Below are 57,340 nucleotides of genomic sequence, written 5' to 3'. Positions count from 1 at the left end.
AGCTTATGGTTATGATAAGCGGTGTCTGGATAATTATGGGGCGGTTGACCGTTGGCGGTCATTCTGACCACTGCTTTGGTAAACAGGTATTGTGAAGGGGTGGGGTCTTCGCGGCTGAAGCGGCAAAGCGGGCCGTAAACGCTCATGGTGACGCCTTCCACTATCCAGCCCAAGCAGTTGGCAATGGCCATCTGCTGAAAATCCAGTGCTTCCTGAGAACTAAAGCGTTGGATTCTTCCGGCACTCCTGCCCCTGCCGGGCTCTTCTACTTCAAATGCCCTTGGCTCACTAACGAGTAGATATAGCAGTGCTCCGAGCCCTTCTGGGGTTAATTGCTGCACCCAGTCACGCATTTTGTCTTGTCTTGGGTCATTAACAATTACATATGCAATCGGCCCCGCATTTTGGCCACCCGTCATGGCGTTGTAGAGCCGTTCAATACCGGCTTGTCCTCGTGCGGCCAGTAGACCGACGTTCAGCAGGGTCGTGGTAGCGAGGTAGCCCAGCCAGCTCATGCTTTCGTAAGCCTCTTCGTCGATCCACTCGGGCTTCACGTAGTTGTTGTCCACCATGGCGCGATGGAGCATGGCGAGCCACAGGTCCAGGCTATCGACATCCAGCTCTACCGAGAGCCCACCCCCTGCGCCTTTACCAATGACGACACGTGCGGCCATGCGCAACACGAACTTACCGTTCTGCATGCCCAGCGCGAAACCGAGTGTCCCCCTAAGCCTGCTGCAAGCTTTAACGCTAGGGAAGACCAGTAACAGTCTTCCCCTATTGGGGGTAAGTCACAATTACTTTGATGTCTTTAACCGTGATCAGATGTGTCCTGAGAAGAGGTGCCCTTGGCATCGGCGCGTTCGACGAAGCGGTCTTCCTTGTTGGGCGCGCGGCCGTAGGCGTTGACGTCTTCGGGCTCGGCGGTATAGCTGTCGCCATAGCCGGGCACGGAGTGGGCCATCAGGTCGGGGCGACTTCCCCAGGGCGCGGCGTCGACGGTCTTGCGGTGCTCTTCACGAAGTTGCTTAAGCTCTTTCTCGCTGGCTTTGGCGTAGAGGTCACGCCAGTAGGTGGCTGGACGGCCGCGCTTACCTGCCTCATCGAAGGCTTTCGTAGTGGGGTCGAGGTGCCGAAACGGCTCCAGGCGGGGGATGTCCGGCAGCGGCTGGCTCACGTCCATGTAGCGGCCGAGCATGTCCCACATGGCATAGCGCTCGGCGATACTGCCGGTATCGGTGGGGAAGGTGAACTCCAACGGCAAGCCACTGTGCTTGTCCTTGCTAAACTGGGGATAGCGATGACGCACCTTGAGGGAGTGACGCTGATTGCCCTTCATGTCTGCGGCCATCTCGATAAAGGCATCGAACTCGTAGAAAGGAAAATTGCCCTGAAAGCTCTTGACCAGGCCCGAACGACGACAGAAAGCAACATCATCTGACCAGTCCTGGTTACTCTTGTAGAAACGAATACTATGCTTCTCAAACAGAGTTTTAAATACAGTTGCCACCCCACACAAACCTACCGTAATAGCTAGAGGCGTTAGAGCAGCCAAGATAGTATCTGCGGCAAACAGAAACAAAATCGTGCAGACTGCAACTATACTAGTAAGAAACCACCCCCCTCCCTTCCCCCCGCCTGGGCCAATAAAGCTAAGTAGATGCGTCCAGAAAACAAACCAAAAGCGAAAAAAACGATAGACTAGGCTGATGTCTTCATCGACGAACTTTGACCAACGCAACTCGTTTATATGATTAAAGTCATGGAAATCATGATCGCCCATATACTCGTAGTCACGATACCAACCTCCGGAATATTCATATTCAAATTCCGATGGATTAATGCCTACATAGTGACCCCACGGCAGACGGGCGACGTCAAAGTTACTTCCCAGTTTCCCCCAAACGCTTTTTTCTGGCGGTGCTGCCTGGCGGGGAATGGCGTCGGCCCGGAACGCGGTCTCGGCATAGAGATCTTGTGGTTGATCCGTCTGGCTCATACTCCAGCTCCTTGTTTGTTCCACACCCAGGTCAGTGTCGAGGGTTGCGCTGCAAAGGCAACGCTATCTTCCAGCTTACGATGTTGTCTTTCGACTGGGTCCCAGTATTCCACGCTACCCTGGCCTTCAAGATCTCCAGGGGTTATGCGTACCAGATAACTGCCCTGGTAGTATTCGCGTTGATAATCCGGCTCATGGCGGAATTGACCATGACTGGCCGCCAGCCATTTGGCGGGCACATCGCCAAGCCCCGTGGTGGGAACCCCCAGGCGACGCCACTCCCGAGGAAGGCGAATGCCCAAATAACGCACCGTTGGGTCATCTGGATCTTGTTTCGAAAGATCCACCAGTATGCGGCGGCTATCCATGGGGGCGTATTGATAGGTGTGACGCCTGTCCGGCACAGGGGCCGAGCAGTTGGCTTCAACCTGGGAGATGGGCAATTGAAACTCGCCATAGCGCAGCCCGGGGCAGGTCATGCGAATAGCAATAGCGCAGTCAAGGAAATCCGGATCGATATCGACTAAGCCTTGGGGAGCCACCAGCGCGAAGCGTGCTTGGAAAAGTCCTTGCAATAACTGGAAATATGCATCTTCGGAAGAAGCTGACTGAAGGTCTTTGAGGTAATCGTGCTTGTCTACCTGCCGAGCATCATCCTCGGCGTCCTCCGCCAAGGCCTGAAGCTTCCCTGCCAGTTCATCTTGATGATTCCCGAAAGGTCCATAACGTACCCAGAGGGAGAGACGATCATCGCGAGCGTTGGTAGCCATGTACTGACATACCAACGCTACCCCGAGGCTGACCAGCATCACCGGTACCGGGCGCGGCGTACCCACCAAGCCCAAAAGCCCATGCAAAAATCGATTGCGCACGAGGTTCATCCTGGCGGCGTTCGACAACCCTTGGCCGTAGCCAGCCCCGACATAGGAACCCACTCCGATGGCACCACTGGCACCCGCTGTCCAGCCAGCCGACTCCTTCAGCCCTCGCTGATAAAGTTGGTATGCATCAATAGCCACCAGTGAAGCGGTGAATAACCCAGCTGCGAATGCAAAAGCCCCACGAACTTGACCAGCCTCGCCCATGGCTTCTTTCCATCTAGGATTATTGATCCATCGTTGATCAAGAAACTCATTGGTCTTAACTGTCCACCCCCAGCGGACATTAGACAGCTTAAGGCCCTGCAATGTCAGTAGAGAGGCATCAAGAGCGGCACTGATAACCCCACCAACTGAGCGAGCGCCGAAGTCTTCATCAACGGCATACCCAGATACCACTAAATTATAAACCTCCAGCACCACCAACCCCGACCAAAGCCCCATATACCCCGTTTGGGTCCATCGAAAGGCCTGCTCACTGGTCACTTGACCGGTCACTTGGGCACGGCCTGTGGCCGCTGGTGACGAGGCGACGTCGCCGCCCAAGACATTGCGGGCGGAGGCGGCTTGAAGGGCGATACCGCCTTGAGCCATCTCCTCGGTCAACGGTTTGAACTGGCTGGGCAACAGCCAGTGAACGACGCCGTCGGTATCGACTACCTCGATGGGCAGCCCCCCCATCAAGGCACTTTTGAGATCGGCGACATCGGTGGCCAAGGTAAGGGTCATGGTCTCGCCCAGCTTCAGGCCCGGCACCGCGTTGAGCAGGGACGGCACGATGCTGCTGGCGACGGCGTCCGTACCGTTGAGCGCCATGCGGGCGCTACTCATGGCGGGCCCCAGATCACCGACTTCTTCATCAAGGCGCTGCTGCCAAGCAATCAGTTGTTCCCCGGTCGGGGTAGCGACCTTGTCTTGCTGGTTCAGCACGTTCTGCGCGGCCGCCTGCAAGCGTTCTAAATGCCGGGCATAAGAGCTGCCCCAAACGTTCGCGCTGCAGTTCTCCTCGGCAAACAGCAGAGGAGAGCAGGCATGGGCCGCCTGTTGTCGAGAGGCCGCGAACAGCGCTTCAAGAGCTTGCCGACACTGTGCAGGGGCCTGGAGGGCTTGGGCTTCTTCGGGCGTTGCTTTGAAGTCGAGGCAGTTCAAGCCGATTTGTAGGGTCTCGATACACCGAGCCAGCAGCGCGTAAGGCTCCAGGTGGTTGATATCATCAAACAGCATGGCGTCGCGCAGGGTATGGCAAAAGGCCCCCGGTGATGTGTCATTAAACAGCGCCACCAGCGCAGAAAGCCGCTCGTCGATCCGCAGGCGAGCTAGGCGGCGCTCTTCCTCTTTGATCAAACGAGCGAACAGGCTCTCTCGGGAGCGGTTTAGGCGCGTGTCGTACCAAGTGTCTAGGTAAAGCGGGTTATCTTCGCCCTCGGGGCCGTAAGGCATGAAACAGTTAGCCTGGATCAGCTCGGCCGACTTGCCGTGCGGATGATATTTCATCCCCTCTGAGAGTACCCAGAGCAGTTCTTGGCCTGCTTGAATGTCCTCGATGAGATGACCCATCACCTGTTTGGGGTCGCGCAAGAAAATAGCGCAGAGCTGTTTTTCGCGGAGCTCCGTTAGGCAATCCTCGAGGCCTTCTGGTGCGGGCAGCAGGGCAAGCGAAGCGTCATCTGCTCGTTCGTCATCGCTCCTGCAGGCATTGTTCCACTGCTGCACGAGACAGCTACGTAGTGCAGGGGCGAAGTGCCGTTGGCGCGTTTGTTCATCGATATCCGGAGGCGTTGCCTGCTGTTCGTCGGACTCGAAAAACGCACGCTCGACCTGTAACTGCTCAATGAGACGGTTCCAGCCTGCTGCGGTGATGTCTTCCAGATAGTCCCTCGCGCTCCCCCACGCTTGTTCGTAAATGGCATCGCGCGGGCGCATGGGGGGCAGCCAATCCATGGCGGCCTTGCCTGCGCACTCGTCTCGGTTCGTCTCCAGGCTGTGGGCGTACATGTTACGCATACTGCCCTGCAGCATGGCACTGACGGACGATTCATTGAGGGCGAGTGGCTGACAGCGTTTCTCGATCAGGCCTGGGTTGGCTTCCAACTGCTCGATATGTGCCCAGGGCCATGGGTGGTCCGAGAAGGCAAGGCGTACATCGGCTGTCTTTCCATCGAGCTTGAGGGGCAAATGCAGATGGGCAAGGGCGGGGCCGGTAAACTCACGAACGGCCGGGATCTCTCCCCCTTGCTGCCGATAGGTGGAGATATCACTGTCAATGAAGCGCGGTGCTTGGTTGGTCTCACCCGATACTACGAGCTCCCGAATCAAGCGCCCGTCGAGAAAGACATAAAGGAACCCGCCACGGCACGGCCCCGCCGCCAGCTCCTGGTGGTCGAGGTACAGCATGGGGACCGTCGAAACCATCAGATGGTGTTGAAACGCCCGTTGTGTAGGTATCAGGCCACATTGAGATATTTCCTCGACCTGAAGCAGCGGTACTTCAATGTCGCCTATCTTTTGCACTAGGCGATAGTTGGCTAACTCATCTTCGAGATATTCTTGCTGGGATTCGACGATGGGCCCGAAACGGCCTTCCGACGCGTCTCCCTCTGCCAAGTGTTCCTCTGCGGCGTCGCCCTGATAAAGCCAGTATTCGTTCTGGTCATTATCCGCATGGCGACCGGTGATCTCCACGTAGATTGCCTTGGGGCTGCACGCATGGTTCTGTGACATTCCCGTGTCCTTTGTCATGTCATTGACTCGAGCGACAGTGCCTCGATGAAGTGTTCCAATCCGTCACTCGTTATCAGCTTGTCTCGTGCCTGTTCCACCGCTTGTTTGCGTGACAGGTTGCGTTGCCAAGTGTGGTGCCAGTAATGCTCCAGGGCCTGCCAAAGGGAGGCGATGCCCTCGTCCCCTTGTTGCAATAGGTCGAAGCGATATAGGGCATCGCCCAGCACGGGCATCAGTCGGGAAAACTGCCGCAAGTCGTGCAGGCGCTGCTGAGTCTCGGCGCTCAGCCGAAGGGGTTTGTCACTCGGTAGGCGGCTGCCGCCCGCCGAGAAGTGGCGTTCATAAACGGTACCGGCGGGGCTCGGGCAAAGCGGCCACGTCCAACAAGCGTCCTCACCCAGTAGCGCAAGGCGGTCAACTGAATCGAGCTGTTGCTCCCCCAGCAAAAGGCGCAGCGTGGTCTTTTCATAAAAGCGCAGCAAGCCCTTTCCATTGCCAAGCGTATTGATGGTCAGGCAGGCGGCCAAGCGTTGCTTAAGGTCATCTAGCGCAGTCGGTGTATCGATGACGACCATGGAGGCATACGGCAACCAGTCTGTACTGCACTGCTGCCACATGTTCGCGTTGTGTGTGATATCCAGCAGCAGGGGACCGCTCTTTCGCAGGGTGTGATAGGCCGTGCCGTCGTAAAGCCAGCGAAATTGAGGTTGGTTCACCAGCGTGTAGAAACGGCGCAACACTTCGCCCTCTGGGAGGCTGGCCGTATCGATCAACCAGTAGCGATGTGCGCCTCGCTCTGGGAGGCTCATGGCATAACGCATCAGCTCGCTCTAGCTCGGCATGGGCAGTCAGCCAGTGGGCAACTGCCATCGGTTTGTTTTTGGCATAGCTGTAGGATACTGGCCTCCTTGGCCGACGCTTCCAGCAGCGCCTCATGCGTGATGGGCGGTATCGCCTCACTTACCTCCGCCACTGCCCGCCCCGGCAGCAGCGGGCCTTCAACCGCCTGCCCTGAACCATTACCAGGGCTGCCGCCTGCGTTGACCCGCACCTTCGGGCCGACCATCGTCACGCCGCCGCCGTCCAGCTTGAGAAAACTGCCCCCGGCGTTCAGGGTGAGTTCGTTACCGGCTTCCAGCACCACCTTGTGGCCTGCCTTGATGTGCAGCTCTCGGCCACTTTCGCTAAGCCACGCTTGACCTGCCTTGATGTGCAGCGTGCCTTGTACCGTAAGGTGCTGCTGGCCTTCAGTGTGCTCAAAGCGGTTGCGGTGCACCGTGTGGTGATCGTCGTTGTCGATCTCGCTGATGCGGTCGTTCTGCACCTTCAAGAAGCTGTCGTGGCGGATCTCTTCGGTGCGGTCATTCAGCGTTAGCAGCTCCAAGTCTTTCTGGGCGTGGAGCCAGATTTGCTCTTTGCCCGCTTCGTCTTCGAAGCGCAGCTCGTTGAAGCCTTTGGCTTTGTGGCTCTGGGTGCGCAGTACCGTGCGGGTCTTGTGCTCCGGCAGCGGGTAGGGGGCGGTGTTCACCGCGTGGTAGGTGCGCCCGGTGACCAGCGGTTGGTCCGGGTCGCCCTCTAAAAACGACACGATCACTTCGTGGCCAATACGCGGAATGGCGATGCTGCCGTACCCGCCCCCAGCCCAGCCCTGGGAGACGCGTACCCAGCAGCTGGCGGTGTCGTTGGGTTCCGCGTAGCGGTCCCAGGGGAACTGCACTTTGACCCGGCCGTGTTCGTCGCAGTGGATCTCTTCACCTTCCGGGCCCACCACGAAGGCCACCTGGGGGCCGTCTACCCGCGGTTTGGGGTTGGCGGTGGCGCGCCAGGGGGCGTCGCCGGGGATGAGGGTGACCTGGTTGTAGTAGCGGGTCATGCCGTTGGCATCCGCTTGAGTCATTCCGTCTTCTTCCAGGGCCTGAGGCTGCTCACCGTAGTGCACCACGTCGATGGCTTGCCAGTCGCGGTTCAAGGTGTCGGTGTCGTGGTCGGTGAGGGTGAAGCGGACGCCGGGGGCGAGTTCGGGCAGGTCGCTGTCGGCGTGGGCGGTGAGCGCTTCGCGGCGCAGCTGTTCCAGGCGAATGCGGCTGAAGGGCTTGCCGGAGGCGTCCTGCTTGTAGCGGCCGGGGTAGTCGTAGTGTTCGTAGTCGTCCCGCTGGCCGTGGGCTTCCACGTCGCGGCCCTGGTGCTCGTGGAGCTGGGCATAGGCGGGGGTCTTGAAGCTGTAGTCCTTGAGGGTGGCCGAGGCGGTGGCCACCCGAGCGGTGTGGCGCAGCTTGCGCACGTGGCGCTGGGGGGCGGTGCCGCCCGCCCGGCTGTGGTAGCTCCGTTCACCCACGCTGGTCAGCACGCTGGGGTCGTCGGCGAAGATCAGGTGATGGCTGTTCTCGTCAAATTCATGGAAGTAGAACAACCCCTCTTCGGCGGCTAGACGTTCAATGAATGCCAGGTCGGTCTCGCGATACTGCACGCAGTACTCGCGCTCCGGCAGTTCGCGGTTCACGGCAAAAGCTACGTCGGTAATGCCCCGCTCGTCGCACAGGGTATTGATGATGGTCAGCGGGTCGACCTTTTGGAAGATGCGCGAGTTGTGGCGCAGCGAGAGTCGCCATAGAGCGGGGCGTAGTACCAGCGAGTAAAACGTGCGGCGGTGGCCGCGGTCGCCCCGGCCAAACTCGCTGATGATGCCGTGTACCCGGCGCAGTGGCTCGCCATCCTGCCAAATCGTGAGGCTGGCCTCGCGGTCGAGTAACTCGGCGGCATCGAGGCTGCCGTCGCGGCTGGCCAGGTTGAGTACCAGCTCGAAAGGCTGGGAGAGGGCTTCACGGTGGGTGAAGTCGATCACGGCCACGTCGTCAACGCCGGGTAGCGTCACGGTAAAGTGCAGTCCGGTGCTGAGTGCCATGCCCCCTCCTGGGAAGTTTCAATGCTCATGAGTACAAATGAGAAACGCTCAGGTTAATCATCAGAATCGATACTGCAACCCGCCAAGGCGACAAAGCGGCAATGTCTTACAAGCCGTGTCGGCAATCTCTTACAAAATGCGCGTTGATTGATTAAAAAATGAGCAGATATGGCAGGGTGGGGCTGGCAAGAAGTGGTAATCTTCGCCTCTGATGGCGATGAAAAGGAGAGCCGCGTGTCGGGTGTGATTTATGGGTTGGATATGGCGGGGGTGATCGTGTTTGCCCTGTCGGGCGTGATTTTGGCCTGTCGCTCGCGGATGGACCCGTTCGGTATGCTGGTGTTGGCGGCGGTGACGGGCATTGGGGGCGGTACGCTGCGCGATTTGGTGCTGGGTGTGCGGCCGGTGTTCTGGGTGACCGACCCTACCTACTTGTGGGTGATCTTGGCCACGGTGGGCGTGTCGCTGGTGGGGTTTCACTATATTCACCGGCTCTCTCGGGGCTTTTTACCGGTGGCGGATGCCTTTGGGCTGGCCTTGTTTACCGTCATCGGCACGCACAAAGCGCTGCTGCTGGGCACCTCTGGCGTCGTCGCGGTACTGATGGGCATGATGACCGGCGTGGCGGGCGGCATGATTCGTGATGTGCTGGCCCAGCGGGTGCCGATGGTGCTGCGCGAAGAGATTTACGCCACCGCCGCCATGGCGGGTGGAATTGTCTATGTCGCGCTGCAGGCGCTCGATGCGCCACTGACTATCGCCATTGCCGCCTCGCTCAGTGTGACACTGGGGCTGCGCTTAGCGGCGATTCATTGGCACTTGGCTTTGCCGGTGTTTGCCTGGGTCACGCTGCCGCTTAAACACCAAGACGCCAACGCGCCGCTGTCGACACCGCAAAAGGCCAAAGAGCGTGTACGTATGATTCGTCGGGAGCGCACGCGCCGCTAAGGCCTGGGAAAACGCTGGGCGTCGCGCCAGCGGTCAAACCAGCGCTTGGGCTGGAGTACACGCAGGGCCGGTTCGCTGTCGTTCAGCTCCACGCCAAGGCCCACGGCACCAAGCCGGGCATAGAGGGCGCCATTGGCTTGGCCGTTGGCTAGGGTCACATCGGAGAGCAGTCGCAGCGGCCCGCCTGTGAGCGTGAGATCATGCAGGCGTATTTGCTCTCCGCTCATCGCCAGTGCCGCACTGCCATGGATGTCATGCACGTTCAGTAGCCTACCCAGCCAGTCTCTCTCCCGGGCGCGGGCGAGAAAGAGCCGTGCCAAGAGCCCCGTATCGCGCATCCCTAAACGTAGCTGGCTAGTGAGTTGAATCGGATCACTCCACTCCAGTTGCGCCTCCTCCATGGTGAGCTGTACCCACCAGCCCGCATCCTGAGTGCCATCGTCGCTGCGACGAAAGACGTTTTCCAAGCGCAGGTAAGAGTCGTTGGCGGTGAACCGACGTGTCTCGATATCGCCTTCGGTAAGCTGTAAATGCAGCGTCACGTCGCCCCTCAGGCGCTGCTCCAGTAGCGCCATCTCGGTGTCGAAAGCGCGCAGCGTGATATCACCTTGGGCACGCAGCCCCTCCAGCAGCCATTCGCTTGTCAGGCTGGCGTTGCCGGAGAGAAGCTCGACTCCCGCATCTTCTGGCAGGTAGCGGTTGTAGCGGGTAATGTCCGGCACCTCGGTGATGGGTAGCGCAACGCGGGTGGTGAAGTGTTCGGGAGCGGGTGAGTCCAGCACGTCGCTAAAGCGGTCGGTTTGGGTGGTGAGCGCAAAATGGCGGCCTTCCAAATGCGCGCGGTCGTCCTCTTGCTGCCGTAGGACAAACTGCGGAATCCCCAGCGAAAGCTGCGCCTGCTCGGGGCTGTCGAGCTGGGCGGTCAGCTCGCCGCGCCCGGTGGCTAAATAGTCGAGGAACGTCACTTCTAATTGGTTAGCATTGATCCGCAGCCGCGTCGGAGCTTGCAGCGCGTCATCGATGAACGCGCCCTGCAAAAAGAGCTGGCCGTTGCCGGATAGCGTTACGCCGTGGGCATCCGGTAAAAACGTGTTGAGAAATCCCAGCCGCTGCACGCTGCCCTCCAGCGTGAACTGCCCGCTAGGCGTAGCGTTTCGGCGCTGGAAACGGCCGTTGCGCAGCACCAGCGTGCTCTCCAGCGCTTCGCTGGGATGTTGCGGGTCGGCGACTTGCCAGCTCAGCCGCGAGCCGCTGATGTCCAGTGCCGTGCCATCCAGCGCCGCTTGGCGAATCGCCAGTGTGAGCTGCGTATTGCTCACCAAGGTGCCGCGCTGCCCGCTACGTTGCCAGCCGGTGGTCAGCGCGTTGCCGGCTAGATGAAGCTCTCCGCTTAGTTGCTCGGTCGTGAGGTTTAGCTGCCCATGGCTGGTGGCCGTGCCACTGTTTAACGTAAGCGGAGAAGGGCTGGGCAACACCGACGCAAGGTAGGGTTGTAGCGTTTGGATATTGGGCAGCGTGGCGTCTTCCCAGCTCAGTTGCGCCGTGGCACTTTGTTGGGCCTGCTCGGGGTCGAGGGGGCTTTGTGCCGCTAGTGTTAGCGCTGCGTTTGCCAGCAAGGTGCGCTCCTGATGGCGCAGCGTGGCGTCCGTGAAGGCCAGTTTTGCCGTTATCTGTTCCTTAGTAGAGAGCGCCGCGTCGAGGGTACCGCTGCCTTGCGCGGTGAGTTCGAGCAGCTCTGCGCCTAGCGTGGGGGCTTGAACGGTTAGCGATGCTTCGTAAAGGCGTGCATCCTGGAGCGTCGCGCTGGCGGTGATGCTCCCCTGGCCGGAAAGCCGAACCCCTTGGCCATCGAAAGCCGTTGCGAGATAGCGGTCGAGCATGTCGAGTCGTGTCACTTCGCCCGATAGCTCAAATGACGCACGGGTGGGCAAGTCGAGCTGATCCAGGCGCTGATTGGGAATGTGGGTAGCGAGGGCGAGCTGGGTATTCGTCGCGTAGGGATGCGTATCGGCTAGCGTGACGTTTTCCAACTGGGTCGTGAAGCGCAGTTGACCCTCTTCCACGGCGAGTCTGACGCGCCCCTGGCCCGTGGCGGTATGCGGCGGCGGTGTGTCATCCGCTACCAGCCAGCGGCGCGTGTTATCGGTACTTCTCAAGCGCTGCTCATCCATCGAGAGGGCCAGCTCGGGGGCTGCTAACGTCAGTTCGCTGTCCGGCTGCAGTTGGCCCTCGGCGAGCGCAAGCTCGCCTTCCAACACGCCGCTGCCTACCAAGCTTAGCCAGGGCAGTGCCTCTAAGTAAGGCATGAACACATCCCAAGCGTCGGCTTGAGCCGTGATGGCAAGCTGGGCGGTGAGGGCGTCGAGCAGCGCCTCCGTCAGCGCATCGTTACTTTGCTGGGTGGACAGTGAGTCCAGTGACGCCGTACTGCGTAGCTGAATGTCCTGCACCAGCGTGGTTTGATCGCTCAAGCGGACGAGGCGGCCCTGGGTAATATCCAAGCCTACATAAGGCACGCTGAGGGTCTCTTGGCTGAACTGGGTATCCTCGACCTTCAGCTGGCCCTCTGCTTCCAGGGCAATGTCCCCGATGGTAAAGCGGCGAATGCCGTTCGCTTCCAGTGCTTGAATATGTAGCTCTCCGCGCAGCAGGGCAAGCAGCGATAGCGACAGGGTGGCTTGGCTGGCCTCGACGGTAATCGGTAGCGCCTCGTCTTCCCGGGCTAGGTAGAGGTTGTCGACCGCCCAGCGCCCTGGATGAAGGCTCTGGGCGTTCGTCCAGCGTACCTCGACCCCTTCGATGGTGGAGAGTCGTTGCGGTAGCCATTGGCTGTTAAGCAGCCAGTGGCTGCCTACTAGCCAGATCAGCACGAGGGCTAGCGCGCCAAACAGCAGGACGATCAGTGGGCGAAAACGACGTGGTGCAGCGGGCGTGTCACGGGACATACGGGCTTCCTAGCAGATGACTCCTGTTGGCGCGTGTTTTATGGCATTATGCGCGACGTGGGGCAGTTATGGGTTTTCGATTTCAACGCTAGGCAGGCAGCAAAGCCATGTTCAAGGATTTTTACGCGCAGCGCGGAGAGTATGTGGTGATCTCCGCGGAGCAGGCCAGCCGCTTCGCTAAAAGCGTGGCTGGCGACTACAACCCGATTCACAACCCGGATGCGCGGCGTTTCTGCGTGCCCGGCGACCTGCTGTTTACGCTGGTGCTGGTGAAGTTTGGGCTGTCGCGACAAATGGAATTTCGCTTCACCAATATGGTGGGTGCCGACACACCGATCAAGTTTAGTGAAACCGTTGACGGGGATATTCACGTTTGTGACGACAGCGGTAAATGCTATTTACAGGTCGTCCGCAGCGGCGATATGACGCGTGATGAGGCGGTGGTCGAAGGCTTTGCCCGCTGCTACGTCGCCTTCTCGGGTAAGAATTTTCCCCACTATCTCAAGCCGCTCATGGAGCAGCATGGGGTGATGTTCAATCCCAAGCGTCCGTTAGTGATCTACGACAGCATGGGGTTCTGCCTGGATCGCTTGGATGGCTTTTCGCCTCATTTGGCGCTTACACAATCCTCGTTGGACGTACAGGGAAAGCGTGCCGACGCGCTGCTGGAGTTTTCCATCGAATCGGCTGGTGAAGCGGTCGGTGTGGGCTCAAAGAAGCTCGTGGTGAGCGGTCTGTGCGACTACGATGCTACCGAAATGGCGGCCATCGTCGACGAGTTTTACCGCTTGAAAGCGGCCTACGAAGCCGCCTAGGGCAGTGGATGCCTACCCGTCATTGCGACGCTGCGTTAGCGCAATGGCGGGTGCCATTAACGCTACCGCTCAGGTATTCTCAAAGCCGACTAATTAAAAAAATACCCAAAGCGCCGACCGGCACTTTGGCTGGACAATGAGGCTTTGCATGAACCGAATGAAAACGCTGACGCTTGCCTGTGCCGCAGTGACCCTGGCCGTTACCTCTATCAGCGCCCAGGCACGTGATTTTCGTCTAGGGCTGATTACGCCCGCCCAGCACTTGTGGTCTACCGAAGCCGAAGCGTTTGCCCAAACGCTGAGCGAGCGCTCAGGCGGTGAGCATAGCGTTAGCGTGTTTCCAGCTCAGCAGCTAGGCAACGAAGCGCAGATGGTGCAGCAACTGCAAACCGGCGCGCTGGACATGGCGTTTCTGACCATTGCTGAAATCTCCAACCGCATTCCTGATTTTGGCGCGCTCTACGCCCCTTATTTGGTGGATGACGTGAACCATGCCGCGCGTCTGCTGCGTTCCGATGCCGCCGGAGAGTTGCTGGATCTGATGCCGGAAGGTGTTGGCTTGGTCGGTGTGGGTTACGGCATGGTGGGCATGCGCCAAGTATTGAGCCGCAGTCCTATCGAAAGCGCTGACGATCTGCAAGGCCAGCGGCTACGTATCACGCCCTTCGAGCCCATTCGCGATTTCTATACGGCTACCGGTGCAGCACCGGCCCCCATGCCGCTACTGGAAGTTTACGATGCGCTGGCCAATGGCCAAGTCGACGCCATCGATATGGACTTCGACTCGATTTTGATTCTGAAATTCTACGAGCAGGCGAACAACCTGCTGATCTCCAATCATATGATGTTCCCCATGGTGGGGGTGGTGTCTGGGCGCGTTTGGCGCGAGCTCTCTGAAGAGGATCGCGAGCTGATCGATACCGCCATGGCCGAACATCTGGAGAACGTGCTGACGGGGTTCGAAGAGATGGACGCCGCTCAGGAAGAGGAGATTCGCGGGTTGGACATCAATATCGTCGAAGCCGACGCTGAGTTTTTCTCTGAGGCGATTGCCGAGTGGGAGCGTATCTGGGCACCCAAAGCGCCCATGCTGGAAACCCTGCGTGCGGAAGCGGATCGCTTGCGCGACGAGTAGTGTCAATAAAGGCTAATAATCATCATGCTGCAACGCCTGTCCAACGGGCTTGCCCGTTGTGAAGAGATCACCGCCGCTGCCTTGGCAGCGGCGGTGACGTGTTTGATCCTCACGAATATCGCCTTTCGCGCGCTGGGTAGCCCACTTTACTGGGTCAGTGAACTGGCGATCTACGCCATGATCTGGATGACCTTCTTGATTGCTGGGGCGGTGCTGAAACGTCGCCACGGCATCGCGGTGACACTCGTGAGCGACCTGCTGCCGTCTGCAGGAAGAAAGTGGGTCATCGTCGCGGTAGATACGATGGTGCTGCTGTTTGCCCTGATGCTGGTGTGGCTCTGCTGGCGGTGGTATCAGCCGCTGACGCTGGCTCAAACCGGCTTCGATATACGGGCGTTCCAGGGCCAGACGTTCAATTTCATCTATGCGGAAAATACCTCCACCCTGGGCATTAAAAAATTTTGGGCATGGCTGATCGTGCCTTGGTTTGCAATCTCGCTGAGCCTGCACGGCGTGTCGAATCTAGTGCAATCGCTAACGGCCATGAGGGGACGTGTATGACGGTCGTGGTGTTTCTGCTGCTGCTTCTGGGCGCCGTGCCCATTGCGTTGGTACTGGCGCTCACGGCGATGTGGTATATCCAAGCCTCCGGCAATACGGTGCTATTCGACTCCTACCCGCAGCAGCTGTTTAGCGCCATCGAAAGCTATGGGCTGTTGGCGATTCCGTTGTTCATGCTGGCCGGGGAGTTGATGAACGAGGGCGGGTTGACCAAGCGATTGATTGCTCTGGCGCGCATTTTGGTGGGAGGCTTTCGCGGCGGCTTGGCCTATATCAACTTGGTGGCCAACATGATGATGGCGGCGATCATTGGTTCGGCGGCGTCACAAATCGCCATCATGTCTCGCGCCATGGTGCCTGCAATGGAGCAGGAAGGTTACGATACCCCCTACAGCGCGGCGATCACCGCCGCAGGGGGCCTGCTATCGCCGATCATCCCGCCCTCCATGCTGTTCGTGCTATTTGGGGTCATGGCTCAGGTGCCCATTGCAGAGATGTTTATTGCAGGGCTGTTACCAGGGCTTTTGTTGGGCGCAAGTTTTTTTGTGGTCATCGCTTTGGTGGGGCTGGTGCAGCAGTACCCGAAAGGGCAGTGGCCGAGCCGTCAACAAGCGCTGCATGATGCGTTATGGGGGTTGCCCGCACTGCTGATTCCCGTGATTATCATCGGCGGCATTTTGTTGGGTATCGCCACGCCCACGGAATCGGCGGCACTGGCCTCGCTGGCGGCGCTGCTGATGGGGCGCTTCGTGTATGGTGATCTGCGTTTGACGCAGCTTCCCATGGTACTCACACGCACGGCGATCAATGCCGGTCTTGTCATCATGCTGATTGCCGCAGCGGGTGTGTTTGGCTGGGTAGTGATCTACGAGCAACTGCCGCAAATGGCCGCTGAATGGATTGCTGCGTTGACCAGTAGTCCGTTTCTTTTTTTGCTGTTGGTGATTGGGGCGCTGCTGCTAGTGGGAATGGTGATCGATGGGATTGCCGCGCTGATTTTGGTAGTGCCCATTTTGATGCCTATCGCCCAGAGCCAGTTTGCGATTAGCCCTTATCAGTTTGGCGTGGTGGTCTGCTTAACCTTGGTAATGGGCTTGCTGACGCCCCCGGTGGGAGCTGGGCTGTTCATTGCCTCTTCCATGACCGGCGCACCGCCGCTAAAAATCTTCCGAGCGTTGCTGCCCTTTTTACTGGCCACCCTGGTCACGCTGGTCCTGCTGGCGTGGTTGCCATGGTTGACTAACGGATTGATTCAACGGTGATCGTCTCGCACGCGCGGTTTAGGCCGCGCTGTTGTCCGTGAGGGGCATTACGTCTACCTCCACCTCGAGCTGGTGGTCGCCGCCGCCATTCATCACGCCTTTGAGTGGTGCCACGTCCGCATAATCTCGCCCCCAAGCCAGCACTGGGTGCTGTTCACCGGCTACCGTACCGTTGGTTGGATCCAGCGCTAGCCACCCCCAGTCCGGAATCCACGCGGCTAGCCACGCGTGGGAGGCATCGGCGCCAATGAGTCGTGGTTGGCCAGGTGGCGGCTGAGTCTCCAAGTAGCCGCTTACATAGCGTGCCGCCAAGCCCACCGAGCGCAGTGCGCCAATGGCGAGGTGGGCAAAATCTTGGCAGACCCCCCGTCGGTTAGCCAGCACCTCACTCAATGGTGTGGCCAACGTAGTAAAGCTGGGGTCGTACTCGAAGGTGTCGTAAATCGACTGATTGAGCGCTAGCGCGGCATCGACCAGCGGTCGGCCGGGAGTGAAACAGCTGCGCGCAAAGGCCGCCAGCTCATCGTTACGACGAATGAACGGCGAGTCGAGCCGGTAGAGCTGCATATCGAAGCGGCTGTCGTTGCGCAACTGCTCGGCTACACGCTCCCACGCCGGAGAGCTGCTCGGCAATGGCCCGAGCGGTTGAGTGTTGAGCGGCGTCACGACGGTCACATCCAGCGTTTGGTGCACGTCTTCCAGTGCGAAGTAGAGCACTCGATTGCCAAACACATCGCGGCGCTCGGCCTGCACCTGAGGCATTGGGCTGATCGTCAGTTCCGAGGCACCACACTGCTGGTGCTGGGTTTTACGTGGCAGTACCCGGGCCTCGCTATGACAGAGCGTCACCGGTGCGCTGTAGTGGTAGCGTGTGGTGTGCCGCAAGGTGTAGTTCATTCGTCGGGCTCCATGCTGACAAGTTGGCGCGGCCGTTCCACGTGGCTGAAGTGGCTGTGGCTAATGGCATCAGAGAGCGCATTGAGCGGCGCAATCAGCTCGTCCAACAGTTGCTCCAGCGCGGCCTGCGCATCTGGAGTATCGGCCAAGTGGCTAATTCGGTCGATGTCGGCGAGATGCAGAGCGGCGTTGGCTTGAATGAGCAAACGTCGCTCGGCATTTCGGTAGGGCGACGAGCTGCCGGGCAGCCGATCCATCTGCCGTTCCAGACGTTTGAGCATGTAGCCCACCGAGCGCGGGTTGGTTTCGTCGAAGAGCAGCAGGTCAAGAATCGCTTCGGGGTGCAGCTCGCTTCGGTAGCGTCGCCGGTAGGCCGTAAAGTTATCGGTGGTGGCGAGCACCACCTCCCATAGCGCCAGCCCCGGTGAGTGGGGAGCGTTGAGAGTGAGTTTGAGCAGCGACAGCAGGCCTAACACGCGATCCAGGAAGCGGCCAATGTCCATGAAACGCCAGCCGTAATGGTGGGGCATGGTTTCGTTGCACAAGCCAAAAAAGGCGGCAATTTGCGCCGACAGCCCTTCGCAGGCACGCCGCGCCGCGCTGGCACCCAGGCTCGGGTTGAACGTATCTACCCGCTGTCGCAGTTGGTGTACCACTCGCCAGGAGTCATCTCCCAGATGTTCGCGCACGCTGCGAGCGTTACGCAGCATTTGGGCGAACAGTGGCTGCAAGGCTTGGGCGTCGCGCTCATCGAACTGGGTCAGCAGCGCCGTGCGCTTTTGCGCAAAGCCCACTAGGGGCGGCTTGGTGCTTTCCCCTTCATGGTCGAGCGTGGTGATATCGAGGGCTAGCAGCAGCTCATCTAGCAGTTGATCCGCGATCTCGTCCTGGTCGTACTCCATTAAACGCAGCAGCGCTTCGCGCAGCAAGCGGGCGCGGGCATCCAACCGTTCGCCGTAGCGTCCCAGCCAAAATAGACTTTCGGCCACCCGACTGGGCAAGTCGGTGCCATCGCGGGTGGCGACCACCGGGCCACGCGCTTGGCGTAGCTGGCTGACATGGGGTTGGGGCGTATTCGCGGTGACCCAGACATCTTTGACGATCGGGCTGCTTAACGATGGTGAGCCCGGGGAGCCAACCCACGCCAGGCCGCCGGGCATGACATGATAGTCACTAGGCTGCGGACGTTGGGTCGCGATGCTGCCAGGCATTCGTGTAACGAAGCAGCGCAAGTTCAGCGTTGCGGGGGATAACCGCTGCATGTTGGCATCGAACACTGGGGCCGATGCTGGTTGGGTACTGGCATCGGCACTAGGCAGCAGCAATTCCTCACCGAGTAGATGCTGGCATAAGGCAGGGAGGTAGTCGGCCAGCTCGGCCATTTCCAACACGCCAACGCCGAGTGCATTCGACATGGCCACGCCGCTGGCGCGAGTGGCTTGTAGCAATCCAGGCACGCCGAGTTGAGAGTCGCCGCGTAGTTCGAGCGGATCGCAGTAAGCGTCGTCGCAGTGGCGCAGCACCACATCCACGGGTTGCAGGCCTCCTAAGGTACGTAGCCATAACTGGCTATCGCGTACCACCATGTCCTGGCCTTCGGCGAGATCGATATTGAGATAGTTCGCCAAATAGGCGTGCTCGAAGTAGCGTGGGCTGCCTGGGCCGGGGGTGAGCAGCACGATCGTGGGATTGTCACGGTGCTGGTAGGCCAGCGCGGTCAACGTACGGTGATATTTGTCCAAAAAGCCCGCCAGCCGCTTGAGTGGGGCGTTTCGATACATTTCCGGCAGCGCGCGGGCCATGAGTATGCGGTTCTCCAGCGCGAAGCCAGTGCCAGACGGCGCCTGCAGGCGATCGCCCATCACCCGCCAACGCCCATCGATATCTTGAATGACATCGATACCGTGAAAGCTGATCGATGGACGGTCGCTGGGTTGCGAGCCATGGCAAGGCAGTAAAAAGTGGGGCGAAGCGAGAATGGCCTGCGTAGGAAGAAGCCCTGCATCGAACAGTGTGCGCGGGCCATAAATATCGTCGTAGAGCGCATTGAACAGGCGCGTGCGCTGGGTCAAGCCGACCTCTAGTGCTTGCCACTGCACCTGATCGATCACCCAGGGAAGCGGATCGAGCCGCCAAGAGCGGCCCTGAGTGTCTTCGTGCATGTTAAAGATCACGCCGTTCTCTGCCAGCAGGCGCTGAATCTCTTCATGCTGCTGATAGCGGCCATCCGCGCCGAGTGCTTCCAAGGCACAGAGCAGGCTCTGCCAGCCGGGGCGCAACTGCCCCTGCCGGTCGAGCATCGCATCAAACGTGCCGGGCTGTCCCTTGCCTAGCTGATTCGTGTAGTCCTCAACCAGCCCGGCAGCGCCGAGCCCGAGCAGTGAGGGAGAGACAGGGGCGGTCATGATCCTGATTGTCCTAAGCGAGTAGGGGGCGGATTATCCTGTAGCTAGCGCAGATAAGGAAGCACTCTTCATCCATCAGCGTGGGCTCCAGCGCAAATCGAGCGTGCAAGGCAGCTCCTGGCTCGCCCTTTCCGGTACGGGGGCCTGAAAGCCATGGCGGTGGCCACTGTCGCTGAAGCGTCCCAAACGGCGAGCTTCGGCTTCGAACGCATTGACTGGGAAGGTCTCGAAGCTACGTCCTGTGGGATGTACCACATAGTAAGTGCAGCCGGCTACTGAACGTTGGTTCCAGGTGTCGATGACATCGAACACTAGTGGTGCGTGAATGGGGATTTGCGGGTGCAGCGCCGAGGGTGGCTGCCAGGCGCGATAACGCACGCCGGCCACGGCTTCGCCATTACGCCCGGTGGCGGTAAGTGGCACGGGGCGGCCGTTACAGGTGACGACGTAACGATCACCGCTCATGCCGCTGACTTTGACTTCCAAGCGCTCTACCGAGGAGTCGACGTAGCGCGCGGTGCCGCCTCCAGTCGCTTCTTCGCCGAGGACGTGCCAGGGCTCGATGGCTTGGCGAAGCTCGATCGAGAGCATCGGCGTATGCAAACGGCCGTGCACCGGGAATCGGAACTCCAAGAACGGCGCAAACCAGTCTAGCTCGAAGTCGAATCCGTGATGACGCAGGTCGCTGAGCACGTCGTTCAGGTCTTCCCACAAGTAGTGGGGCAGCATCCAGCGGTCTTGTAGCGCGCTTCCCCAGCGCACCGGCTTGCCACGGTAGGGCGTTTTCCAACAGCGGGCGACCAGCGCGCGAATCAGCAGCATCTGCATTAAGCCCATTCGCGCGTGGGGAGGCATTTCGAAGCCGCGCAGCTCCAATAGGCCCAGGCGTCCGCTGTCGCTGTCCGGCGAGTAGAGTTTATCGATACAGAACTCGGCACGGTGTGTATTGCCGGTCAAATCGGTCAGCAAGTGACGCAGCAGGCGGTCGACCAGCCAGGGTTGCACTACTTCGCCTTCGGGCATTTGCTGCAGAGCGATTTCCAGCTCGTAGAGCGCTTCGTGGCGCGCTTCATCGACGCGTGGTGCCTGGCTGGTAGGGCCAATGAACAGTCCCGAGAAAAGATACGACAGGCTGGGATGATGCTGCCAGTAGGTGACCAGACTGGCCAACAGGTCGGGGCGACGCAAGAACGGCGAATCGTCCGGCGTGATCCCGCCCAAAGTGACGTGGTTGCCGCCGCCGGTACCGGTATGGCGACCGTCCAGCATGAACTTTTCGGTGCCTAACCGCGCTTGGCGTGCTTCATCGTAGAGACGCTCGGTTTGTGCCACCAGAGTTTGCCAACTGGCGGCAGGCATGATGTTGACTTCGATGACGCCTGGGTCGGGAGTGATCTGGAAACTTTCCAGCCGCGGATCGCGCGGCGGCGCGTAGCCTTCGATCATGACCGGGCAGGCAAGTTCGCGGGCGCACGCTTCGATACTGCTGAGCAGGTCGAGGTAGTGCTCGAGCTGAGTCAGCGGCGGCAAAAAAATATGCAGCCTGCCTTCACGGGGTTCGACGCACAGACTCGTGTGGATGATCTTGTGCTCCCGATCCTCCTCGGCGCTAGGTTGCTGCTGTACCGATTCGCCTTCCGGGTGGCTATGGCTTGGATGGGTGCTTTGGCCCAGGCGCTCAGCACTGGTGAAGCGGTGCTGTTCGGCGTTACGACGCGCCACCTCTCCGTGAATGTCGCCCAGCGCCGGGCGAGGAGCAAACAGCGACTGCGGTTGGGGCTGGTCTTCCGGGTCGGCCCAGGGCAGGGCAGAGAGCGGAAGGCGTAACCCCATGGGCGAGTCCCCGGGTACCAGGAAAAGGTGGTCGCGTTTCAGCGGCCAGCGTCCGCTCTCCCAACGGTGTGACTGGGCAATCGAGTGGCGCAGTGGCAGCGCATAGCCAACGACCGCGCTCAGATCCTGCTCCAGCAGGCGGGCAAGGCGTCGGCGCTCGGCGTCATCTTTCAAATCGGCTTTGCGTGGGTCTACGTTGACCGGCAGCGTTTGCTCTTTCCACAAATAGTAGTAAGCATCCTCATAGGCAGGAATCCAGCAGCGCTGAGCCACACCCAGACGTTCGCTCAGCGCTTGAGTAAAGCGCTGAGCCATGGTGTCGTCGGCCACCACGTCGGGGGCACCTTCCATGCAGGCCAGCCAGCTTGGGTCGCGCCATAGCGGCACCCCATCTTTACGCCAGTAGCAGGCCAGCGCCCAGCGGGGCAGCGGCTCGCCAGGATACCACTTGCCCTGCTGCTGCTGAATCACGCTGCCAGGGGCGTAGGCGGCCTGCAGGCGCGACAACAGCGCTTCGGCGCGCTCACGTTTGTGCTCCCCCAAGGCTTCGGTGTTCCACTGAGGGCTCTCCATGTCGTCGATGGAAACGAACGTCGGTTCGCCGCCCATGGTCAGTCGAACGTCTTGCTGGTTGAGCGCTTGGTCAACCTCGTCGCCCAGCGTCAGAATGCGTTGCCACTGCTGCTCGCTATAGGGTTTGGTGACGCGCGGGTCTTCATGAATGCGCTCGACGCGCATCTCGACGTCGAACTCAACCTCGCACTTATCGGAAAAGCCAGTGATGGCGGCGGCGCTGCCGGTCGTAGGCGTAGCGGCGAGTGGAATATGACCTTCGCCTGCAAACAGGCCAGAGGTAGGGTCCAGTCCTACCCAGCCAGCGCCGGGCAGGAAGACTTCGGTCCAGGCGTGGAGGTCGGTAAAGTCCACGTCGGTGCCGCTAGGACCATCCAGCGCTTTCACATCCGGTGTCAGTTGAATCAAATAACCCGACACGAAGCGTGCCGCCAAGCCTAGATGACGCAGTATTTGTACCAACAGCCAAGCGCTGTCGCGGCAGGAGCCGCTCGCCAGGGTCAGCGTCTCTTCACAGCTTTGTACCCCAGGCTCCATACGCACCAAATAACTGATGTCCTTTTGCAGGCGCTGATTGAGGGCGACGAGGAAATCGACGCTGGTGGTCGGTTCGAGAGAGACGTCTTTCAACCAGTCCATGAGTCGCGGTCCCGCTTCGGTAACCTCTAGGTAGGGGCCAAGCTCTTTGCTGAGTTCGTCGGGATAGGTGAACGGAATCTTTTGGGCGACGTCATCCAAAAAGAAATCGAACGGGTTGATCACCGTCATGGGGGCCACGAGTTCGACGGCAATGGTGAGCTCTTTACGTGGCTCGGGGAACACCACGCGGGCATTGAAGTTACCGAACGGATCCTGCTGCCAATTCAAGAAATGGTCGTCGCCTGAAATATTCAGTGAATAGGCGTCGATATGGGTACGGCAGTGGGGGGCCGGACGCAGACGAATCACATGGGGCGAGAGCTTGACGGGGCGGTCGAAGCGATAGGTCGTGCGGTGATGCAAGGCAACGCGAATGGTCATGAGCCACCCTCAAAGAAAGCTAAAAGTCACCGTGCGTATTCCGCATAGCGCGTCGGTGAAGAAAATAAGTACCCAGAAGTATCGTTGGAGTTGAACTATTTTGCAGCTGCAATATGAGTAATGGCGTTTAAAGAGTGTGGAAAATTGTCATCGCACCATAATCGATAACTGGTATGCACTATTTTGGTGCTCTAATAACGATTAAGTACTAAAAAATGAATGTTAATTTCTTTCATGTATAAAAGTTGTGCCAACCAAGCCATACAAAGAGAAGAGTAAACGCTAAGCGCCAATTGAGCGTTGAAATAGCGGGGAATATGGCGCGAGTTTTGCGTGTTTATATGGTCCAGTTGCTACGTACATTGCACGCGGCAGGCCTACACTACTGAATTAAGGAAGTTGCCGCTTCCACCCTAGCGCCAGGAGAGCGCCCATGAGCCAAGTAGATTGGAATAACTATGCGTGCCGTGACTTTTACGACGAGCTGTTGGCGGCGCCAGGCAAGCCTCGTGCTTCTGCGGACGAGTTATGTCACATGTTGGCGCGATTTAGTGCGGAAGAGCTAGCTGAACGTAAAACTGCGGCAGAAATTGCCATTCGAACGATGGGCATCACGTTTACCGTTTATTCAGAAGGGGCGATGATCGATCGCGCCTGGCCTTTCGATATCGTTCCCCGCATCATTCCGGCCAATGAGTGGCGAAAAACCGAGGCGGGTTTAAAGCAGCGCGTACAAGCGCTTAACTTGTTCATCGATGATCTCTATCACGAGCAAAAAGTCGTCAAAGATAAAGTGTTGCCCGCCGAAGTATTGGCTCAGTCGGCCAATTTTCGACCTCAGTGTGTGGGCATCAATCCGCCCCACGGCGTGTGGGCCCATATTTGCGGATCTGACTTGGTGCGCGGCGGCGATGGCACGCTTTACGTGTTGGAAGACAACTTGCGTATCCCGTCGGGCGTTTCGTACATGCTGGAAAACCGCAACGTCACCAAGCGCGTGTTACCGGAGCTTTTCGCCTCGGGCAAGATCTTGCCAGTGGACGACTATGTCGCGCAGCTGTACGACATGCTGGCGGCCATGTCGCCCCGTCCGGGCGACGACCCGCAGGTAGTGGTGCTGACGCCTGGCATCTATAACTCTGCCTATTTCGAACACGCCTACCTAGCGCAGCAAATGGGGGTCGAGCTTGTGCAGGGCAGCGATATGCTGGTCGATGACGACGATGTGGTCTACATGCGCACGGTAGAGGGCTTGCGCCGTGTCGATGTGATCTACCGCCGCGTAGACGATGAGTTTCTCGACCCCGAGGCGTTCAATCCGCACTCCATGCTGGGCGTGCCGGGATTGATGCGCGCTTGGCGGGCGGGCAACGTCGCGCTGGCCAACGCGCCCGGGGCGGGCGTCGCCGACGACAAAGTCGTTTACGCCTTCGTCCCTGAGCTGATTCGTTACTACCTGGATCAAGAGCCACTGCTGCCGAACGTGCCGAGTTATCTCTGTATGTTCGACGAGGACCGCCAGTACGTGCTCGATCATTTGGATGAGCTGGTGGTAAAACCCGCGAACGAATCCGGTGGTTACGGCATGCTGATCGGACCGCGCTCCACCAAAGAAACGCGGGACGAGTTTGCGCGCTTGATCAATGAAAATCCGCGTAACTATATGGCCCAACCAACACTGGCACTTTCCACTACGCCAACGCTGGCCAACGGTTTGCCTCAGCCCCGCCATGTCGACCTTCGCCCGTTCATCCTCTCGGGACCGGAAACCCATGTAACCACAGGCGGTTTGACCCGCGTGGCGCTGGTCGAAGGGTCGCTGGTAGTCAATTCGTCCCAAGGGGGCGGGAGTAAAGACACCTGGATCGTCGAAACCGACGAGAACGCGGCGGGTGCCGCTGAGCAGAAAGGAGCCTAGCGCCATGCTGTCACGCGTTGCTGAAAACCTCTATTGGATGGCTCGCTACATCGAGCGTGCCGAAGACACCGCACGGTTATTGAGCGTCAATACGCACCTGATGCTGGATTTGCCACGCCATTTACCGCTGGGCTGGGCGCCGCTGATCGAAATGACCGGGACGCTGGATGCCTTCAACGCACGGCATACCAGTTTCGATGAGCGAAGTGTGATGCACTTTTTGTGCGCCGATGCCGAAAACGGCAGCTCGATTCTCTCGGCGCTCGCTAGCGCCAGAGAAAACCTGCGCACCACGCGGGACGTGGTGCCCCGAGAGATTTGGGAAGAGGTCAACCAGCTCTATCTCAGCGTGGCGGATCACGCGGAGAACGGCGTGAGCCCTCGGCGTCGGGATGCATTTTTGAAAAACGTCATTCGTGGCTGCCAAACGCTAACAGGGCTCATCGAAGGCACCTTGAGCCACGGCCCGGCGCGTACGTTCATCAAGCTGGGCCGTCAGTTGGAGCGGGCGGACATGACCACGCGGATCGTCGACGTGCGTTCGGCAAGCTTGCTGCCGCAAAACCCTGAAGAATTGCTGCCGTTCGAAAATTTGCAGTGGATGAGCGTGCTGAAATCCCTGACGGCGTACCAGATGTATCGTCAGCAGGTCAGGCTGCGCGTGCGTGGGCCAGACGTATTGCGTTTTCTGCTTCAAGACCCGCACCTGCCGCGCTCCATTGCCTGTAGCTTGGAAACGTTGGGGCACGAGCTGCAGTTACTGCCTCGCCAAGATCGCGTGGCGGCCACGGTGTCACTGGTACGCGCCGATGTGGTCGATGCGGACATTCAGGCATTGGCCCACTCGCCGAGCAAACTGCACGCTTTCGTGGACGAGCTACAAATTGGTTTTGCCGCCATTCACGATACGCTCAGCGCTACGTATTTCGTAAACGGCGATGGCGTTCCTCGAGTCACTCAGCGCCAAACCCAGAGCCACGTGGGCGACCATGACAACGACTGATTAGGCCGTTTTAGGGCTGGCGTTCGCGCGTTGAATGAGATCGTGTAGATACGCCAGCTTTTCATGCACCGCGGGGGCAAGAACCCCCGGGGCCAGATCCAGTAGGCCCATGTCACGATTGAGTTCATTCACCGTCAAGCCTACCTGATGAAACGCTTGTAGCATGCTCTCCAATGAGCCATCGTACTCGGCCCGAGAGAGGCCCATGTGCAGTGCCGTATCCAGCACAGCCACCATGTCCAGATAAAAGGCAAACGTCTCTGCGAAATCCTCCCACGGATGCATGGCGGCGTAGGCGGAGATGAACCGTGTGGGCCAGTCTGCTGGAGCGCCTTGCTGATAGTACTGCTCTAGGGCGTCGCCATAGGTGGGATGGTTGTGGTCGCCGAACACGCGAATGCTGGCGGCTTCGTCTTGGTCTTTGATCAGTAGGTCCCAGTAGTAGTGGCCGATTTCGTGACGAAAATGGCCGATCAACGTACGGTGGGATTCATTCATGTCGACACGCAGCCGCTCACGCTCGACGTCATCGGCCTCTTTGACGTTGATGGTGATATGGCCATTGGCATGGCCGGTATACACCTTTTCTTGGTTTGCCGTGGAGCGCCACAGCCCTTGGTCGGGCAGCGCATCGGCCATGAACGAAAAGCTCAGTGGGACGCGGATGTCCTCGCCCTCGACGCCGTGGGGAAGCTTGAGCAAATCCAGCGTATAGAAAAGCCGCCGTTTGGCGCTCTCCAGCGCTGCCCAGCGTTCCCGGTTGCCCTCGACCTCTAGGTCGGGAATCACCTCGTTGTAGCGGCAGCAGTCGCACAGCGTATCGGCGTGCCCGTCGGCCATCACCACCATCCGGTTGCAGACGTTTTCGACGGCATAGTTGTGGCACTTCATTAGTGCCGTGCCGCAGTTTTCATGGGTACAGCGGTAGCCGCCGCTATCTAACGGTTCCAGCGCCACGATGTTACGACACGAGGGGCACCAGCCAACCTCCGACTCACAGGCCAAGCAGTGGGTATTCTCGAAAAACAGTGGATTGCCACAGCGGCAGCTAAACGTCTGCATGGATACCTCCTTGTGATCACCACCGCGCATCTCACGAGGGTGAGTAGTGATACGTCATTGTCTCAGCATAGCGATGCCCTCACCGAGAGGGAAAGCCAAATCGTCGAGCGGAGGGCATATTGTCTTTGTCCAGTTGCTAATTGACGTTTACGTCAACTTGCTGATATACCCTAAGGGTTCCCTATTCGATCCCATAACAAACACAAGCCGAGGAAACGCATCATGTCCGTTCGTGAAATTCCGATGTACATCGATGGCCAGCCGGTCATGTCGCAAAGCCAAGAGTGGCGCGATGTGGTGAATCCTGCCACCCAGGACGTGGTGGCGCGAGTACCGTTCTGTACGTCCGAAGAAGTCGAGCGCGCCATCGCCAGCGCCAAAACGGCGTTCAAAGAGTGGCGCAAAGTGCCGCTCGGCAAGCGCATGCGCATCATGCTCAAACTGCAGGCGTTGATTCGCGAGAATACAGCGGAACTTGCCGCCTTGATCACCGAAGAGCACGGTAAAACCCTGCCGGATGCCGAAGGTGAAGTGGGGCGCGGGCTAGAAGTGGTAGAGCACGCCTGTTCGATTACCTCCCTACAGCTTGGCGAGCTGGCGGAGAATGCGGCCAACGAGGTGGACGTCTATACCATGCATCAGCCGCTGGGTGTGGGGGCGGGCATTACCGCCTTCAATTTTCCAATCATGCTGCCCTGTTTCATGTTCCCGTTGGCGATTGCAACCGGAAACACCTTCGTCTTGAAGCCTTCCGAGCAAGACCCGAGTTCTACCATGCGGCTCGTGGAACTGGCACATGAAGCGGGTATTCCGGCTGGGGTATTGAACGTCGTGCACGGTGGGCCTGACGTCGCCAATCAAATTGCCGACCATCAAGATATCAAGGCGCTGTCGTTCATCGGTTCGACCCATGTGGGGTCGCTGCTTTATAACCGTGCGGCCGCTGCTGGCAAACGTATGCAGGCCATGATGGGTGCAAAAAACCACTGTGTCGTCATGCCGGATGCCAACCGTAGTCAAGCCATCGATAGCCTGCTGGGCTCTGCCTTTGGTGCCGCCGGTCAGCGCTGCATGGCGAACTCGGTGGTCGTGCTGGTGGGGGAAGCGCGCGAGTGGATCAAAGACATCGAAGCCGGCGCGCGCGGTATGACCGTGGGACCCGGCACCCAGCGCGAGGCCGATCTGGGGCCACTGGTCTCTCCGCAAGCCAAGGGGCGGGTCGAGCGTTTGATTACGGCAGGTGAGAAGGAGGGTGCTACGCTGCTGGTCGATGGGCGCGGCTACACGGTCGACGGCTACCCAGACGGTAATTTCGTCGGGCCGACTCTGTTTTCCGATGTGACGGCAGACATGACGATCTATCGTGAGGAAATTTTTGGGCCGGTGCTGTGTGTCGTCAACGTCGAAACGCTGGACGACGCCATCGCTTTCATTAACGCCAACCCGAATGGCAATGGCACCTCGATCTTTACGAACTCGGGCTGGGTCGCGCGACGCTTCGAGACCGACATCGACGTCGGCCAAATTGGCATAAACGTGCCCATTCCGGTGCCGGTCGCCTACTTTAGCTTTACCGGTTCTCGGGCGTCGAAGCTGGGCGACCTAGGGCCTAACGGTAAACAGGCGATTGCGTTCTGGACGCAGACCAAAACGGTCACTGCCCGCTGGTTCGAGCCCGAAAACGTCTCTAGCGGTATCAATAGCACGATCTCGCTATAGCGAGCGGCAACGCGCTGCGCCTCCTCGGTAGAGGAGGCGACCTTCACACGTCCTGAAATAGCGGCAAGCTCTCCGAGAGCAGTTGGCCTATGGGGCCAAGCTGGCTCTCGTGTAGTACGAGCAGGTAGGGCGCCTCCTGCTCATCGCGAACGGGCGCCAGCAGCGCGAATTCTCCCTCTTCGAGGTGAAATTCATGAATTTCACGAAGGCCGTGGGGGGTCTCACATTGTGAGCAACGGTAGGTATCGTCCTCGCCATATACGAGGCGATGGTACATTTTGAACAGAGTGTAGAGGGCAAGCCCACCCTCGAACGCGGGCCAGCGAGCCGGTGTGGCACGAATATCGTCGGTGAGCGCGTTGCCTTCTGCTTCGGCATCGGCAATGGCATCGGCCAGGGGAGCCGCGAGAATAGCGGTTTGATCTGCGGGTAGGGGGGCATTTCGTTCCGCCGCCGCGTGAAAGGAGGTGGCCGCCGCCTCGAAATCTTGCAGGTTGTGCAGCGTAAAATCGGCATGCTGTAGGTCGGCAGGTTCGAAACCACCGTTCTCCCAGCCGTGAATCACACGAAGCGTGACCAGGCCGCGCTGCATAGGCTGGGCCAGCAGGGTGTGAAGCATGACACGGATATGCAACTGACGCTCATCCGTATCGTTCTCGAACGCACGGTACGGGTCTGCGAACAGTTCATGCAAACGCCCTGGCGTGTGCTCTTTTGCTTCGGAGTATGACATGGTGGTTTCCCTGTAAGTACGCCGCTTGGCTAGCCGAATAGCGTACGGCTTTTATGACATTAGATCACTAAAAGTATGGCGAGCGTAAAGCCATATGAAAAGAGTCTTTAGTTAGCAATTTGTTACGGATAAAAGTGAGTTGGTAGTGGGACTCTACTTCAAAATAAAAAAGGAGCCTTTATGGCTGCATCGATCAGTCGGTTCAAACTTCCTGACACTCTGGATAATGTTCCCAATGATATTCGGGAAGCCATGTTGGCCGTGCAGGAGAAAGCGGGCTTCGTGCCCAACGTATTTTTGATGTTGGCTCACCGACCCGACGAGTTTCGCGCTTTTTTTGCGTATCACGATGCGTTGATGGAGCGACCATCGGAGACGCTGACCAAAGCAGAGAAAGAGATGATTGTCGTTGCGACCAGTGCCCGCAATCGCTGCTTGTACTGTGTCGTCGCCCATGGCGCGCTGGTGCGTATCTACAGTAAAGATCCGTTACTGGCCGATAATATCGCCATCAACCATCGTGTGGCGGGATTGAGCGAGCGTCATCGGTTGATGCTCGACTTTGCACTGCACAGTGCCATCGATCTGGGCGAGTTTTCAGACGAATGGCAGGCGCGTTTAGAGGCAGTGGGGTTCACACTGGATGATTGCTGGGACATCGGTGCCATTGCCGCGTTTTTTGGCATGTCCAACCGCTTGGTGACACTAGCTGGAACACCGCCCAACGCCGAGTTTTACCTGATGGGGCGTGTCCCCAAGAAAGTGGAATAAGCAGCCCGGCCCCATGGGCAAGGCTTTACTAACGCACCACTTTGATTGAGGATACTGCCTCCACTCACTGTCGCCAGGGGAGCCCCAATGGGGCTGAGAATGCGCGCAACGCAGACCCTGGAACCTGATCCGGTTCGTACCGGCGGAGGAAGCGCGACATGCCTTACCTAACGTCTTTCGTGTTAGGCGCAGCGTTATGCTGCTTTGCTTTTCTGGGTCTTCGGGCACGTTTCAGTGGCGGCTCGCTGGATGATTATGTCACCGCCCGTAATTCGCAAACGTCGGCCACCCTGGGGCTCTCCTTTTTGGCGTCCGGTATGGGGGCTTGGATACTCTTTGCACCCCCTGAAATCGGCGCATTCGTAGGGCCCGTGGCGCTACTGGGCTATGCCCTTGGCTCGGCGCTGCCGTTCATCGTTTTGGGTCTCTACGGGCCTAAGATACGCCAAGCACTGCCCGAGGGACGCAGCATTGCCGAGTTTGCCGACGCCTGCTACGGCAAGGGGGTACGCCATTTCGTGGCGCTCGTTTCCGTGGCTTACATGGGCTGCTTCCTGGCTGCTGAACTCACCGCCATCGGGGCGATTACCGCGCTACTCTCCGACGTGCCTCCCGCTGTGGTGATCATCGGGGTGGCGCTCACCACGCTGGTGTACACCGTCATGGGCGGGCTGCGGGCAAGCTTGGCCACCGACCGCTGGCAAGCGTGGCTGCTTTTGGCGCTGCTGCTCGCCGTCGCCAGCGTGACGCTCTGGCGACTGCCCAGTATGCCGAATGACGCACAACTCCCGTCGCTCCCCATCGGCAGCTCGCTCAGCGTGGCGTTGACGCTGGTGATCGCCGTGACGGCGGCTAACTTGTTTCACCAAGGCTATTGGCAGCGGGTATGGGCGGCCCAAGACGACGCGAGCCTGGGGCGCGGTGCCTGGTTGGGTGGCGGCTTGACCGTACTGGTCGTCATGGTGATCGGTGGCGTAGGTATCATGGCAGCGATGAGCGGGGTCAGTCTCGGCGAGCCGCCCATGCCGTTTTTTGCGCTGCTTAGTGATGCCCCGGTATGGATCACGCTGCCTTCATTGGTACTGGCCGTCACGCTGGTCACCTCGAGCGTCGACACCTTACAAAACGGCATTGCGTCGCTGTGGGCCAATGGTCACCGGGCCGAGGCCCTCAACAAGGCGCGCTGGCTCACCGTGGCGATCATGCTGCCTGTGATCGTGATTGCCTTGCAAGGGCTCTCCGTGCTGCGGCTATTTTTGATTGCCGATCTGCTGTGTGCAGCGATCGTGGTGCCGGTGCTGCTGGGCTTGTGGCAGCGTATGACACCGATGGCAGCAATAAGCGGCGGATTGGCGGGGCTCGTAGGGGCCGTGCTGCCTGGCTGGATCGATCAGGGCAGCGTCAGCGCAGGGGTAATGGCCGCCACGTTCCCCGGTAGCGTACCGACGTTAGGCCCGTTCGTAGGGGCGCTGCTACTCTCAACAGCGGTCAGTGTGGCGTTAGCTCTGGTGAGCCGTCAACGTGTCGAAGTCCGTTAATCAAGGCGTTAAGCAGGACATTTCGTTTCGCGTTATGCTGTTAAGGGTTTGATGACCATTTAGGTGTGATCGCCATGAGCCACCTGTTACCCCCCAACGAAACTGCCCGTTTGGCTGCGCTTAACGAACTGGCCCTCCTGGATACGCCAAACGAGCCCGTTTTCGATCGGATCACGCGATTGGTCACCGTGCTGCTCGGCGTTCCTAAATCTACCATCAGTCTGATCGACACCGATCGTCAGTGGTTCAAGTCTCAAGTGGGCATGGCGGTATCGGAAACACCTAGGGACGTCGCGTTTTGTGCTTACACGGTACTCGAAGATGAGCCGCTAGTGGTCGAAGACGCTCAGCAAGATGCACGCTTCGTGACCAATCCCTACGTGATGACACCTGGCGGCATCCGTTTTTATGCCGGGATACCGCTGCGTAGTTCACAAGGGCTGGTCCTCGGATCGCTTTGCGCCATGGACAGCCAGCCACGCAGCTTAAGTGACCAAGAAAAGGCTGCGATGCAAGATTTGGCCGATATCGTGATTGGCGAAATCCACCTGCGCGAACGGCTCATCAACGAGCAGAAGATTCGTGCCGCCACTCAGCAGGCGCTCACGGCGCTGCATCAAAGCCTCGAGCAGCGTATCGAGCAGCGAACCCGCGAACTCAATCTGGTGATCGAGTCGGCATATGATGCCTATTTAAGCGTCGATGAGCAGGGGCGCGTGCTGGATTGGAACCATGCAGCCGAGACCATGTTCGGCTGGCGTCGCAAAGAAGTCCTCACTCGGCCGATTACATCGCTCATGTTTCCCGACGGAATCACCAGTGACGATGTCGCCATGCCGGTGACCGGAGAAGCCCTACGGCGCGATGGCGTTCGCTTGCCGGTCGAGGTGCGACTGAAGCGTTTCGAGGTGAATGGCCGCCCACGCCGCAGCTTGTTCATTCACGACATTACCGAACGCCAGCAGCTAGAGCGCCTACGCGACCAGCAGGCCCGAGAAGACGTGCTCACCCGTTTGCCCAACCGCCGCGCCCTAGATGAGCGTCTGCCGGAGGCAATGGCACGGGTACGCCGTACGCTCGCACCGCTGGCCGTGCTGTTTCTAGACCTCGATGGATTCAAACGCATTAACGATCAGCACGGCCATGCCATGGGGGACGAGCTGCTGCGCGACATCGCGAGCCGTCTTCAGCGAACCGTCCGCGAGACGGATTTCGTTGCCCGATGGGCGGGAGATGAGTTCGTCGTGCTGCTCGAGGGGGTGACCATCGACGCACCGGAGCCGCTGGCCCATAAGCTGATCGAGGTGATCGAGGAGCCGCTCAGCGCAGGTGGCGTGACCCTGCAAGTAAGTACCAGCATTGGTGTGGCGCTGTTCGTCCACGACGCGGCGGAGACACCTCAGGAGTTATTGAAGCGCGCCGATGAGGCCATGTACAACGCCAAACGCGCAGGCAAAGCGCGTATCGCGCTGGCACGTCCGGCGGATACGTCTGCCCCCCATTAACGAACCCAAGGACGAGTATGATTCGTTGTCTATTGACCACCCCAGAGGGCGACGTGCGCGAGGGCGACATTCGCCTGATGGACGAGTGGATGCGCATGCCCACAGCACACTTGTGGGTCGACATGAAAGGAGAGAGCGAAGCGCAGGAGCGTGAGATACTGGAGCGCTTCGAGTGTCACCCGATGGCCATACAAGACGCCCACAAAGAGCGCCATCCCCCGAAAATCGAAGAGTTCGACAATCACACGCTGATCATCTATCGCGGCATTTCCTCGTTCGATGCCCAGCTAAACTTCGTACCTCAGCAGATCTGTTTCTTCGTCGGCGAGCGCTTTTTGGTGACCTTGCACCCCGGCGAGGCGATGAGTATCGAACGCTTACTCAATGAGCACGGTAAAACGCTATTGGCCCAGTCACCCGAGCAGGTGGCACTGAGAGTGATGTACACCTCGGCGGGCTTTTATATCGATAGCTTGCTGGAGTTCGAAACGGAGCTCAGTGATCTCGAGGACGAGCTGCTAGACAATGGTAACGACGTGTTGATGCGTAAAATCACCACGTATCGCTCGCGTCTGGTCAAAATGCGCCGGATCTTCAGCTATCACAAAGGCATCACCCAAGAGCTGACGGCGTACGACTACGCGCACTTGCCGCGAGGCGAGAGCGAAACGCTGCATGCCATAACCGATGTCGAAGAGCGTTTCGAGCGACTCTACACCCTAACGCAAATGTACTACGACATTTGTGGCGATCTCGTCGACGGCTATATCTCCATTTCATCACACCAGTTGAACATCACCATGCGGGTGTTGACGGTGATTACCGCTATTTTCGTCCCGCTAACCTTTATCGCCGGTATTTACGGCATGAACTTCGAGTACATGCCAGAACTGAGCTATCAGTACGGCTACTTTTTCGTTTGGGGAGCCATGCTAGGGATTGGTGGGGTGCTCATTTGGCTGTTCAAACGGAAACGCTGGTTTTAACCCCCTTGTCGAACCGCCAATTGCCGCAGACGACTGGCCAACAGTAAGAGCCCCAGCGCAATCAGTAGCCAAAGCGTGGCCAACAATATAGGAAACGCCCCCGCACCCGCCAAATCCAGCAGCGGGCCGGTCAGTGACGGAATGACCAGCGCCCCGCTGCCCGCGGCGGTAAAGATGGCGCCGGTGGTGCGCCCGCGCATGACGATCGATTGGTTGCACAGTGCAAACAGCGTAGGGAAAAACGCCGAGGCGGAGAGGCCAAACAGCAGCGCGCCAGCGCTTGGCGGCAGCGCGTTGAGGTGCAGACCTGCCGCTGCGCTCAGCCCCAGCGCTAGGCAGCCAGCGAGCACCTGCCAAGGTGAGCAAACGCGTAGTAGCGGGATGGCGAGCAGGCGTCCCGCCGAGAGCGCCAGCCAGAACAGCGTTGCCAGCAACGCCGCCTGCTCGGTGGTTAATCCAGAGAGCGTACCGTATGCGGTGACCCAGCCGGCGAACGTAATTTCGATGCCCACATAAAGAGAAAACAGTAGCATGAATAGCCCCAGCAAGAGCGGGTCGCGGTGTTTGAGCGTAGCCAAGGACGCGGGATTAGGGTCAACGGTGGGCATGGACGGGCTGACGAAGCGCGACAGCGGCCACAGCATGGCAGCCACGCTGGCCGCGACGATCCAAAACGTGAGGTGAAACTGTCCGGTGAGGGATAGCGCAGCAATCATGATCAGCGGCGTGAGCATGTTGCCGAAACTGAAACAGAAGTGCAGCGCGCTTACATTGGGGCCCGCTGCGTCTCGGTGCAGCCACAAAAGCAGCGTGTTCCCGCCCGCGTTGAGCGATACCTCCGCAAATCCCAGCAGCATGAACAGCAGCGTCAACAGCAGCAGAAGCGGGCTAAGCGGGGCCAGCGCCAGTCCGGCTACCGCCAGCACGCCCATCATCACCAACACGCGGTGGCCGTTGAAGCGATCCATGAGCAGCCCGGTGACCATGGCGCCGCTCATGTTGCCAACGGCACGTGCAGTGAACAGCACGGCGATTTGGCTCATGGAGGCACCGCTGGCCTCGGCCAAATGGGGCAGTGCTGGGCCAAGCAGTCCGCCGGTCATCCCAATGGCAATGAACAGGCCAAAGTAGGTCCAGGTGAGACGGCGATGGTACGTCGAGGTGAAGTGAAGCATACCGATCCTTGGCAGGGGCAGAAGCACGGTCGACCCGTAGCTTGACGGGTTTTGCTTACTCTCACTATTGGCGAAAAGTTGACGACCCGCCAGGCGGCTGACTGGGGGAGTGTGGCTTAAGGGCACTATGTGCTTTACTCATCCATCGTGATCGAGGGCATGCTGTCCTTCGTTCGCCCCCTTGAACCTCGCCCGGCGTTTGTTATCGTCGCGACATATGCACTCAACAAGGAACCACCCATGGCCCACACGGATAACAGCGCAACGATTCCGGCCACGATGTCGGCGATGCTCTTGACCGGTCACGGTGATGTCGACGCTCTGCAATACCGTCAGAACGTTCCCACGCCAACGCCCGGCCCTGGGCAGGTGCTGGTGCAAGTCACGGCGACGGCGAAAAACAACACCGACCGCAAAGCGCGCGAAGGCTTATACCCCACCAAAGGCAAAGAGGACGTGACCTCGTTTGCCATGGGTGGGTCGCCGACCCTGACGTTTCCGCGTATTCAAGGCGCTGACGTGGCAGGTCGGGTCGTTTCTGTCGGCGAGGGGGTCGATCCCCGGCGTATCGGGGAGCGCGGGCTGCTGGATTTCAATTTGTATGCCGACGAGCGTCGTGACATTAACCTGACGCCGGACTACTACGGACACGGCGCAGACGGCGGCTACGCCGAGTACGTGGCAGTGCCTGCCGACCAGTTTCACCATGTCCCCAACCCTGAGCTACACGATGCCGAGCTTGCGGCCATGGGCATGTGCTCGTATCAAACGGCCTACCACATGATGACGGCGGCCAACGTTCAGGCGGGCGAGCGTATCCTCGTCAGCGGCGCCAGCGGCGGGGTGGGCACGGCGTTGATCCAGCTATGTCGTATCGTCGGCGCGATTCCCTACGCCGTTAGCCAGCTCGATAAAGCCGACGCGCTACGTGCGTTGGGCGCAGAAGCCGTCATCGATCGAGGCGACCTGCCCACTTTCGTCGAGCGTGTGCTGGCCGCCACCGATGGTCAGGCCATCGATGCCGTCATGGATCTCGTTGGTGGCGAGATGACCGATCTGTTCATCGATACCATGATCGGCGATATGCAGCGCCGTACCACCTACCCCCGACTCTCCATTGCCGGTGCCAGCGGCGGTAACCTCAGCGAGATCATGTGGACCCGCATCTATCTCTATCAGGTGCAGATAGTCGGCGTGTCCCACGGTACTCGGGAAGAAGCAGAGCAGTTGATAGCGTGGATACGCAGCGGTGAGTTAAAACCGGTGCTGCATGGCGCGTTCAAACTCTCTGACTTGCATCAGGCCGAGCGCTACTTCGTGAACCGAGGCAGCAACTACCTGGGGAAAATCGTCATCGTTCCCGATGCCCAGTGGGACACCCACGGTGCCCCATTTGCCATAACCTCTGCCTAGGAGCCGGGTGAGTGAAAAACCTGCATACGATTCGATTGTTGGACACCCATGCCGGGGGAGATGTCAGCCGCATCGTCACGGGCGGCATCGATGCATTGCCCGGTGCGACGGTGCGTCAACAGATGGAGTACCTGCGCGACGACGCCGACGGGTTGCGCCGTTTGTTGTTAGAAGAGCCCTACGGCATTCCCGAAATGTCGGTGGATCTCTTGGTGCCTGCCACCGACCCGGAAGCCGTGGCCGGATACATCATCATGGAAGTGATGGGCTACCCGATCTATTCCGGCTCGAACACGCTGTGCACGGCCACGGCCGTTCTGGAAACCGGCATCGTGCCCAAGCAGGAGGGAATTCAACGCTTCAAGTTAGAGGCCCCGGCAGGGCTGGTTCAAATCGAGGCCCGAGTGCACAACGGCGTGGTGGAGTCCGTGACCTGCGAAGGCCTGCCGAGCTATATCGATACCTATCGCGACACCATTCAAGTGCCAGGGATTGGGGAAGTCACCTACTCCGTCGCCTATAGTGGCGGTTTTTACGCCTTGGTCGATGCCGAGGCGTTGGGCTTCAAGCTGGTGCGTGATGAAGAGCAGGCGCTGGCGGCTTGTGCGTACAAAATCGTGGAGGCCATCAAGGCGCAACGCGGTTTCTCCCACTACACCCTAGGCGACGTGGGTCCGCTGCCTTTTCTGCACTTCATGGGGCCCGAAGAGCCGATCGCCGAAGGTTATATCCGCTCGCGGTCGACCACCTACGTGCACCCCGGCGTCATTTGCCGGAGTACCACGGGCACCGGCACGTCGGCAAGGCTAGCGCTAATGAATTACGAGGGGCGGTTGAGCCTCGGCGATAAGCTGGAAACCGTATCGCTTAGGGAAACCGGCTTCATTGGCACGTTTACCGGCACGCATCAAGAAGGGGCTTATCAAGTGGTGGAAAACACCATTACGGGACGCAGCTACGTGCTGGCGGAGTCGAGTATCGTGATCAACTGCGACGACCCGATGGTCGCCTGTGGCGAGTTGCATCATATCCTGAGTGATCGCCATCACGAAGAGACGTAGCCCTCCTGTTCGATTCGTTCCCACACCGGGGCCTTCTCGGCCTCGGTCATGCTTCCCCAGCAGGCAATTTCATCCAACGTGCGCCCGCATCCCTGGCACGTTTGGGTGTTCGGCTCGATCTGGCATACGTGAATACAGGGCGATAGCGGGCGAGGTGTCGATGGCATCGAGTTCACTGTGTCAAGTAGTAGAAAGGGGAAAGCGATCAGCGCTCACTGGCTGGCACTTTACCACGTAGCGACTTGAGCTTGCCTTTCCGGGTTTTGTGGTCCACTCGGCGGCGCTGAGAGGCTTTCGTAGGTTTCGTAGGACGGCGCGTTTTGGGCTGTTTGGCCACGCTCTTGATCAGCGCCTCGAGGCGGTTCAAGGCGTCCTCTTTATTCAGCTCGAGCGTGCGGTAGCTCTGAGCTTTGATGATCACTACCCCCTCTTTACTGATACGCTGGTCCGACAGGGCCATCAGTCGCTCTTTGTAGACCGGCGGCAGCGTCGAACGCTGAATGTCGAAACGTAAATGCACCGCAGACGCGACTTTATTGACATTCTGACCGCCTGCCCCCTGTGCGCGAATTTGGCTAATGTCGATTTCCCAGTCGGCCAAGCTAACGCTATTGGTAATAGTGAGCATTCCGTTCCCGGATCGTTGTATGAGTCTGTAGGCTAACATACTTGACAGAGGGTAGGCGCCAGCGGCCTATTAAGGGCACCGTTCTTGCCACGCCATCAGGAGAGTCCATGAATACTCTATTGACCGAGTCGCCGCTCAGTGCAGGTAGTCTCTACCGGCTGCTATCGGGCTGCGTTTGCCCACGACCGATTGCCTGGGTGGCTACTCAGGACAAGCAGGGGAACGCCAACCTAGCGCCATTCTCGTTTTTCAACGTGGCCAGCATCGACCCACCCATTTTAGCGTTTTCGCCGCTGTTAGATGGCAGCGCCCAACCCAAAGACACGCTGCGAAATTTGGCAGAAGTCCAAGAGTGCGTGGTACATGTCGGCACCGAAGGGTTGGTCGATGCGCTCAATACCACGAGCGCCAGCCTGCCAAGACACGAAGACGAGTTCACGCTGGCGGGGCTGGAAAAGTCCACCATGCCGGGGGTGAGCGTGCCACGCATCGCAGCGGCCCCGGTGGCATTTGGCTGTACACTGTTGGAAGTGAAGCGTTTTGGCGATCGGCCGCTAGCGGGTAGCCTAGTGTTGGCGCAAATCGTGTCGATTCATATCGACGATACGCTGTGGGACGGTCGTCACGTGGATATGGCCGCGCTGCAACCGATCGGCCGCTTGGCGGGGAGTGACTACGTGCGCATCACTGACCGCTTCGCCATCGAGCGGCCTGCTTAAATCAAGACACGTTTTTTTACACTCTGTTTAAAAGCTCGCCAAGCTTAAGTCGTATACTCTTCCGCCGATATTAGAAAAAAGCATCGCGATGTGGGAGAGAACCAATGCGTCGAATCACAACATGGCTAATGGCGGCGGGGCTTGTGGCTGCTCCGCTGGCTCATGCCGCACTCGAAGTCGGCATGGTGGCGCCCGCAAGCGGCGGTGCTGCTCCTCTGGGCATTGGTATGCAGCAGGGCATCGACACCTACTTTGCCAAGCTCAATAGTGAAGGCGGTATCAACGGTCAAACGATCAGCCTCACGACGTTCGATGATCAATACTCGCCGCTGCAGGCAGCCAAGTACACCCGCGAGCTAGTGGGTAACGATCGCCTGCTTGCCGCGATTGGCAATGTAGGAACGCCTACGGCAGCGGTCACTATCCCGATCTATAATCAGCAAAAGACGCTGCTATTTGGGGCATTCACCGGGGCGGGAATTCTGCGCCGCTCACCGCCCGATCGTTATGTCATCAACTACCGTGCCAGCTACGTTCAAGAAACGGCAGCAATGATCGATGGCCTTCTTGCGGCTGGTATAGAGCCCGAAGAGATCGCATTTTTTACCCAAAACGACAGTTTTGGCGACGCGGGCTATAACGGCGCAATTCGCGCGCTCAATGCCCAAGGCGTCTTGAATACCTCCCAACTGGTTCATGGTCGTTTCACCCGCGGAACGCGTAACGTTCATCAAGGGCTTGCCAGTATTCTTCAGGCACCGGTCACACCCAAGGCAGTGATCATCGTCGGCACCTTTGGCCCGGCCGCTGACTTCATTCGTGAAGCGCGACAAGACCTGCCCGATGCGCTGTTTCTAAATGTCTCATTCGTCGGTAGCCAGGCGCTGCTAGAGGCGCTTGGCCCGCAGGCGGAGGGGGTCATCGTGACGCAAGTGGTACCGCCGTTGGATGCCGATCTGCCGGCCGTCGAAGAGTATCGTCAGGCGTTGGCTGAGTACGCCCCCGACGCCACCCCCGACTTTATTTCCCTTGAAGGCTACCTAGCCGCCAAGCTGTTTGCCGAAGGCCTCAAGGCGGCGGGTAATAACCCTGATCGAGAAGCGGTGGTCAATGGCCTTTTGAGCCTGGGCAGTATCGATATCGGCGTTGGCGAACCGCTCACATTGGGCCCGAACGACCATCAAGCCAGCGATGCCGTCTGGCCTACCATTATCCGAAATGGCCAGTTCGAGCCGGTGGATTGGAACAGCCTAGCCCGCTAGCCGTGGCTCTCTATTCCGTTTGCAATCTCTGACACAGCGAATACCCCTGATGAAAAAAACCATAAGTATCCGCGCGATGCTCATTAGCCTCTTTGTCGCCGCCGTGCTGGGCAGCATCGTGTTGGCCGGCACTGGGTGGATGACCAACCAGCGGCTGATCAACGTTCAGCACTTCGTGGCCGATGAGGTGCTGCCGCTGCAAGATGCGAGCCGCAGCATGGTATTGACCATGGGTGCCTTTGGCCAGCGACATGCCGATCTACTCGCCGCTGGTAATCTCCAAGCGTTGGAAGAAGTCACGCCGCGCAGCGAGTTGACAGCACGCTATGGCCAAGCCCGCACGGGGCTTGCGCGTATCGAGCAGACCAATGCCGCAACGCAGCTCGCTGCACTGGATAGCCAGTACCAAGAGCTAATGGCTGGCGACGAGGCGTTGGAAAACGTGCGGCGCGATGCGCTGAGCCTGCAGGCCCAAATGGCCGAGCAGATTGCTCAAATGCAGGCGGCCATCACTAACGTCATGCGCAGTGCCGAAGACATCGCCGGACGTACCGCTCTGGCTCAGGTGCGCGAAGAGCGTCGGCAGCGCGAACTCATGGAAGCATGGCGGGAAGAGGGCACCACCACGCTGCCGACTCAACTGTTGGATAGCATGTTCTCTGCTCGTGTCGATATCGGTCGTCTGAGCGGCAACGCCCGTATGGCCGTTGCCACGCTGTCCGATCTGGGGCGACAAATGATGCAGGTGGAGAGCATCGATGCGTTGGTCAATCTGCGTAGCAACGAAATTTCCCAACAGGTGGCGCTGGCACGACAGTCTTTGGCGGCCATTGCCGAGGCCCCCAGCACGACCGTAGAGCAGCGCGTGCTCATTGGCGAACTCGATGAGGTCATCGTCGAGCTGAACGGGTTGATGGTGGAAGATGCCGATTCGGTCTACGCGCTACGCCAGCAGCAACTGGATCTGGGTGCTCAAGTGCAAGCGGCGTTGGCGAACGTGGCGGCGGCAACACGTGAGATGCGCTCAGCGCTAAGCGATATCGAAGCCTACACCGTCGCCCAGGCGGCAAGCGCCAGTGAAGAGGCCGAGACGTTGGCGAATGCGGGCCGTACGCTGCTGGTGTTGGTCACCTTGGGCGTGATCGTCGTACTGGCCATCTTTGGCTGGCGCACATTGGTACGCGTACTGGGGCCGCTGGTGGCCATGCGTCGTCAGATGGAGAGCATCAGCGGTGCCGCCGGTGAAAATGCCGACCTTTCCATGCGGCTGGCGCTGCAGCGTGATGACGAAGTCGGTCAAGCTGCCCAAGCGTTCAACCGTATGATGGACACCTTCGAAGGCATGGTGTCTCAGATCCGTGAAAGCGCCGAGGCGATTGCCGCAAGCAGCCGCCAGATCGCCTCCGGTAATGAAAACCTCTCTCAGCGTACTGACCAACAGGCGGCATCGCTGGCAGAGACGGCTTCCAGCCTCGAGCAGATTACCGCCACCGTCAAGCAGACCGCCGACTATGCCGATCAGGCCAAGGGCGCGAGCAACAGCGTGGATGACCGCGCGCGCTCGGCGGGTGATGTCGCCAAACGCACGACGGCGGCCATGAGTGACATTCGTCAAGCGAGTGAAAAAATCACCTCCATCATCAAAGCCATCGACGATATTGCCTTCCAGACTAACTTGCTGGCACTGAACGCCTCGGTGGAAGCAGCCCGAGCGGGTGAACAAGGACGAGGCTTTGCCGTGGTCGCTCAAGAAGTGCGTAAGCTGGCAGGGCGCAGTGCAGAAGAGGCCGCGCAAATTCGCCACTTGGTAGACGACAGCGTACAAAAAGTAAGCGAAGGCGAGCAGTTAGTAAACGCATCGAGCCATCATTTGCAGGATATTGTCGATAGCCTCTCCGAGGTAACTCGTTACGTCACGGAGATTGCAGACGCGACGAAAGAGCAGTCGGCCGGTATCGATCAGATCAACCAGGCCATTTCACAGTTGGATCAAGTAACGCATCAAAACGCACGCTTGGTGCAAGAGGCCTCCAGCGCTAGCCATACGTTGGATGAACGCGCAGGCGATATGCATACCTTGGTAAGCCGGTTTCACGTTAGTCATGGCGTTGGCCAACCGGCCGCGCTGCCAAGCCAGCCCGAGCACCATAGCCTGACTTAGCCCCGGGGTGGGGCGTTCGGTCTTGTCGCGGGCACCGGAAGGTGCCCGCCGTGTTTGTATTGACGGTTGAACTTTGGACGCACCGCCTACACTGATACAGGGGACACGATAGACAAGGAGGCAAAATGACGACCTTAGTGATTGGTGCCAATGGTCAGATCGGTAAACAGTTCTGTGCATTAGCCAAAGAGGCAGGCACGCCCATTAAAGCCATGATTCGTAACGAAGAGCAGGCCACTTGGTTCCAAGAACGGGGAATTCGTACCGTCGTGGGCGATTTAGAAGGCGAGATGGAGCACGCCTTCGAAGGATGCGATCAAGTCGTTTTTACCGCCGGTTCTGGCCCACACACAGGCCCTGACAAAACGCTATTGATCGATCTATTTGGCGCGATTCGTGCGGCCGATATTGCCAGCCAGAAGGGGCTCTCGCGCTATATCATGGTCAGCGCCATGCGGGCAGAAAAGCCGCTGGAGGCGCCTGAAAAAATGCGCCCCTATATGGCGGCCAAGTTCGCCGCCGATGCCCACCTGCGCCACAGTGACGTTTCCCATGTCATCGTCAAGCCTGGCCGTCTTACCGACGAAGCGCCGACCCTCAAGTTCGCTAGCAGCGTGGACGAAGCGGGCGATAACCAAATTTCCCGGGCCAACGTGGCCTATGCACTGCTGCGCGTGGTGCAAACCCCTGGTCTCGTCAATCGAGACATCACGTTGTTGGACGGCAAGCGCCCCGACGACGCGCTTCTGTAACCCCGACCTGTCGTGCCAAGCCCGCTCACTCGTAGCGGGCTTTTTTTGCGCTCTTTTTTGCGTTGGGGCGAGCCGTACGTATCGCTGACGCGCTGTAGTAATGGCGTACTACCCCCGTTCTCTGGCGGCTTGCTACTCTGCCACCACACGCCTACGGCGTGCTCCACCGACGACAATCACAAGGAGAACGGAGATGAGCAGCAAGCGTATTCTAATGATCACCGGTGATTTTACCGAAGATTACGAAACCATGGTGCCCTTCCAAGCGCTGATGGCGGTAGGTCACCGTGTCGATGCGGTTTGCCCCGGCAAAGCCTCGGGAGATACCGTGGCCACCGCCATTCACGATTTCGAAGGCGACCAGACGTACACCGAGAAGCCGGGCCACCGCTTTGCGCTGAATGCGGATTTCGCCAGCGTCGACCCTGCCGATTACGACGCCCTGGTGGTGCCCGGTGGCCGAGCGCCAGAGTACCTGCGGCTGAACCAAGAAGTGTTAGCGATGGTGACGCACTTCTTCGATGCCCAGAAACCGGTGGCGGCGATTTGTCATGGCGCCCAACTGCTGGCCGCGGCCAAGGTGCTGGAGGGAAAACGGTGCTCGGCGTACCCTGCTTGTCAACCTGAGGTCGAGTTGGCAGGCGGGCAGTTCGCGGACATAGAGGTCACCGACGCGGTGACCGATGGCAACCTGGTCACCGCACCCGCATGGCCTGCCCATCCTGCTTGGCTGGCGCAGTTCATGGCGTTACTCGATCAGTAGCGGCGATCGGCAACAGGTGCGCGCCTGCGCTGGGCGCGCGCTTGCTCGGCGGCTATGCTGAATGAGACGAAGAGGGGAGATGGCCATGTGCAAACTGTTTATCGATGCGGACCCTGACCTATGGCGCAGCGCCACCCACTCGCTGCGCATCGATGGTATGGTGACCAGCGTGCGGATGGAAAATTATTTCTGGCGACTGCTGGAAGAGATCGCGCAGCGCGACGGAATGAACACCGCACAGATGATCACTCGGCTATATCACGAGTCGATCGATGCGGACCATGACCTGGGGAATTTCACCTCGTTCTTGAGGGTCTGCGCGCTGCGTTACCAGGCGCTACAGCTTAGCGGCGATATTCCCGCCAACGTAGCCGTGCCCATCGGTGAGCTGGACGCCCAGCAGATTCTTTCCCGTGAAAGCACGCTGCATAAAGACGTCCTCAACAAAAAGCACGTTCACTAGTCACGTCCGGCTGAGTTACTCCAGCCGCTCGCGCAGCGCGCTCATAAACGTCTCGATACGCTGCGCATTGGTGCCTACATCGCTGGCCCCCAGCCGCGAAGCCGAGCGCATGTCCACCCTAGTGCGGTTGCCCTGCTCGGTCAGCCGAATGACCACGTCATCTTCGAACCCAAACCAGCGCGTCACGGCGGTGGCTTCCAAACCGGTAGGGGTAATCTCGGCAATGTTCCAACCGGCGGCCTCTACTTCGGCCTGCACTGCAGCCAGTACGGTGGCGGCAGGGGCATCGACGACCAAGGGGCGAACGTTCGGGTAGGCCGCTTGCTGCTGCTCGGCGGTCGCCTCGCCTGGGTAGTCTACTTCGTTGGGGGCGGCTTCGCGGGCCTCCCGCAGGGCAGCGAACGCTGGCGGGTTTTGGGTATCGGTGGTGATGTCATGGATGACCGGCGCCTGCTGAGCGCGCTGCCACTGTTGCCAGGGCATGTAGAGTAGGGCTGCGGTGAGCATGAGCACGCCAATGGCCACGATCGCCGTGCCGCCCCGCCGAGTGAATGCGCTGATGAGTAGCACCAACACGCTCAGCGCCACTGCCGCCGTGGCTGCATAGACACCATTACGTAGCAGGTTGAAGGCCTCTCCTAAGCCGACCCACTGCCAGCGATAGGCGGGGCCAGCCCCTGCCATTAATAGCGCTGCCGCCACGAGCGCCAGCACGCTTAGCCAGGCAAAGGCTTTAGGCCAGCGGCTGTAATGTCGCTGATTGCGTCTACCGACCATCTGTCTCTCCTCGCAGTGATAGGAACGTATCGTCTGGCCACAGCATAGCCAGCGATGTGGTAGCGTGGCTATTTCTACCACATGATTGAATCAGCGAGTCACGACCCAATGCGCTCATCCGATGCCATCGCTATGCTTGCCCACCAAGTGCGCACGCTCCTCATTCAGGCACCCACCAGTGCACTGCCCATGAACTATCAGCAGGTTGCTAACGCCTTGGGGCTGACGCCACCGCGCACCATTGCACGGGTGACACAAGCGCTGGAGCAGTTAATGGAGCAGGACGTCGCCGCCGGGCGGCCGATGATCGCCGCCCTGGTGATCAGCCGTCGGGGAGACGATATACCGGCCACCGGTTTTTTCCAAAAAGCCGTCGCGTTAGGCCGGTTTCCGAACGACCCCGCCCAGCATCGCCGCCGTTACGTCGAAGAGCGGGAGCAGGCGCTGCGCGCTCGTTAGCGGGCGCGCAGCGGCGTGAGCAGGTCGCTCAGGCCGTTATGGTCGATTTCATGCATCAGGTGCAGTAGCTGACCGATCTCCCCTTGGGGAAATCCTTCCCGAGCAAACCAGTTCAAATAAGGGCCCGGCAAATCCGCAATGAGCCAGCCCTCGTATTTACCGAAAGGCATCTTGCGCGTGACCAGTTTTTCTAAATCCTCGGGTTTCATTCGTTAATTCCTTTCATTCTCATTTAAGCTCTCTTTTATATTCCCGCGCCCGCGGTTATTTGTTAGACTTTCGTCGCAATTCTTTTACCCTCCTCGACGCTGGGCACCTGCTGTTCCGGTACGTCATTTCTGTATCGTCAGGGACATGACATGCAAAAACGTTTAAGTCTGTTACTTTGTTCACCACTTTTAGCCTTGGCGACATCGCCTGTTTCCGCCGATGAACCGATCGATGTGGTGCTCATCGGCGGTGGTATCATGAGCGCTACGTTAGGCACTTACCTGCAAGAGTTAGAGCCGGAGTGGGACATTCACCTTTACGAGCGTCTTGGTGAAGTGGCGCAAGAGAGCTCCAACGCGTGGAACAACGCCGGTAGTGGCCACTCTGCGTTCATGGAAATGAACTACACGTCGGATGCCAGTGGCCGTGTCGAGATCCAGCGCGCCATCAACGTCACCGAGCAGTTCGAAATTTCTCGTCAATTCTGGGCGCATCAAGTCGAGAACGGCATTCTTGGTGAACCCTCCTCATTTATCAATAGCGTGCCGCACATTGCCGTGGTGTGGGGCGATGAAGACGTCAGCTTCCTGCGCGAGCGTTACGACGCCATGACGCAGAACCCGCTGTATGCGGGCATGGAGTACTCGGAAGATCGCGCAGAGCTGGCCGAGTGGATGCCGCTGATCATGGAAGGTCGTGACAACGACGACCGCCCAGTGGCCGCCACGCGCATGCAAATGGGCACCGAAGTGAACTACGGTGCTCAGGCCCGTGAAATGGTCGAAGCGCTGACGCGCAGCGAGCACTTTACGCTCGGTTTGCACAGCGAAGTACGTGACCTGAGCCGTAACGACGACGATACCTGGCAAGTCACCATTGCCCACCTGGACAGCGGTGAAGAGAGCACGGTCGATGCTCGCTACGTGTTCATCGGCGCCGGTGGTGCAGCGCTTCCGCTGCTGCAGGCATCGGGCATTCCCGAAGCCGAGGCTTACGCCGGTTTCCCTGTGGGTGGCCAGTTTCTCTACACCACCAATCCGGATGTCGTGTCACAGCACGACGTGAAAGCGTATGGGAAAGCGGGCGAAGGCTCGCCGCCCATGTCCGTCCCGCACCTGGATCTGCGCTACCTGGATGGCGAGCCTGCGCTGTTCTTCGGGCCCTTTGCCACGTTCTCCAGCAAGTTCTTGAAAGAGGGCTCTTGGACGGATCTATTTGGCTCCATGACGCTGGATAACACCTGGCCGATGATGGAAGTCGGTCTGGATAACTTCAATCTGGTCAGCTATCTCGTCGGCCAGGTCTTGATGTCCGACGACGACCGCTTCGAAGCGCTGCAGGCGTACTATCCCAACGCCCAGCGTGACGATTGGACGCTGTGGACGGCGGGCCAGCGCGTACAGATCATCAAGAACGACCCCGAGCGTGGCGGCGTGCTACAGTTCGGTACGGAAGTCGTGACCTCGCAGGACGGCACCATGTCCGCGCTGTTGGGCGCGTCGCCGGGCGCCTCTACTGCGCCGTCGATCATGCTTGGCTTGCTGGATCGCGTCTTCCCGACTCAGGTGGCCAGCGACGAGTGGCAATCTACGCTGACCGAGATCATTCCTTCGTACGGCCAAAAGCTGGCGGAGAACCCTGAGTTGTTGCGCGAGGTGCGCGCTTACACGGCACAGACGCTCAATTTAGACGAGCCCATGAACCTACCCAGCGCTGACGAGGCGTCGCAAGACGAGCCGAGTGCAGACGAAGAGAGCATGACAGAAGAGAGCATGACAGAAGAGAGCAGTACGGAAGCCAAAAGCACTACCGAGGCTTAAGCCACATGCGTTCCGTGCTCACTAGCGCCAGCCCTCGGGCTGGCGTTTTAGTGTTCGGCTGCGGCGACTTGCGTCAGCAGGGCGGCCAGTGCCTTGGCCGGTTTGCTGAGCTGGCCGCTAGCGCGATGAACGATACCGATATCGCGATGGAAGGTGTGCTCTTTCAAGTCGATGGCACGCACGCCCGCGGGCCAGCGCCGAAGGGCGCTTGGCTGCGGCACTAGCGCCACGCCCACGCCGTTGGCCACCAGCTGTATGATGGCGTCTAGCTCGTCTACCTCGCACACGTCCCTGACGTGACAGTGGTTGTCACGCAAGAAACGATCGACCTGACGGCCGCCGAACGAGGCACGATCGTAGCGGACGAACGGCTGTTGAGTGAGTAGCGCCCGCCAGTCGTCCGTGGTTAGCCTGCGGGGCACCAGCAGACGAAACGGCTCATGGGCCAACGGCTGCCAGCGCAGGTCGCTATGCAGCGAAAACGGCGGTCGAATGATCACCGCCATGTCCAGTTCCCCTGCATCCACTTGGTTCATCAATGAGAGAGACAGCCCCGGCACCACGCGGGAGCGGCATTCGGGAAACTGACGGTGAAAATGCGCCAATACGTTCGGCAGAAGCGAGCGTTGAATGGAGGCTATCGCACCCAAGGTGACGCGAGTGGCGGCTTCCTGTCCAGCAGAAGCGGCGCCTAAGGTGCCGTATAGGGCTATCAGTGCCTGCGCTTGTTGCAACGTCTCTTGTCCGCGCTTAGTCAGTACCGCTGCCCGCCCGCTGCGCTCGAACAGCGCTACGCCAAGCGCTGCCTCCAAACGTTTCATCTGCGCGCTGACGGCGGCTTGGGTCAGGCCGATATGCTGGCCCGCTGCCGCAAAGGTGCCGTGCTGGGCAACGGCGATGAGCGTTTTGAGTTCGCGGATCATGGTGAGATTTTCATCAATAAAATTTGTGAATAGATCAAAAAACAATTGATTTAATTTTTGCATTGCGCCTTTTAGGATAGTGACACGGGTCAAGCGCAGCGCGCTAGCCGTGTACCAACAAAAGCACCTATCAGGAGACATCCATGAGCCTTTCCCCCTTTCACTTAGCCATTCCCGTTTATGACGTCGCTTTGGCGCGCACTTTCTACAACGATGTGTTTGGCCTAGAAGAGGGCCGTTCCAGCGATCATTGGGTCGATTTCGACTTTTTCGGGCATCAGTTGGTGATCCATGAGCACCCCAAAACGCCCGGACAAGAGAGTGCCCACACCAACCCGGTAGATGGTCATAACGTACCGGTGCCTCACTTTGGGGTCATTTTGGAGTGGGACGAGTGGGAAGCGCTAGCCGAGCGCTTGAAAGCGCGTAACACCGACTTTGTCATCGAGCCTTACATTCGCTTCAAGGGCGAAGTGGGCGAGCAGGCCACCATGTTTCTGCTCGACCCCTGCGGCAATGCGCTCGAATTCAAGGCATTCAAAGACAAGAGCCAGATCTTCGCTAAATAGGCAGGGCGTGTCTAAAGGCCACTAAGCGCGCAGCGCCTGCTCCTGGCGACGATGCTGAAGGGGTGACTCGCCAAAGTAGCGCTTATAGTCGCGGCTAAACTGCGGCACACTGCGGTAGCCCACCGCCAGCGCCGCCTGATTCACGTTATGGCTATCTTGCAATAAGAGCTGCTGCGCTTTGATCAAGCGCAGCCGCTTGAGATACTGAGCGGGCGAGGCGCGGGTAATCTGCTTGAAATGCTGGTGAAACGTCGACACGCTCATGTTCGCCTGCTGCGCGAGCCGCTCTACCGAAAAGTCCTCTGCAAAGTGGGTATGTAGCTGCGAGAGCACCTGCACGATGCGTGAATAGTTGCCGTGCCCCTGCACCAGCGCCCTCAAAGCCGGGCCTTGTTCACCTTTGAGCGCTTCGAACACCACGTCACGTATTCGGGCATCGCCCATGGCGCTGCACGCAACCGCATCGTGCAGCGTATGGGCCAAGCGCATGACGGCATCCTGCATCCCTTCGTTCATTGCGACCGATGCCATGGGCAAAGGCGCGGTGCTGCTTGGCGGGTATCCCTCGCCCATCGCGGTGACCATTTCACTGAGCAGTGCTGGGTCGAGTTTGACCGACATACCCAGTAGCGGGGCCTCGGGAGAACCGTACGTTTCGCACTCGAACGGCATGGGCAGCGTCTGGACCAAATAGTGCCCGGGGTTGTAGTGAATCTCTCGGTCGCCCAGATAGCCCACTTTGCGCCCCTGAGCGATGATGATGAGACAAGGGTCATACATCAGAGGTGTACGGACTTGCTGCCTGCCCAGGCAGAGCAGGCTGACGCGATCCAAGCGGGAAGGGCTGGGGCCGTCGCCTTTTACGAGCGGTATGATGAGGTCGGAAAGCGCATTACCAACATGTGCGGTACTGGCCACAAGGCCCTCCTTACGCAAATGAAATCGAATCGTTCGCGAGAATTATGACGTTTTGTTGTGCATTTTTGTTATTTTATTACCCATTTATAGAGAAATAAGCAAAAAAAACGTAGCTTCGTTCATCGCTATCTCCGCCCAGGCAGCCAATAATGAAAACACCTTCCGCCTCTGCGGGATGTATCAAAAAAGGAGTTTTCATGAGCCAAGCAAAATCTTACGCCGCGTTTTCCGCTGACAAGCCGCTCGCGCCGTTTACCTTTGATCGTCGTGAGCCTCGCCCTGACGATGTTGCCATTGAAATCCTTTACTGCGGCGTATGTCACAGCGACCTGCACTTTGCGCGCAACGACTGGGGCATGACCCAGTATCCCGTGGTGCCTGGTCACGAAATCGTGGGCCGTGTGACGTCCGTGGGCAGCGACGTGACCCGTTTCAAAGCCGGTGATTTGGTCGGTGTGGGTTGTATGGTCGATTCCTGCCGCACCTGCTCCGCCTGTCAAGATGGCGTCGAACAGTACTGCTTGGAAGGCTTCACCATGACCTACGGCAGCCCGGACCGCCAAGACGGCACCATGACGCAGGGTGGTTATTCCGACGCCATCGTCGTCAGTGAGCACTTCGTGCTGAAAATGCCGGACGGTATCGATCTAGCCTCAGCAGCCCCCATCCTGTGCGCCGGTATCACCACCTACTCTCCGCTGAAGCATCACGGTGTAGGCAAAGGTCATAAAGTAGGCGTGATTGGTATGGGTGGCCTGGGCCATATGGGGGTCAAACTGGCCAAGGCATTGGGCGCCGAAGTGACAGTCTTCACGCGCTCCGATGCCAAGGTGGAAGAAGCCAAGCGTAACGGTGCCGACCATGTGGTGGTCTCCAGCGACCAGGCGCAAATGGACGCCGTGGCCGAGACGTTCGACTTCATGCTCGATACCGTGCCGGTTCAACACGACTTGAACCCTTACCTCGCATCGCTGAAGTACGACGGTACGCATATTCTGGTCGGCCTTCTAGAGCCCATCGAACCGGCCATCGAAGCATTCAATCTGGTGTTCAAGCGCCGCGTCGTCGCAGGCTCTCTCATCGGCGGTATTGCGGAAACCGAGGAGCTGCTCAAGCTTTGTGCCGAGCAGAACATCTCTTGCGATATCGAAATGCTCGATATCCACAAGATCAACGAAGGCTTCGAGCGTATGGAGAAAGGGGACGTGCGCTACCGCTTCGTGATCGACATGGCGACGTTGAAAGATACCGCTGCCTAAGCCATCGTGCTCCAGCAAGCCCACCGCAAAATGGCGGTGGGCTTTTTTGTTCGTTCGTTATGTCATCTTCGTTGGTAGACAAAGGTCTTAGTGTCTTCATATTACTTCCTGTGATGCTTTACCCTCGTGATGAGTGGGGTGACGACTAAAAAAGCAGAAGGGAACAGAATGATGAAACGACTCTCCATAAAATGGAGCCTGACGGCGGCCCTGGCGCTGCTCGTCGTCATGATTGGCTTGATCAGTGCACTGGGGTTTTACACCAATACAACGAGTGATCGAGCACTCAACGAGATCAATAATATCAACGTGCGGCTTGCCAACTTGGCGAACCGTACTCAAGTGAACGCGCTCAGAGCGCAAACCTTCCTCGACCGTTCGGCCAGCTTCAGTACCCAAGGCAACCCTGACAAAGGGCAGCAGAGCTTAGCCATGGCGGCAGAGGCCGTGGCGGCAGCGCAAACCCGCTTCGCTGAGTTCTCGGCGATCCCGGCCACGCCGGGCAGCGAATTGGCCCAACGGCGTGATAGCGTGGTCGAGGCCTACCATGCCTTTGTGACCGACGGCATCGTGCCGCTCTTGGACGCCGCGCCGTTTCAAATTCAGCGCCAACAGGAGGCGTTGGGGGAGCTGGGAGCCGACCTGGATGTCGCGATGGGCGAGTTCGTGGCCTACACCGAAGCACGCGGCCAGCAGGTCATGAGTCAGGTAGAGCGCTTAGCGACGATCGGCGGCGCGGTGGCGATAGGTTTGCTGCTGTTTTCACTGCTGGCGGCGATCGCCATTCGTATCGCGATGATGCGTGGCGTGGTGAACCCGCTCCAGCAGGCGCTCGGCCATTTCGATCGCATCGCCAACGGTGATTTGACCGGGCGTATCGAGGACCGTGGGCATAATGAAATTGGCCAGCTCTTCATCGGCCTGGCGACCATGCAAGAGAAACTGAAGACGCTGGTCATGTCCCTTCGCAGCAGCAGCGAGCACGTCTACAACGGTGCCAGCGATATTTCATCGGGTAGCCAAGATCTCTCGTCGCGCACCGAGCAGCAGGCCTCGGCGCTGCAGCAGACGGCCTCGAGCATGGAGCAAATGGCCACCACGGTGGGTAAAAATGCCGAGATAGCGCAAGAGGCCGATCAACTGTCGGTCACGGCGTCTCAGTCTGCCGAAGCGAGCGGTGAAGAGGTCGAGCGTACCGTTCAGCTCATGCGTGAGATCGCCGCCAGTGCCGACCGGGTCAACGATATTATCGGGGTGATCGACTCGATTGCCTTTCAAACCAACATACTGGCGCTGAATGCTTCGGTCGAGGCGGCCCGGGCTGGCGAGCAGGGGCGTGGCTTTGCGGTGGTGGCGAGCGAAGTACGTTCCCTAGCGACACGCAGTGCCGAGTCGGCCAAAGAGATACGGGGCCTGATCGAACAGACCACGTCGCAAATCACCACGGGCGCCACTCAAGCCGAGCGCAGCGGGGAGACCCTAAGCCAAACCGTCGATGCCATCCGCCAAGTCACCACGTTGATGGGCGAGATTTCCACGGCAACGCGCGAGCAAAATAGCGGCATCGAGCAGATCAATGCCGCGCTGACGGAAATGGACTCGGTGACGCAGCAAAACGCCGCGCTGGTGCAGCAAACCAGCTCGGCAGCCAGCGCGCTGGAAGCTCAGGCGAGCCAGTTGGCAACGCTGATGGCCACCTTCAGGCTGGCCGAAGGTAGCCAAGCGCCAGCGGCCAGCGCACCCACATTAGCGCAACCGCCGCAGCATGCGCCTGCCAAGCCCGCTACGTCTGCGGCGGCGCCCAACAACGACGATTGGGATGAGTTCTAGCCAAGCAGCCATCTCGAACGTCACGAAACAGGGCGGCTAGAGGGCCGCCCTGATGATGGATGCCGACATCGATAGGAAGGAGCGCGTTTTAGGTGTGGGCGACAACGCGAATACGTACGTAGTCCGCCGTCCAGTTACCTTGGCCGTCGCTTAGGCTATGGGCCAGCAGGTTGAGGGTGTTGTCGAAGATAGCGTCTTTCAGGTCCGGGTCTAACCCGTGAAAGAAGGGACTCGCAAAGGTGTCTAGCCAGCTTGCCATGCCTTTGGGTAGCGGCGTAGGGCGCGGAATGAGTTCGACGCTTTCCACACGAAAACCGACCGTTTGCAGAAGGTTGGTGTACTCCTGTGTGGTCGGAAAATACCAGGGGTGGCGTCCCTTCGAGCTAATGCCGCGAAACTGTAGCGAGGCAATCAGTGCGGTGCAGATCGCTGCCACATTGCCATGGCCACCAAACTCCGCCACGAATCGTCCGCCGGGTTTCAAAGCACGCTTTATTCCCGCCAGCACGGCTTGAGGGTCGAGCATCCAGTGCAGCGCCGCATTGCTGAAGACCGCATCGAACTCGTGGTCGAAGGGCAATTGATGGCCGTCGATCACACGCGCCGTCACCCCTCGCTGTTGGGCGGCGGCGACCATCTCTTCTGACGCATCGATACCCAGCACGTCGGCGCCAAGTTGCATGATGCGCTCGGTAAGCGCACCGTCACCACAGCCCAAGTCCAAAATACGCTGTCCAGGCTGCGGCGATAGCAGGCGCACGACCTCCATACCTAGGTCAGGAACAAAGCTGGCGTGTTCCGCATACCGACCGGCGTTCCATGCCTGACCGGGCGGTGTGTGAGAGGCGTGTGACATATCGGCTTCCTAGCAACGTTAATAGGCCTGAGTATTACAAATAGTATAGCGAGCCTTGGCTATCCCGCGTGCAACAGTGCGTAAAAATTCTTTTATCCACCGTACGTTAACCCGCTCGAGTAGCTACCCAATCTTAGACAATAGCGTTACGCTGAAACCTCACCAGGGAGAGAGCCGGTATGAACCAACAACATCAAGCGGATGATAATTTTGAAGGGGGGGATCAGGGTCGTGAGGCGACCGGCCAGCGCGAACCCACCTCCCAGGCGTCCGGTACTCAGCAGGAAACACGAGAAGCGAATTTGCCTTCAAGAGCGGCCGTGGTGCATCAGCATTTACGCTTAGAAGGGCAAAAAGAGCTCTCGAGAGACTCCATGGCGTTGCTATGGTCAGCCATTGCGGCGGGGATTTCGATGAGTTTCTCCATGGTGGCACGTGGCGTACTGCATGCCCATCTGCCGCAAACCGATATTGGCTTCTTAGTCGAGTGTTTAGGCTATACCGTGGGCTTCATCGTCGTCATTTTGGCCCGCCAACAGTTATTTACCGAAAACACGGTCACCGCCGTTCTGCCTGTGATGAGCCGACCCACGTTACCCAATCTGGGAGCATTGGGCAGGCTATGGGGCGTGGTATTGGTAGGCAACCTGATGGGGGCGGCGCTCTCCTCGTTTACTTTTTTGCACATGCCGATGTTCGACGAAGCGACGCACCAGGCGTTCATCGCGCTAGGAGAGCACATGATGGCCAACACGCCCATGGAAATGTTCTCTAAAGGGATTCTCGCTGGTTGGATGATTGCGACCCTGGTATGGCTGATTCCCGCTGCCGATCAAGCCAAAGTGTGGATGATCATCATCGTGACCTATGTCATGGCGATTGGTGAATTCACCCACATCATCGTCGGCACCAGCGAAGCGCTGTATTTGGTGTTCGATGGCCATATTACATGGTCCGACGCGGTCGTCGGGTTCGCGCTACCGACGCTGGCTGGTAACGTCATTGGCGGTACCTTCATTTTTGCGCTGATCAGCCATGCGCAGATTCGCGGCGACGTCGAGGCGCAGCGAGAGTGTAAGCAGGGCCTGTTCAACCGTCGCCAGCGCTAACTTTCTCAATAGACGATTACTCAGGAGGCAACTGGTATGAATGATGTCATCAAGCTACTGAACGCCCACCGTTCGATTCGTAAATTCACCGATCAAGCGATCCCCCAAGGCCTGCTGCGTGAACTGATTCAAGCGGGCCAAGCGGCGGCAACGTCGAGCCATGTACAGGCCTATACGGTGATCCATGTGAAAGATGCCGCCAATCGAGAAGCCATCGCGGAGCTGGCCGGAGGCCAAGGCTACGTAGCCAGCAGCGCGGCGTTTTTGGTTTTCTGTGCCGATATGAAGCGACCTACGGAAGCGTCTGCGCGCACCGGTGCCAACGTCGAACGCGGTATGACCGAACAGCTCTTAGTGGCCACCGTGGATACGGCGCTGATGGCGCAGAACGTGGCCGTGGCAGCGGAGTCCGAGGGCTTGGGCATTTGCTATATCGGTGGCATTCGCAATAACCCGGAAGCCGTTAGTGAACTATTGCGCCTGCCAGCCCATGTGTATCCCGTGTTCGGCATGTGCCTGGGCTACCCAGCGCATCAGCCGGAAGTGAAGCCGCGTCTGCCCGTTGAAGCGATTCTGAAAGAGGACTACTACACTGAGGATAGCGATCATGTAGCCGCCTTTGACGACACCATGCAGGCGTACTATCAATCGCGTAGTAGCGGTAATAAAAACAGTGATTGGTCGCACAACCTAACCCCTCTATTCGATAGCAAGCTGCGCCCCCATATGCGTGACTTCTTGGTGAAACGCGGCTTTACCATGAAATAAGGAGTCCTCTATGTCTCTACAGCGTGCCTATGTGCTACTGGCCGGGCTTTATAGCCTGTTACCCGTCATGGGCGTCGTGGCGATCTTTGCCGGCGGGGGAACGCCGCTGGCCATGGCGCACTTGTTCTTCGGAGCGCTAGGCGTGGTGGGGCTGTGGGGATACATCTTGAATCGCGCCATGATGAGCCAACGCATGTGGCGGCCGCTGGCAGCGGTCTTGTTGGTCGGTAGCGTGATTCAGCTTGTCATCATGCTGACCATGCCGGTATCGGGCGTACTGTTGACTTGGATGCTGACCAGCAGCATTTTCGCTGTTCTGCTGGCGGTCCTCCTCTACCACTACGGTAACCGCGACCAGCCGTTATGGGCCACCGACGAAGAGCGTGATGCGGCCAAGCGGCTGGCGACGCTGTTGGAGCAGCAGTCGAAAGTCACGCTGGTGTACCGGGAGCCGGGGCATGAAAATAGCGTTAACGTCGTCAAAGCTGGCAACGACTACCTAGCCAACGTGACGCGTCGCTACCAAACGGACGATGAGCATCGACAGGAAACCTTCGAGCGCCGTTTTCGGCATCCTGAAACGCTCGTGTATTTTGTCGATAAGTTTGCCAGCATCTCGCCCACTAGCGTTTCGACGTCGTCCTCCATGACGCCTGCCGTTTAGGGGAAACGTCTATCGGCAGCGGGGCAGAACGATGCCAAAAGCTGCACAGCCAGCTGCGTTTTGATGGTGTGGTACAGCGGGACGATGCGCTTGGGAAGATGCGCCTCCGCTACCCGCTGGTCGATGTAGTAGGGCGCTCGGCTGCCGCAATAATTGATCACCCCACCTACTTGTTGAAAATGCAGTCCGGACGCTTTCAATAAACGGCTAAAGCGAGGCTCCAACATGGCAAAGACATGGTGGCGCCCGCTCAACCCCACCATGGCCGTGGCGGCAAGAAAGAGGCTAAGACTCAACAAGGCCGGGCTCTCTTTGATGCTTTCGTAAGGCGTTTGAGCCGTTGGTGAAGTCGAAGGGAAGTCCTGAGAGGCAAGCTCAGGACGCGAGAGCGGTTTTTTCCGCACGGTGGGGTGGACGGCCAATCGCGACACTTCGCACGTTTTGTCAGAAGAAAAGGCATGTGGATGGGTATCAGGCATGAAGAGAGGAGCAGGATAGTACGCTTCCAACGGTAGGGAACATAAAGGTCGACCAAGGACGGGTTCGATCAACACGACCCTGACGCAGCCCACGTCGATACCCGTCGCGTTATGGTGAAGCAAGCAGAGCAGCGAGTGTTGATCGTGTGCGTCGCACTCGATGTTCAGCGTGT

At 58.9% G+C, this 57,340-nt stretch carries 48 protein-coding genes and 1 riboswitch (2 of these 49 cut by a window edge); of the genes, 28 read left to right on the top strand and 20 right to left on the bottom strand.

All coding sequences use genetic code 11. From position 1 onward, the window contains the following. The 5 genes from FRH_RS00800 to tssI form a co-directional block, all read right to left on the bottom strand. Window positions 1–701, bottom strand: partial view of a hypothetical protein gene (locus FRH_RS00800; RefSeq protein WP_281997556.1) — the 5' portion only. 118 nt of this gene lie to the left of the window's left edge; only the first 701 of its 819 coding nucleotides appear in the window; its start codon is at window positions 699–701; the stop codon falls past the left edge of the window. Between the two features lie 110 nt (window positions 702–811). Next, the gene (locus FRH_RS00795; RefSeq protein ID WP_281997555.1) at window positions 812–1,999 is read right to left on the bottom strand and encodes a hypothetical protein; all 1,188 of its coding nucleotides are present in this window, start codon (window positions 1,997–1,999) and stop codon (window positions 812–814) included. Then, complete coding sequence (locus FRH_RS00790) at window positions 1,996–5,598, bottom strand: hypothetical protein (RefSeq protein ID WP_281997554.1); 3,603 nt, start codon at window positions 5,596–5,598, stop codon at window positions 1,996–1,998. The genes FRH_RS00795 and FRH_RS00790 overlap by 4 nt, the downstream gene beginning before the upstream one ends. A 14-nt stretch (window positions 5,599–5,612) precedes the next feature. Continuing rightward, window positions 5,613–6,407: a DUF4123 domain-containing protein gene (locus tag FRH_RS00785; protein ID WP_281997553.1), complete on the bottom strand. Its 795-nt coding sequence runs from the start codon at window positions 6,405–6,407 to the stop codon at window positions 5,613–5,615. 11 nt (window positions 6,408–6,418) lie between these two features. Then, entirely contained in the window at window positions 6,419–8,500 is a 2,082-nt protein-coding gene (gene tssI, locus FRH_RS00780; RefSeq protein WP_281997552.1) for a type VI secretion system tip protein TssI/VgrG, read from the bottom strand. A gap of 234 nt (window positions 8,501–8,734) precedes the next feature. On the opposite strand from tssI, the gene FRH_RS00775 reads away from it, so the two are divergent. Next, window positions 8,735–9,448, top strand: coding sequence for a trimeric intracellular cation channel family protein (locus FRH_RS00775; RefSeq protein ID WP_219863908.1), 714 nt, complete (start codon window positions 8,735–8,737; stop codon window positions 9,446–9,448). On the opposite strand, the gene FRH_RS00770 is transcribed toward FRH_RS00775, so the two are convergent. After that, window positions 9,445–12,393, bottom strand: coding sequence for a hypothetical protein (locus FRH_RS00770; RefSeq protein WP_281997551.1), 2,949 nt, complete (start codon window positions 12,391–12,393; stop codon window positions 9,445–9,447). The genes FRH_RS00775 and FRH_RS00770 overlap by 4 nt on opposite strands. 107 nt (window positions 12,394–12,500) lie before the next feature. On the opposite strand from FRH_RS00770, the gene FRH_RS00765 reads away from it, so the two are divergent. From FRH_RS00765 to FRH_RS00750, 4 genes are all read left to right on the top strand, one after another. Continuing rightward, on the top strand, window positions 12,501–13,208 hold the full coding sequence (locus FRH_RS00765; protein ID WP_044629245.1) for a DUF3581 family protein: 708 nt from the start codon (window positions 12,501–12,503) through the stop codon (window positions 13,206–13,208). Window positions 13,209–13,356: 148 nt separating this feature from the next. Next, window positions 13,357–14,343, top strand: a complete 987-nt coding sequence (locus FRH_RS00760; protein ID WP_044629244.1) for a TRAP transporter substrate-binding protein — start codon at window positions 13,357–13,359, stop codon at window positions 14,341–14,343. 24 nt (window positions 14,344–14,367) lie between these two features. Next, window positions 14,368–14,904: a TRAP transporter small permease subunit gene (locus tag FRH_RS00755; RefSeq protein WP_137093496.1), complete on the top strand. Its 537-nt coding sequence runs from the start codon at window positions 14,368–14,370 to the stop codon at window positions 14,902–14,904. Further along, entirely contained in the window at window positions 14,901–16,166 is a 1,266-nt protein-coding gene (locus tag FRH_RS00750) for a TRAP transporter large permease (RefSeq protein WP_137093494.1), read from the top strand. The genes FRH_RS00755 and FRH_RS00750 overlap by 4 nt, the downstream gene beginning before the upstream one ends. 18 nt (window positions 16,167–16,184) lie before the next feature. Here the strand turns inward: FRH_RS00750 and FRH_RS00745 are convergent, their stop codons facing one another. The 3 genes from FRH_RS00745 to FRH_RS00735 all read right to left on the bottom strand — a co-directional run bounded on the left by FRH_RS00745 (window position 16,185) and on the right by FRH_RS00735 (window position 22,894). Next, complete coding sequence (locus tag FRH_RS00745) at window positions 16,185–17,063, bottom strand: transglutaminase family protein (RefSeq protein WP_044629241.1); 879 nt, start codon at window positions 17,061–17,063, stop codon at window positions 16,185–16,187. Next, complete coding sequence (locus FRH_RS00740) at window positions 17,060–19,468, bottom strand: circularly permuted type 2 ATP-grasp protein (RefSeq protein WP_281997550.1); 2,409 nt, start codon at window positions 19,466–19,468, stop codon at window positions 17,060–17,062. The genes FRH_RS00745 and FRH_RS00740 overlap by 4 nt, the downstream gene beginning before the upstream one ends. A 75-nt stretch (window positions 19,469–19,543) precedes the next feature. After that, window positions 19,544–22,894, bottom strand: coding sequence for a transglutaminase family protein (locus FRH_RS00735; protein ID WP_281997549.1), 3,351 nt, complete (start codon window positions 22,892–22,894; stop codon window positions 19,544–19,546). A gap of 433 nt (window positions 22,895–23,327) precedes the next feature. Here FRH_RS00735 and FRH_RS00730 point away from each other — a divergent pair, with 433 nt between their 5' ends. Together FRH_RS00730 and FRH_RS00725 are read left to right on the top strand one after the other, a co-directional pair. Continuing rightward, window positions 23,328–24,812, top strand: coding sequence for a circularly permuted type 2 ATP-grasp protein (locus FRH_RS00730; RefSeq protein ID WP_044629238.1), 1,485 nt, complete (start codon window positions 23,328–23,330; stop codon window positions 24,810–24,812). 4 nt (window positions 24,813–24,816) lie between these two features. After that, on the top strand, window positions 24,817–25,815 hold the full coding sequence (locus FRH_RS00725) for an alpha-E domain-containing protein (protein WP_139526649.1): 999 nt from the start codon (window positions 24,817–24,819) through the stop codon (window positions 25,813–25,815). Here the strand turns inward: FRH_RS00725 and FRH_RS00720 are convergent, their stop codons facing one another. After that, window positions 25,816–26,877 carry a putative zinc-binding metallopeptidase gene (locus tag FRH_RS00720; protein WP_281997548.1) on the bottom strand — a complete coding sequence of 354 codons (1,062 nt, stop codon included), beginning with the start codon at window positions 26,875–26,877 and terminating at the stop codon, window positions 25,816–25,818. 222 nt (window positions 26,878–27,099) lie between these two features. Between FRH_RS00720 and FRH_RS00715 the strand changes: the two genes are divergently transcribed. Beyond that, the gene (locus tag FRH_RS00715; RefSeq protein WP_239286397.1) at window positions 27,100–28,596 is read left to right on the top strand and encodes a CoA-acylating methylmalonate-semialdehyde dehydrogenase; all 1,497 of its coding nucleotides are present in this window, start codon (window positions 27,100–27,102) and stop codon (window positions 28,594–28,596) included. Between the two features lie 43 nt (window positions 28,597–28,639). Here FRH_RS00715 and FRH_RS00710 read toward each other — a convergent pair whose 3' ends face one another. Next, window positions 28,640–29,329 (bottom strand): hypothetical protein, encoded by a 690-nt coding sequence (locus tag FRH_RS00710; protein WP_139526655.1) that lies wholly within the window; start codon window positions 29,327–29,329, stop codon window positions 28,640–28,642. Between the two features lie 180 nt (window positions 29,330–29,509). On the opposite strand from FRH_RS00710, the gene FRH_RS00705 reads away from it, so the two are divergent. From FRH_RS00705 to FRH_RS00690, 4 genes are all read left to right on the top strand, one after another. Further along, a complete protein-coding gene (locus tag FRH_RS00705) occupies window positions 29,510–30,100 on the top strand; it encodes a peroxidase-related enzyme (protein ID WP_044629233.1) in 591 nt (196 codons plus the stop codon). A 65-nt stretch (window positions 30,101–30,165) separates the two neighbouring features. Beyond that, window positions 30,166–30,269: riboswitch (TPP riboswitch) on the top strand. Continuing rightward, on the top strand, window positions 30,259–31,638 hold the full coding sequence (locus tag FRH_RS00700; protein WP_281997547.1) for a sodium:solute symporter: 1,380 nt from the start codon (window positions 30,259–30,261) through the stop codon (window positions 31,636–31,638). It overlaps the preceding riboswitch by 11 nt. Before the next feature lie 74 nt (window positions 31,639–31,712). After that, the gene (locus tag FRH_RS00695; protein ID WP_281997546.1) at window positions 31,713–33,143 is read left to right on the top strand and encodes a diguanylate cyclase; all 1,431 of its coding nucleotides are present in this window, start codon (window positions 31,713–31,715) and stop codon (window positions 33,141–33,143) included. A 17-nt stretch (window positions 33,144–33,160) separates the two neighbouring features. Continuing rightward, entirely contained in the window at window positions 33,161–34,129 is a 969-nt protein-coding gene (locus tag FRH_RS00690; RefSeq protein ID WP_044628402.1) for a magnesium transporter CorA family protein, read from the top strand. Here FRH_RS00690 and FRH_RS00685 read toward each other — a convergent pair. Next, window positions 34,126–35,304 (bottom strand): MFS transporter, encoded by a 1,179-nt coding sequence (locus FRH_RS00685; protein ID WP_139526660.1) that lies wholly within the window; start codon window positions 35,302–35,304, stop codon window positions 34,126–34,128. The genes FRH_RS00690 and FRH_RS00685 overlap by 4 nt on opposite strands. A 240-nt stretch (window positions 35,305–35,544) precedes the next feature. Between FRH_RS00685 and FRH_RS00680 the strand changes: the two genes are divergently transcribed. Next, complete coding sequence (locus FRH_RS00680; protein WP_281997545.1) at window positions 35,545–36,717, top strand: zinc-binding dehydrogenase; 1,173 nt, start codon at window positions 35,545–35,547, stop codon at window positions 36,715–36,717. An 11-nt stretch (window positions 36,718–36,728) separates the two neighbouring features. Further along, window positions 36,729–37,778 (top strand): proline racemase family protein, encoded by a 1,050-nt coding sequence (locus FRH_RS00675; RefSeq protein ID WP_044628405.1) that lies wholly within the window; start codon window positions 36,729–36,731, stop codon window positions 37,776–37,778. On the opposite strand, the gene FRH_RS00670 is transcribed toward FRH_RS00675, so the two are convergent. After that, the gene (locus FRH_RS00670) at window positions 37,763–37,945 is read right to left on the bottom strand and encodes a DUF1289 domain-containing protein (RefSeq protein WP_044628406.1); all 183 of its coding nucleotides are present in this window, start codon (window positions 37,943–37,945) and stop codon (window positions 37,763–37,765) included. The two genes, FRH_RS00675 and FRH_RS00670, sit on opposite strands and share 16 nt — an antisense overlap. Before the next feature lie 38 nt (window positions 37,946–37,983). Beyond that, window positions 37,984–38,406, bottom strand: coding sequence for an alternative ribosome rescue aminoacyl-tRNA hydrolase ArfB (arfB, locus tag FRH_RS00665; protein WP_044628407.1), 423 nt, complete (start codon window positions 38,404–38,406; stop codon window positions 37,984–37,986). A 107-nt stretch (window positions 38,407–38,513) separates the two neighbouring features. On the opposite strand from arfB, the gene FRH_RS00660 reads away from it, so the two are divergent. The 6 genes from FRH_RS00660 (at window position 38,514) to FRH_RS00635 (ending at window position 44,526) form a co-directional block, all read left to right on the top strand. Next, a complete protein-coding gene (locus tag FRH_RS00660) occupies window positions 38,514–39,125 on the top strand; it encodes a flavin reductase family protein (RefSeq protein WP_281997544.1) in 612 nt (203 codons plus the stop codon). A 104-nt stretch (window positions 39,126–39,229) separates the two neighbouring features. Next, on the top strand, window positions 39,230–40,387 hold the full coding sequence (locus FRH_RS00655) for an ABC transporter substrate-binding protein (RefSeq protein ID WP_153842683.1): 1,158 nt from the start codon (window positions 39,230–39,232) through the stop codon (window positions 40,385–40,387). Between the two features lie 49 nt (window positions 40,388–40,436). Next, a complete protein-coding gene (locus FRH_RS00650) occupies window positions 40,437–42,548 on the top strand; it encodes a methyl-accepting chemotaxis protein (protein WP_153842684.1) in 2,112 nt (703 codons plus the stop codon). 125 nt (window positions 42,549–42,673) lie between these two features. Then, the gene (locus FRH_RS00645) at window positions 42,674–43,300 is read left to right on the top strand and encodes an SDR family oxidoreductase (protein WP_281997543.1); all 627 of its coding nucleotides are present in this window, start codon (window positions 42,674–42,676) and stop codon (window positions 43,298–43,300) included. Between the two features lie 193 nt (window positions 43,301–43,493). Next, the gene (locus FRH_RS00640) at window positions 43,494–44,063 is read left to right on the top strand and encodes a DJ-1/PfpI family protein (RefSeq protein WP_044628412.1); all 570 of its coding nucleotides are present in this window, start codon (window positions 43,494–43,496) and stop codon (window positions 44,061–44,063) included. Window positions 44,064–44,148: 85 nt separating this feature from the next. Continuing rightward, window positions 44,149–44,526, top strand: a complete 378-nt coding sequence (locus FRH_RS00635; protein ID WP_153842685.1) for a ribbon-helix-helix domain-containing protein — start codon at window positions 44,149–44,151, stop codon at window positions 44,524–44,526. Between the two features lie 15 nt (window positions 44,527–44,541). On the opposite strand, the gene FRH_RS00630 is transcribed toward FRH_RS00635, so the two are convergent. Continuing rightward, the gene (locus tag FRH_RS00630; RefSeq protein ID WP_044628413.1) at window positions 44,542–45,303 is read right to left on the bottom strand and encodes a DUF1499 domain-containing protein; all 762 of its coding nucleotides are present in this window, start codon (window positions 45,301–45,303) and stop codon (window positions 44,542–44,544) included. Window positions 45,304–45,411: 108 nt separating this feature from the next. On the opposite strand from FRH_RS00630, the gene FRH_RS00625 reads away from it, so the two are divergent. Continuing rightward, entirely contained in the window at window positions 45,412–45,762 is a 351-nt protein-coding gene (locus tag FRH_RS00625; protein ID WP_153842686.1) for a hypothetical protein, read from the top strand. On the opposite strand, the gene FRH_RS00620 is transcribed toward FRH_RS00625, so the two are convergent. Beyond that, window positions 45,759–45,971 (bottom strand): DUF3820 family protein, encoded by a 213-nt coding sequence (locus FRH_RS00620; protein ID WP_139526677.1) that lies wholly within the window; start codon window positions 45,969–45,971, stop codon window positions 45,759–45,761. The genes FRH_RS00625 and FRH_RS00620 overlap by 4 nt on opposite strands. A gap of 150 nt (window positions 45,972–46,121) precedes the next feature. On the opposite strand from FRH_RS00620, the gene mqo reads away from it, so the two are divergent. After that, window positions 46,122–47,792 (top strand): malate dehydrogenase (quinone), encoded by a 1,671-nt coding sequence (gene mqo, locus FRH_RS00615; RefSeq protein WP_281997542.1) that lies wholly within the window; start codon window positions 46,122–46,124, stop codon window positions 47,790–47,792. A 47-nt stretch (window positions 47,793–47,839) separates the two neighbouring features. On the opposite strand, the gene FRH_RS00610 is transcribed toward mqo, so the two are convergent. Further along, entirely contained in the window at window positions 47,840–48,715 is an 876-nt protein-coding gene (locus tag FRH_RS00610) for a LysR substrate-binding domain-containing protein (RefSeq protein WP_239286400.1), read from the bottom strand. Window positions 48,716–48,858: 143 nt separating this feature from the next. On the opposite strand from FRH_RS00610, the gene FRH_RS00605 reads away from it, so the two are divergent. Continuing rightward, window positions 48,859–49,284, top strand: coding sequence for a VOC family protein (locus FRH_RS00605; RefSeq protein WP_044628417.1), 426 nt, complete (start codon window positions 48,859–48,861; stop codon window positions 49,282–49,284). Window positions 49,285–49,305: 21 nt separating this feature from the next. On the opposite strand, the gene FRH_RS00600 is transcribed toward FRH_RS00605, so the two are convergent. Continuing rightward, window positions 49,306–50,202, bottom strand: a complete 897-nt coding sequence (locus tag FRH_RS00600; protein WP_153842689.1) for an AraC family transcriptional regulator — start codon at window positions 50,200–50,202, stop codon at window positions 49,306–49,308. 197 nt (window positions 50,203–50,399) lie between these two features. On the opposite strand from FRH_RS00600, the gene FRH_RS00595 reads away from it, so the two are divergent. Both FRH_RS00595 and FRH_RS00590 read left to right on the top strand, forming a co-directional pair. Next, entirely contained in the window at window positions 50,400–51,461 is a 1,062-nt protein-coding gene (locus FRH_RS00595; RefSeq protein ID WP_044628419.1) for an NAD(P)-dependent alcohol dehydrogenase, read from the top strand. A 168-nt stretch (window positions 51,462–51,629) separates the two neighbouring features. Further along, the gene (locus tag FRH_RS00590) at window positions 51,630–53,291 is read left to right on the top strand and encodes a methyl-accepting chemotaxis protein (protein ID WP_281997541.1); all 1,662 of its coding nucleotides are present in this window, start codon (window positions 51,630–51,632) and stop codon (window positions 53,289–53,291) included. Between the two features lie 88 nt (window positions 53,292–53,379). On the opposite strand, the gene FRH_RS00585 is transcribed toward FRH_RS00590, so the two are convergent. Further along, window positions 53,380–54,147, bottom strand: coding sequence for a class I SAM-dependent methyltransferase (locus FRH_RS00585; protein WP_139526684.1), 768 nt, complete (start codon window positions 54,145–54,147; stop codon window positions 53,380–53,382). A 179-nt stretch (window positions 54,148–54,326) separates the two neighbouring features. Here FRH_RS00585 and FRH_RS00580 point away from each other — a divergent pair, with 179 nt between their 5' ends. The 3 genes from FRH_RS00580 to FRH_RS00570 are packed head-to-tail and all read left to right on the top strand — an operon-like array spanning window position 54,327 to window position 56,688. After that, window positions 54,327–55,256 (top strand): formate/nitrite transporter family protein, encoded by a 930-nt coding sequence (locus tag FRH_RS00580; RefSeq protein WP_044628422.1) that lies wholly within the window; start codon window positions 54,327–54,329, stop codon window positions 55,254–55,256. 36 nt (window positions 55,257–55,292) lie between these two features. After that, a complete protein-coding gene (nfsA, locus tag FRH_RS00575; RefSeq protein ID WP_139526687.1) occupies window positions 55,293–56,024 on the top strand; it encodes an oxygen-insensitive NADPH nitroreductase in 732 nt (243 codons plus the stop codon). Between the two features lie 10 nt (window positions 56,025–56,034). Next, the gene (locus FRH_RS00570; RefSeq protein ID WP_153842691.1) at window positions 56,035–56,688 is read left to right on the top strand and encodes a hypothetical protein; all 654 of its coding nucleotides are present in this window, start codon (window positions 56,035–56,037) and stop codon (window positions 56,686–56,688) included. Here FRH_RS00570 and FRH_RS00565 read toward each other — a convergent pair. Beyond that, window positions 56,685–57,340 carry the 3' portion of a PEP-CTERM/exosortase system-associated acyltransferase gene (locus FRH_RS00565; RefSeq protein WP_281997540.1) on the bottom strand. It continues 163 nt past the right edge of the window, so 656 of the gene's 819 nt are visible here — the last part of the coding sequence; its start codon lies beyond the right edge, outside the window; the stop codon is at window positions 56,685–56,687. The two genes, FRH_RS00570 and FRH_RS00565, sit on opposite strands and share 4 nt — an antisense overlap.

Origin of the sequence: Halomonas sp. A020, assembly GCF_027943625.1 — a bacterium.
Classification (GTDB): domain Bacteria; phylum Pseudomonadota; class Gammaproteobacteria; order Pseudomonadales; family Halomonadaceae; genus Vreelandella; species Vreelandella piezotolerans.
The sequence above is the reverse complement of the archived record's forward strand: the minus strand, read 5'-3'. Positions and strand labels throughout refer to the sequence as shown.

What these genes read in the sequence shown, in the direction of transcription:
- tssI (WP_281997552.1), bottom strand. Translation starts at nt 8,500, where the DNA reads ATGGCACTCAGCACCGGACTGCACTTTACCGTGACGCTACCCGGCGTT.
- FRH_RS00760 (WP_044629244.1), top strand. Translation starts at nt 13,357, where the DNA reads ATGAACCGAATGAAAACGCTGACGCTTGCCTGTGCCGCAGTGACCCTG.
- FRH_RS00700 (WP_281997547.1), top strand. Translation starts at nt 30,259, where the DNA reads ATGCCTTACCTAACGTCTTTCGTGTTAGGCGCAGCGTTATGCTGCTTT.
- FRH_RS00735 (WP_281997549.1), bottom strand. Translation starts at nt 22,894, where the DNA reads ATGACCATTCGCGTTGCCTTGCATCACCGCACGACCTATCGCTTCGAC.
- FRH_RS00595 (WP_044628419.1), top strand. Translation starts at nt 50,400, where the DNA reads ATGAGCCAAGCAAAATCTTACGCCGCGTTTTCCGCTGACAAGCCGCTC.
- FRH_RS00640 (WP_044628412.1), top strand. Translation starts at nt 43,494, where the DNA reads ATGAGCAGCAAGCGTATTCTAATGATCACCGGTGATTTTACCGAAGAT.
- FRH_RS00680 (WP_281997545.1), top strand. Translation starts at nt 35,545, where the DNA reads ATGGCCCACACGGATAACAGCGCAACGATTCCGGCCACGATGTCGGCG.
- arfB (WP_044628407.1), bottom strand. Translation starts at nt 38,406, where the DNA reads ATGCTCACTATTACCAATAGCGTTAGCTTGGCCGACTGGGAAATCGAC.
- FRH_RS00690 (WP_044628402.1), top strand. Translation starts at nt 33,161, where the DNA reads ATGATTCGTTGTCTATTGACCACCCCAGAGGGCGACGTGCGCGAGGGC.
- nfsA (WP_139526687.1), top strand. Translation starts at nt 55,293, where the DNA reads ATGAATGATGTCATCAAGCTACTGAACGCCCACCGTTCGATTCGTAAA.
- FRH_RS00725 (WP_139526649.1), top strand. Translation starts at nt 24,817, where the DNA reads ATGCTGTCACGCGTTGCTGAAAACCTCTATTGGATGGCTCGCTACATC.
- FRH_RS00715 (WP_239286397.1), top strand. Translation starts at nt 27,100, where the DNA reads ATGTCCGTTCGTGAAATTCCGATGTACATCGATGGCCAGCCGGTCATG.
- FRH_RS00730 (WP_044629238.1), top strand. Translation starts at nt 23,328, where the DNA reads ATGAGCCAAGTAGATTGGAATAACTATGCGTGCCGTGACTTTTACGAC.
- FRH_RS00655 (WP_153842683.1), top strand. Translation starts at nt 39,230, where the DNA reads ATGCGTCGAATCACAACATGGCTAATGGCGGCGGGGCTTGTGGCTGCT.
- FRH_RS00630 (WP_044628413.1), bottom strand. Translation starts at nt 45,303, where the DNA reads ATGGTCGGTAGACGCAATCAGCGACATTACAGCCGCTGGCCTAAAGCC.
- FRH_RS00695 (WP_281997546.1), top strand. Translation starts at nt 31,713, where the DNA reads ATGAGCCACCTGTTACCCCCCAACGAAACTGCCCGTTTGGCTGCGCTT.
- FRH_RS00585 (WP_139526684.1), bottom strand. Translation starts at nt 54,147, where the DNA reads ATGTCACACGCCTCTCACACACCGCCCGGTCAGGCATGGAACGCCGGT.
- FRH_RS00645 (WP_281997543.1), top strand. Translation starts at nt 42,674, where the DNA reads ATGACGACCTTAGTGATTGGTGCCAATGGTCAGATCGGTAAACAGTTC.
- mqo (WP_281997542.1), top strand. Translation starts at nt 46,122, where the DNA reads ATGCAAAAACGTTTAAGTCTGTTACTTTGTTCACCACTTTTAGCCTTG.
- FRH_RS00745 (WP_044629241.1), bottom strand. Translation starts at nt 17,063, where the DNA reads ATGAACTACACCTTGCGGCACACCACACGCTACCACTACAGCGCACCG.
- FRH_RS00770 (WP_281997551.1), bottom strand. Translation starts at nt 12,393, where the DNA reads ATGTCCCGTGACACGCCCGCTGCACCACGTCGTTTTCGCCCACTGATC.
- FRH_RS00670 (WP_044628406.1), bottom strand. Translation starts at nt 37,945, where the DNA reads ATGCCATCGACACCTCGCCCGCTATCGCCCTGTATTCACGTATGCCAG.
- FRH_RS00685 (WP_139526660.1), bottom strand. Translation starts at nt 35,304, where the DNA reads ATGCTTCACTTCACCTCGACGTACCATCGCCGTCTCACCTGGACCTAC.
- FRH_RS00605 (WP_044628417.1), top strand. Translation starts at nt 48,859, where the DNA reads ATGAGCCTTTCCCCCTTTCACTTAGCCATTCCCGTTTATGACGTCGCT.
- FRH_RS00590 (WP_281997541.1), top strand. Translation starts at nt 51,630, where the DNA reads ATGATGAAACGACTCTCCATAAAATGGAGCCTGACGGCGGCCCTGGCG.
- FRH_RS00635 (WP_153842685.1), top strand. Translation starts at nt 44,149, where the DNA reads ATGTGCAAACTGTTTATCGATGCGGACCCTGACCTATGGCGCAGCGCC.
- FRH_RS00610 (WP_239286400.1), bottom strand. Translation starts at nt 48,715, where the DNA reads ATGATCCGCGAACTCAAAACGCTCATCGCCGTTGCCCAGCACGGCACC.
- FRH_RS00765 (WP_044629245.1), top strand. Translation starts at nt 12,501, where the DNA reads ATGTTCAAGGATTTTTACGCGCAGCGCGGAGAGTATGTGGTGATCTCC.
- FRH_RS00620 (WP_139526677.1), bottom strand. Translation starts at nt 45,971, where the DNA reads ATGAAACCCGAGGATTTAGAAAAACTGGTCACGCGCAAGATGCCTTTC.
- FRH_RS00660 (WP_281997544.1), top strand. Translation starts at nt 38,514, where the DNA reads ATGAATACTCTATTGACCGAGTCGCCGCTCAGTGCAGGTAGTCTCTAC.
- FRH_RS00740 (WP_281997550.1), bottom strand. Translation starts at nt 19,468, where the DNA reads ATGACCGCCCCTGTCTCTCCCTCACTGCTCGGGCTCGGCGCTGCCGGG.
- FRH_RS00625 (WP_153842686.1), top strand. Translation starts at nt 45,412, where the DNA reads ATGCGCTCATCCGATGCCATCGCTATGCTTGCCCACCAAGTGCGCACG.
- FRH_RS00790 (WP_281997554.1), bottom strand. Translation starts at nt 5,598, where the DNA reads ATGTCACAGAACCATGCGTGCAGCCCCAAGGCAATCTACGTGGAGATC.
- FRH_RS00750 (WP_137093494.1), top strand. Translation starts at nt 14,901, where the DNA reads ATGACGGTCGTGGTGTTTCTGCTGCTGCTTCTGGGCGCCGTGCCCATT.
- FRH_RS00570 (WP_153842691.1), top strand. Translation starts at nt 56,035, where the DNA reads ATGTCTCTACAGCGTGCCTATGTGCTACTGGCCGGGCTTTATAGCCTG.
- FRH_RS00705 (WP_044629233.1), top strand. Translation starts at nt 29,510, where the DNA reads ATGGCTGCATCGATCAGTCGGTTCAAACTTCCTGACACTCTGGATAAT.
- FRH_RS00580 (WP_044628422.1), top strand. Translation starts at nt 54,327, where the DNA reads ATGAACCAACAACATCAAGCGGATGATAATTTTGAAGGGGGGGATCAG.
- FRH_RS00755 (WP_137093496.1), top strand. Translation starts at nt 14,368, where the DNA reads ATGCTGCAACGCCTGTCCAACGGGCTTGCCCGTTGTGAAGAGATCACC.
- FRH_RS00650 (WP_153842684.1), top strand. Translation starts at nt 40,437, where the DNA reads ATGAAAAAAACCATAAGTATCCGCGCGATGCTCATTAGCCTCTTTGTC.
- FRH_RS00710 (WP_139526655.1), bottom strand. Translation starts at nt 29,329, where the DNA reads ATGTCATACTCCGAAGCAAAAGAGCACACGCCAGGGCGTTTGCATGAA.
- FRH_RS00795 (WP_281997555.1), bottom strand. Translation starts at nt 1,999, where the DNA reads ATGAGCCAGACGGATCAACCACAAGATCTCTATGCCGAGACCGCGTTC.
- FRH_RS00785 (WP_281997553.1), bottom strand. Translation starts at nt 6,407, where the DNA reads ATGAGCCTCCCAGAGCGAGGCGCACATCGCTACTGGTTGATCGATACG.
- FRH_RS00720 (WP_281997548.1), bottom strand. Translation starts at nt 26,877, where the DNA reads ATGCAGACGTTTAGCTGCCGCTGTGGCAATCCACTGTTTTTCGAGAAT.